We start from the raw sequence: 53,386 nt of genomic DNA on the forward strand, positions 1-53,386 counted from the left end.
CTGAACTTTACGCCAATCAACCGTATCAACATCCGCTTGCTGTATAGTTTGTGGAACAGTTGAAGCACTTTTTCGGATATAGTCCTTTCGGACGAAGTGAAAGCCATTTTAGCTTGTGTGGTATGCGTATCGAAATTGCTGTAACGGATTTTGACCGTTACGCAGGACGTGAGCCTGCCGTCTTTCCGCAGGTCAAAAGCCAGCTCATCCACCATTGAAAGCATTATTCTCCGCAAGAGTTCCATATCAATCGTGTCCTGTTCAAATGTATGTTCCTTGCTCATACTTTTCTGCTGATGGAACGGTACAACTGCACTTTTGTCAATACCGTTGGCTTTGTTCCAAATGCTCACACCGTTTTCGCCCAATACCTGTTTCATCGTAAAGACATTCATCTGCTGTAAGGTGTAGATATGGGATATGCCCATATTGCGGAGCAAAGGATAAGTCTTGTCGCCAATGCCAGGAATTTTGCGAATGGAAAGCGGAGCTAAAAAAGGCTTTTCCGTACCACCGTCCACCTTGCGTTCTCCACAGGGTTTGGCTTCTCCCGTGGCAATCTTGCTCACGGTTTTATTGGTAGATAGCCCAAACGAAATGGGCAGACCTGTTTCCTTGATGATACGCTGGCGGAGTTCCTGTGTCAATTTCCACGTTCCGAAAAATTTATCCATTCCGCTCATATCCAAATAATGCTCATCAATAGATGCCTTTTCAACGATTGGTATTTTTTCTTCGATGATTTCCGTAACGATATTGGAATACTTACTGTATAGGTCGTGGTCGCCACGCACCAATATGGCTTCGGGACAGAGCTGTCTTGCTAACCGCATAGGCATAGCGGAATGCACACCAAATTTACGTGCTTCATAACTGCAAGAAGCCACTACGCCACGGTCGGAATTGCCCCCGATAAGGACAGGTTTTCCAACAAGGTCACTGTTCAATAAACGTTCTACCGACACAAAAAAGGCATCTAAATCACAATGGACAATCGTTCTTTCCATAACACACAAAATCTAACGCTCAAAATTACTACGTTTTTTAGCAAAATGTTTTACCTTTGTTGCTACAAATTGTAGCAATGTCAATATTGTCAGAAAACATAAGGTATCTACGCAATCAGCTTGGGTATTCGCAACAAAAGGTTGCGGATGACCTTATCATTACCCGTGGTCGCTATGCCAAATACGAGGACGATGCGACTGAACCGCCAATTGAGATACTGCTCAAAATATCACGTTACTACCACGTGAGCATTGATTTGTTGGTTTCGGTCGATTTGCGAAAAATACCTTTGAAAGAAATTTTGGAACTGCCCGACAACCGTATTCTGCTCCCTATTAAAGTGGACAATAGGGGCGAAAACAAAATTGAAATCATACCGCACAAAGCATCAATGGGCTATTTGAACGGCTATGCAGACCCCGAATATATCGAAAGCCTGCAAACCATTTCGTTGCCGTTTCTCAAAGGGGGTAAATACAGGGCTTTTCCTGCGGACGGTGCTTCTATGCCACCGCATAAAGACAATGCGTACATCATCGGGAAGTATATAGAAAACCTTGCCGATATGCGGACAGGAAAAACGTATGTATTCCTAACCCGAAGCGAGGGAATTACCTATAAACGACTATTAAAAGTAAATAAGGAAACTTTAGAAGTTTCTGCCGACAATGTGTTTTACAAATCCTACGAGATACACCTGTCCGATATTTTGGAGATATGGCAGTATGCAAGTAGTCTGGCGACACAGGAATTTTCAAAGGACGATTTTCAATTTGACAATATTGCCATTATCAGAATGTTACAAGAATTGAAAAACGAAATAAGGGAACTAAAAGGCAATTCTCCTACTACGGACAACATCTAATCCCCAATACAGATTATTTATGCTAAATGATGTTGCTCGTCATTTATAGCTTCGCTATCTTTGTATCTGAAAATATAGAAAATACTTAAAGTGTTTTTGCTTTAATTCTCGATACTAAAAACTGGTAATTTTTAAACCCCGAGGCATAAGTAAGAACGCTCACGCTATAGGCGTGGGCGTCCGCTTATTCGGGGTTAGGCGTACCAGTGCCATAGTATCGGTAAGTGTGATTGCCTACGCTTTCTTTTTTTTGCGTAGGGTTTACGAACAACAAAAAAACGGTATTATGGAAACAGTAAACACCTCTCAACAAACTCTCGCCTTTATCCACGATAAAAGCCCTATTGCAGACATTATCTGCAATGACCTTACTGATTTAGAATTTGAAATATTGTATCGCTCGGAGCATATCGGGAACGGAATAACGCAATTATCAGCATTAAAATCATTGCCCGAAGTCTGCATTATAGACCTCGATTTTTACGACAAGAACGTATTGGCAGAGCTTCAGGAACTACACACAAAGTACCCAAGTATGAAACTGATTGCTTTCAGCGACAGGGATAGCGAACAAGCCGTAAAACCTCTTTTGGAGATTGGTTTTGCAGGTTATCTGCTCATTGGTAGCGATGCGGACGATTTCAAAAAAGCTATTGAAGGAGTTGCCAATGGCGGAAGATATTTTAGTGTAGGTGTAGCGGATATTGCACAGGAATATTTTGGTAATAACTAAAGCTGCCTTTTTAAATCTGTAATTTTTATTTGGGCGATATTATTGTCATTTATTCCAAGTTGCAACAATGTTTGCTTGTGTTCTTGTTTTTCAAGTTCACTGTAATACGAAACATTCCAAAATACATTTTCATTTAGTTTAGCTTTTAACACTTCAAAATATTTTAAATCTACTTCTGAAATAGAATGTCCCAAAACAATAACCTTTTCAACTTCTATAAGGTTGGCAAAAAAAGCGATATTGTTTTCTATAATTGAAACGGTATTTTTAAAAGCCTTTGTATAATAAGATAGTATTTCTTGCTTGGCACTTTCATAAGAATAATCATATTCATCTGCTTTTTGTTCACGCCATTCGTAAAATTCTTCTTCGCTTAAACCTTGTGGTGGTTCTTCTTCTTTCTCCTCAAAATTTGCAGGGTCAGTTCCGTGTCCTAAAATAAGATTACAATTATCTGCATTGGCTTTGTTATGAATATAGGTTATTCGTTCTTCGGGGATACCATAGCTTTTCTGTAATGTTTCAGTATAATTAAAATTTAAAAAATGGCTGTCGTTTTCCAATTCAATTAGAGTATCATTGGGAATGTTTTCGTATTCGACTTCAAGAATAAAACTATTAAAGTCATTAATTAAGGTCGTAGTTAAGTCTTCGATGATTAACTCCATTTCAATTTGATAACTATGCCAATCTCTATCTCGAAAATCTTCAGCACCGGGACGAGCAATTAAGTCAGAATGGTTTTCCAATACCTCCACGTAATCTAAATCAGCTAATGCTTGTTCAAACCTTGACCATAAGGCATATTCCTCATCAGTCAATTCGGGATTTGTTATATCAGGAAGCCCATAATAATGTAATAAAAGGTCATAAACCTCACTGTTATTTTCAGCCAAGTAGTTTGCAAAACTTTGATACCTTGTGTCTAATTTATGATGGATATCAAATCCGTTTCCAATAATGTATAATGTCTTCATTAATGTATTTATCTTTTCATATTCATTGTTGGTTTGAAATAGTTTGCTTCTACAAGCCACTGCGTTTTCCAAAGATTGGACTTAGTTTATCCCAAAATTGCTGTTCAAGAATTTCTACAATGAAACGCTCTACCACTTCTTCACTTTCTGAAATAACTTCGTAAGCTGAAATTTTTACGCTATAATCTAAATTATTATCCCATTTGCATAAATGCAAACTATAAGTCCGAGTTCCCTCCGTACCAAGATGATTTTTAATTCTCGTTTTGAAATTTGTTGTCGAGCTTCCAACATACAATATATCAGATGAAGTTCTATTATATTTAGAAAGATTAACCCTATCCTTATTTTTAGCTTTTAGCTTATTTTCGGAATGATAATCTTCAAAACATTCGATTAATCTCTTTAGTTTTTTGGGGGATTGAACTTGTAGAATATAAATAAGCGGATTATTATTTTTAGGGATTTTATCGATATGTTTTTTTACTGTTGTTCTATCTCTGAACTCTAAAGAATGAAAAGACACTTCACAGAACGGTTTAACCGTAATTTTTGAAATTTGGTCAGCTATGTTCAATGCAAACTTTTCAGATTGCTTGACAATGTTTTTGGTATCAATTTTCATTGTGATGTAATAAACTTCAAATATACAAAATAAGGATAGTTTGATTTTAAGGGACATTTAATCTTATCCAATAAAGCGACGTTCTTTTGCTTCTTTTCTTTGGTCGCTGTGTGAAAAGAAAAGAAGTCAATTCCAAAACTAATCTTTGGGATACCGAATATCCCACGCAAAAAATGTCGCAACCTGTTTGGTAAAATGTAAGGAAAGGAGTGTGCGGAGCGGTGCATTTTGACAAAGTGGTTGCACCTATTCAGACAGTAAAAATGCGTTTCCGACCGTAGGCGAGGAATTGCATTTTTGCCCGCCGATTTTGGCGTTTAGGCAACTTTAATCGGGTGGGTACGGTAATCTTTCAGATTGTGAAAAAAGCCTTTGTATTCGGTCATTCCCCTACGAAACAAGTTCCATAACAGGGAACAACCCATTTGTGTCAATGATGAATTGATAAACAAATCTTGGTGTTGTAATGCTTCGGCAAGTGAACAGCTTGGCGTATTGTCTTCCTGTTCGGATTGCTTCAGCAATTCGCCAAATTCATCGGTAACAAAAGGCAGGTTTCCAATCGTTTCGTATTTCTCGGATTTGGGTTGTTCTATCTTCCCAATGGTAGATAGTATAACCTGTCCTGTGTGTTGGCTGTTGCCAAAATCCAACCAATATTTTGGGTGGTTGTGGTAGCTTCTGCGGTAACTGACTATTTTCAGAATTTCCGCAACCTCAAACCTCGCCTGTACGTTATCCACGCAAGTAATGGTAATGATTGCCCTTGCTTCTTCGGGTATTCTGCCCAAATTGTCCTTTTCAAATTTTTGGGTTTCGGCTTTCCAATTCGTACCGATACAACGATTTATCCGATTGATTAACGCAACGGATTTGTACAATCCTGTTTCACATTCAAAAAATCGCTGTCTGCCCAAATTTGCAGTTGTGATAATATCATCGTCCCACAAACGCACCTGCAACCCTGCGTGTCCTAACGCTATCAGACTTTCGTTTATCTCCATTAAGGCGGTCAATACCTTTGAGCCTGTACCGCCACCCCCAATTAAATTAACGGAAATCGGGTTGGTCGGATTGAGTAGATACTTATCCGTAAAATGTATTTTTTCTTTCTCTGTTTTCATTACAATAGATGTTTTAGGGTTTTGTTGTTCTTTTTTAGTGCTTCTATCGGAAAAGGTTTATCGGTGTTGATAATGTCTTTCCATAGGTTTATAATGTTTGCTCTCGTCAAGTCTGCACACAACGAATGGCTGAAATAGCTGTTAAAAAAGTAGTCTTCCCAAGCCTGTATAAATTCCTCAACCGAAGCCGAATTTTTAATGTCGATACTGACCGTTCCCATACATACGTTGCCCTTTTCGTAGATATTGAAAAATGGTGCATAGTGCAAAGGCGTTTTCTCGGTGGGTCTGCGGTTGGTGGCAAGGGCAAAAACGGCAAGACTGCTTTTGTCCGCTACCCAAAGCATTGGCGATACTTGTGCCGTTCCGTTCGGTATGCCCAAACCATTGACAAAATACAACTGCCTTTGCTGTGCTTTGGTGTACCATATTACCGCACCTTTATCACTCGGATTGATATGCAGAATGTTGGTCGGTAAAATCCCCTTTGGCTTTAAAAACGCTCGGCTTCTTTCTTCATCGGTCTGCAAAGTCTTTGCTAACATTTCGGCTTCCTTTACGGTCAATGGGTGTGCATTTATTGGCGTTCCGCTCTCATCCATATCGAAATGCTCTACATACATATCCGTTGTTTCCGTTCCTGTGGTTTCATAGAATACCAAAGCAGATTTAGGATAGTACAATGTGCCAAATTTGTCGGTTATGTCTTTCATTTTTTTGTTTTATTAAAGTTGTTCAATACAATAAACAGGTCGTCCAATAAGTCAAACATTCGGTTTTCAAAATCAAGGTTTTTACCCAAAGTGTTTTTTCCGTCAAAGGGTATGGAAATGCTCGGCTCTTCCATACGTCCGTATTCGTTCAACTCGTTGTTTATGCTTTCTACAACGCTGTTGTACAACACGCCTTTTGTATCTGCAACAAATGAAATGTATTTCTCCATTGTGATGGCTTCTATTTCAATATCATCGTCATAGGGGTCTTGTTCGCTAATCGGTGCATTTCTGAAAACGGTTGTGTTTGGGTATTCCCTATAAAGTGCAAGCGTTATACAAGCCACCTGCCAACATTCCCTGTCGAATGTATCAAGGCTTTTAAAACTACTCAACCGCTGTTCAAACAATGTTAAATTGATAGAACTGTATAGTTTTTGTTCTATGATGTCGCCTATACATTCGGCTTGCCTTAACTCACTGTTGTAGGTTTCTGTTTCATCCGTGTCGTCATAATCAATCCAATCTTTATGCGTTTCATAAAGCCAATACAAATAGCTATCTTCCTGTCGGTAGTAGGGTATTCGGGCAATATGGTACAGGTAACTGCAAACCGATAACAATAGCTGTGCGTTCTTTTTACGCTTCGGGTCTTTAAGCATTTGAAAGAGAGGTATAATGGGAATATGAAACAAGGTCGTACCTACCTCAAATCTTTCCTTGCTCTGCAAAATGGTTTTCTTACTATCCTGAAACAAATGCAAACTATCCCAATTCCTGTGGGTACGTTTTAGTTTGGTATCTATATCCCACATACCCAACACAATATTGTAAGGGAAATTATATGGCTGTGTTGTCATCGGCTCAATGCTGTAATGCTCGGTAAGTTTGGAAAGGGAATTATAAAAATCCCTTTCCGTTTTCTGACAAGCCAGTACCGAATGTGCTGTTTTCAGTTTAGGTAGAAACGTACATTTCAGAATACCATTGGTAGCATTGCTATTGGTACGGATTTCTGCTTGTCTTTCTGCACCTGGCTTGTGTCCTTTGGTCTTTGTAGCCAATTGGCGAACTCGCCTAATTGTCGGTGCAAAGCCTTTTGCCTGTTCTGTTCGGGTATTTTGATTGTTCCCGATATGATATGTTTGTTCATAACTCATCGCTTTTACAATTTTTGGTTTAACCTTTCGTACCCATTACGCTCTCAAATCTGTACTCTACCGCATCATCTTTGATTTGCGGTGCTGATGCCTTTGCAGTCGTCAGAATGGGGTACATATTGGCGTAATAATTCATTACCGCTTCCACGCTCCAACGCGGCTCTGGGTCGGTCAGTCTGATGTCCTGTCCTTTTTCTTTGAGTATAAAAACTCTATCTAAATGCGTTGCTAATAACATAATGCTCGTTTTTAATGGTTAATATTCGTTTTCGTCTTATTCGTCCGTTGTTTCCAAAGGGCAACAAGCGGCAGTAGCTTCTTCCGTTTGTGGCTGTTCGGGTGCTGTTGCTTCCATTGCTCCGAAAAGGCTCGGTGTTGCGAACTTGTCGGACAATGCTGTTTTGCGTTTGCGTAGCTCGTCCGCTTTTTCGGGGTACTCCGCTATGTCGGGTACTTTTATCCACGCTTCACGGAACTTGCCCTCTTTTTCCAATTCGTCCACCTTGTCCATAGCCTGTTTAAACTTCTTGTCTTTGGCTTCCTGCTCTTTTTTCTCTTTCTCGGCTTTGGCTTTCTCGATTGCCGATTGTGCTTTGGCTTCGTCCAATTGCTTTTGGAATTTCTCCATATCCACCATTAACCCCGATACCTTTTGTACAGGTGCGGTTATCTGTGGAATAAATCCCTCGTCAAACTCCTGTGCGGTGGCGTTAAATGTCAATGGGGGAATGAGGTTTTTGGCACTATCTCCGCATTGTTCGTTAAGGAGCAATACCGATACGATTAGGTTGCTTTCTGCACCTTTGGTTATCGTAAGTTGTAAATTGCCTGTAAAATCCAACTGCTGTATCTGACTAAAAAAATTTGTGTTCATTGTTTCTGATTTTAAATGTTACTTACTGATTTCCGCTATCTGTTCAATCCTACCAAAAATGAAACTCCGTAGGCTCGTTTTATCGGGAGCGTTGTATTCCTGCCAACTGCCGTACTGCTTCACTACATAGGCTTTTAAAATATCCTCAAACCCAAACCGATAACCCATAAGGGGTACGGCTTTTCTGAAAAACGCATTACGGTTTACTGCTTCCGCAATCCAATTTTTCTCGGCTCGGCTCAATCTTTCGCCCTTGTCCAGTTTTTCCCTTAACTGATACACCTTTGCGGATTTAAGCGTTTCCAATTCGGGTATCTCGTGGGTTACAAACTTTGTGGCTATTGCTTTAGCTGTCGTTTTCATTGCACTTATTTTAAAGGTTATGAATGTGATTTTTCGGCAGTATAAACTCCGTTTTCATAGTAGCCTATCAGCCGTTCCCAAAGCCGTATTAATCCGTCAGTAGCTACATAGAAATATTTCGTTCTATTGCAATAAATGATATACATAGCTTCGTCTTTGTATTCCGTTTCAAGACTTTTGCCTTTAGCCATACTTTTAGCTTCTTCTATTGATTTTGCTTTCATATCTCTTGTTTTTAGTAGGCTACCACCTATTAAGGCGGTAGCCTGTTGTATTACTATGGTTGTTCTTCAAAGTCTATCACAATTACTTTTTCCTCTCCAAAAAGCAAGTGTATAGCCTGTGTGAGTGGCTTCGGGCAATCATTCTTTTCTACATACCTAATTAGGCAATGGATAGTAAATATGGCATTATGTCCATAGAAAAGGTGGTCTGCAAATATTCGAGGACTTTTGTGTAAACTACGGTTATGATGTTGTATCACTTTCTCCACATTTTCCACCAAGCCAAACCAAAAGTTTGCTGTTAGAATGGATTTCGGCCACACTCGTTGCAGATAATCCTTATGTTTATAGAAATGTTCGATTTCCTGCTGTATAAAAAGGGTCAGTTCTTTGAGGGTTGCAGGGAATAACTTTGCAAGTAAATACGCTCTCTCTGTATTGTTCATTTCTTCTAATGCTTTCATATCTCTTATTTTTAATAGGCTACCACCATTAAAGGCGGTAGCCTGTTGTTGTTTAATTTAGGTTTAGGATTTCCGCACCGTCCGTTGCAAAAGCGGTACACAGGTCAAAAGCCTTTTGTGATTTAAGTTGGGCAGTACCACCCAATACAATGCTCTGTAATTTGGCTTCGTCATCTCTGTAATTGCGTACATTCTGAAAGTAGCCTGTAACAGCGTTGTACGCTCCAAACAAAGTGCCTTTGGTTGTGTCCATTTGTTGGGTGTCGCTCATCATAGCATAACTAAAAGCGTTATCTACGACATTTTTGAACACGGTGGAAACTTCATCTTCTGCACCTTTATTTAGTAAATCAAGCGTTTCCTTGTTCGGGCAAAGTGCCATTTGGATTAGCTTTCTTACTTCCCTGTCGGTTACTTTTACCTTTGTCCACTCGTTAAAAATACCCTCCAATTGGTTGCTCAACGTGTTCGCCAATCCCATAATTTTATGAGCGTTTTCGATACGTTGTTTTGCCCCCGATGTGTGTTTGATACGGACTACATTTGTCATATTCCGCAATGAGGCGTTAAGGGTGTTTTGGCAAACGATACGGATAGGTGTAAACGCTGCGGTAATACTCCCGCTACCATCGTGCGAAGTGGTTAGGAAAATGTACTTTTCCGTAACATCATCGCCATTGCCTACACGGATATAGTCGGGCAGTTTGGCGGTGATAAAAATGCGTTCCCCTTTGCCCAATGCTCCTGCGGTTTCGTACAGGATACCGTCCCCACCACCTACGATAGCATCAAAGAAATTAAAGGCTTCACGGTTTTGTACGATGTGGTAATCCTTGCCGACTACCCCCAATACTGCGTTGTTGTCGGTGCGAATGTTGGCGAAATAGTTGGGTACTTCCAATTCGTTACTGCCCACCTCGATACCCTGTGTAGTTTCGATAATGTTTGAGCCTTTGGTAAACAATGGGGATTTGATAACCTCGTAATCTAAGCCTGCGTGTTTGATAGCTTCTGCACTTGTTGGGTATTGCTCTACGATTTGCCCTAAGTTGTGCCAAGCTTTTTGCTGTACTGAAAAAAAACTGTGTTTTCCTGTTCGCTCGTTGAAAAAAATGTTATGTGCCATTTTGATAAAAATTTGATGTTAAAAAATGATTGAATACTCGTTGTTAAAATGGGAGGTCGTCCTCGGTTCCCTGTGCTGTAAATCCGTTGTTGTCGGCTTGTTCAGTAGCCTGTGGGGTTTCGGCTCTCCTGCTACTTCCGTGCAGTTTGATGTTTGAGGTATGGAAATTCAAACCTGCTTTTGGTTCTCCGTCCTTGCCTGTCCACGCTCGGGTGCTTACTCGTCCTGTGAGTTCTACCAAAGTGCCTTTTGTCAGTAGCCTTGCCACGTTCGGGGTTATCCAATAGGCACAATCGAAGAATGTCGTTTGCTCAACTCGTTCGCCCTGCTTGTTCCGATAGCTGTCGTTTACTGCTACTGAAAAATTTACTACCTGTTTTTCGTTCGACAAGGTGCGTACCTCCGCATTTCTTGTCAGTCTGCCTGTGATGTTCATATCCTTTGATTTTTAGAGATTGATTTTTGATTTAATTTTTTTGATTTATTCGGCAATGAGAGGAGGTGCTGTTTCGTTTCATTACCATTTCCAATGCTTTTGATCTTCATACCTGACATTTTTTTTATTCGTGTAAAGAGCCGGAGTATGCTATGTTTCGTTTCACGAGCATAAAAGGTTCGTGTTTAGGCGACACAAGGTTTTGAAAAACAAATACTACCCAACGGGTGGAGATTTTTTTTCAAACTTGCTTGACCTTTTGTCGGCGTTAAGAACACGGAAATACCTTTGCTCTTGAAATGGGACAAAAGAGCATACGGCACTTTGGATAAAAACTATTGTGGAAGTGGGAAAATGGCATTGCAAAATGGTTTATAATGTATTGAAATAACACTTCCATTTAGCTGAATGGATAAATGTTTTTTTGTAGTAATGTGGCTTTATAGCCACTTTAACAGGGAGTTGAAAAATGTGTGAAAAGGGAATAGCAGACAGGAGCATTTTTCAATTTTCTGTTTCAGAAATAGCCAAAAGCTCTTTTACAGCGAGGGGATTGTGAGGGAAATGTAAATGTGCTTTGGTTATACAAAAAGTATGGGCATAAAAAAAGCAGGACTTTAATCCTGCTTCAATCTGATAAGTAAAGAATGTAGGGTTTTCTAAACTAAAACCTCTTCATCATCGTAAAATTCAAGGACATTAACGGCTTCGTTCAATAATTCTATTTCCTCATTTTCCGTTTGGATAAGAAACGCATTTTCCATTGCTTTGAATTTTGGTGCGACTAAATCCATATCCTTACTGATTTTTTGACTGGTAATCTTCGCATAAATCTGTGTGGTAGAAATATTTTTATGCCCCATCATTTTGCTTAAACTTTCAAGTGGAACACCCTCAGTCAAAAACATTGTGGCAAATGTATGGCGAGCGGTGTGGAAAGTAACCTTTTGTTCGGTAATGATACCCGCTTCCTCAATAAGTTTACTGATATGCTTATTACAAGTCGCATTGCACGGCATCGGGAATACAAAATCATTTTTCGTAACTCCCCGATATTTCTCAATAATGCGTTTAGGAATTTCTAAAAGACGGACGTTGGACGAAACATCTGATTTCTTCCTCCTGCTGATTATCCATTGGTGTCCGTCAAAGAACGACTGAATATTGCTCCATTTCAGTTTCTTAATATCAATGTAAGAAAGCCCTGTAAAGCAACTGAAAATAAAGAGGTCTTTAACAAGTTCATATCGGGGCTTTGAGGGTTTTAAAAGCAATAAGGTTTCTACATCCTCTTTTAAAAGGTAGCTCCGGTCGGTTTCCTCCATACTGATTTCATAATCCTCAAACGGATTATCTCGTATCAAACCTTTTTTGATAGCCAGTTCTGCCAAAGCAATAACAGGCATTGTGTAAACCCAAACCGTATTGTGGGTACATTCCTTATCAATACGAAGAAAAAAATCAAACTCCCGGATAAAATCCGAAGTGAGCTCACGGAAAGCCATATCATCCCGGTGGTAACGCTCCCTTATAAATTCGCTAAGGTGGTTGTAAACTGTGCTATACTTACTATAAGTGCTTTGGGAGCGTTTTCCCTTATCAACCAATTTTTTAAATTCGTTGTTCTGGTCGTTGAAAACCTTTAATATGGCATCATCCATTACACCTACACCGAGAAATTTAATCTTTACTTTCTGTGCGGTTGCAAAGCCCTCGTGTTTTAGCATATCTTCATAAATCTTGTCGATACGCCCACGTATATTGTCTAATTTTTGATTAATGCTTAAAGCTTTGGCACTCTTGCCCTCAACTCTTCCGAACTTCAAATCCCAAACAGCAGGGTCAATTTCCAACTTTGTACCCATTGTTTTGGGTGTTCCGTCAATGGTAATACGTGCCATAATCGGTGCATTACCGTTCTTTTTAAGCTCGTTCTTTTTTAGGTAGAAAAGGAGTTTGTACGTTGATTTTTTTGTCTGCTCCATAACTCAAATGTTTAATGTTTAAAATTAAATTACATTGAGTTACAAGGAAATATAAAAAAGGGTGCAAAACACTGAAATATAACCCGTTAGATAGTATCGTTACTGACCTCAATCGGTAACGATTTAGTAACCTAACCTTGTCAATTTAAGCCTAAAATCATTCAGACACGGACTTCCAATTCAAGACTACCATTTTATAAAGCATTGTTTATAAACGGGTTTAACCGTTTTGCTTATCTTTGCATTTTAATAATCTTTTTTAAAAAAAAAAAATGATTATTTAATTTTTTTGTTAACTTTAACATAAATATAAAAAATAAAGTTGATGAAAAAATTATTTGCAGAATTTTTCGGAACCTTTTGGTTGGTTTTCGGAGGATGTGGAGCCGCTGTATTTGCAGCAGGAGTTCCAGAAATCGGGATTGGTTTAGCCGGTGTGTCATTGGCATTTGGTTTAACTGTTTTAACAATGGCTTATGCCGTGGGGCATATTTCGGGTGGTCATTTTAATCCGGCGGTTAGTTTTGGTTTATTGGCAGGAAGCAGATTTCCAGCAAAAGATTTAGTTCCGTATATCATTGCACAAGTGCTTGGCGCTACTGCGGCGGCAGGTTGTTTGTATTTAATTTTAAACGGAGCCGGAGCTTTTTCTACAGAAGGGGCAGGAGCCTTTGCAACCAACTTTTACGAAATGGAAGGATACGCAGGTAGAAGCTATAGTATGGGTGCTGCTTTTTTAGCTGAATTCCTTCTAACAGCTTTTTTTCTGATTATTATTATGGGAGCAACGGATAAATGGGCAAATGGTAAATTCGCAGGTGTTGCCATTGGTTTGGCACTAACGCTGATTCATTTAATTTCAATTCCTGTTACCAATACATCGGTAAATCCGGCACGTTCTACTTCACAGGCACTTTTTGTACAAGGAGAAGCGTTAACACAATTATGGTTGTTTTGGTTGGCACCTATTGCAGGAGCTATTGTGGGCGGATTGATTTATAAGTTTTTATTACAAAAAGAAGAAGCCTAATTTTCTTTAATATTTTAAATTAAAGCTGTCTGATTTCCAGACAGCTTTTTGTTTTATAATAGTTTATTTATTTTATACCAATTATATTAACTTTGCAGCTTACATTTCATTATTTATGATTTATTCAATGACAGGTTTTGGCAAAGCATCGGTGCAGTTGCCATTAAAAAAAATTACGGTAGAAATTAAATCGCTTAATTCTAAAAATTTAGATTTAAGTGTGCGTTTGCCACAAGGATACAAAGAAAAAGAACTTGAAGTCCGCAATGTTATGGCACAACAGTTAGAACGAGGAAAAGTAGAATGTTCTGTATATGTTGAGGTTACCGGCGAGGAAACATCGGCAACGTTGAACGCACCTATTGTGAAAGCGTATATTGCACAAATGCGGAACATTATTCCCGATGCCGATCCTACAGAATTAATGAAAATGGCTGTTCGCATGCCCGATGCATTAAAAGTAGAACGTTGCGAAGTAGATGAGGAAGAATGGAACGAAATTGTAAAAGTTTTAAATCAGGCGGTTAAAAACATCAATGAATTCCGTAAGCAGGAAGGAGAAAAGTTAGGGAATGATTTTACAGAGCGTATCAACAACATAAGAAGTTATATGAAAGAAATAACAACTTATGAAAATGACCGTATTGTAACCGTAAAAGAACGTTTACAGCAAAACCTGAAAGAGTTAGAGGTAACAATCGATGAAAGTCGTTATGCGCAGGAAGTAGTCTATTATATCGAAAAATTAGACATCAACGAAGAAAAAGTGCGGCTAACCAATCATCTAGATTATTTTATAGAAACCATGGATGCCCACGAACAAAGCGGCAGAAAATTAGGTTTTATTGCACAAGAAATGGGTCGTGAGATCAATACCATGGGGTCTAAATCAAATCATTCCGAAATGCAGAAACTGGTAGTGAAGATGAAAGATGAACTGGAAAAAATTAAAGAACAGGTTTTAAACATTCTGTAATCACAACAAACAAAAATGACAACACAACAAGGAAAATTGATTGTTTTTTCGGCACCGTCTGGTTCGGGCAAAACAACAATTGTAAAACATTTGCTTACCCAGCCACAATTGCATTTAGATTTTTCTATATCGGCAACATCAAGATATATGCGAAACGGAGAAATCAACGGCAAAGATTATTATTTTATTTCGGCTGAAGAATTTCAAAAAAAAATAGCAGAAAATGCTTTTTTGGAATATGAAGAGGTTTATAAAGACAATTATTACGGAACGTTAAAAACCGAAATTGAACGCATTTGGGAAGAAGGCAAACACGTAATTTTTGATATTGATGTGGTGGGCGGATTGAATATTAAAAGCCAATATCCGGAACAAACGTTGGCAGTATTTGTCAGTCCGCCATCAGTTGAAGAATTGGAGCGGAGATTAAAATGCCGCCAGACAGAAAGCGATGAAAAAATTGCGATGCGTTTAGAGAAAGCTGAACGAGAGATTTCGCGTGCACCCGAATTTGATGTCATTTTAGAAAACCACGATTTAGAAACGGCTAAAAGAGAAGCCTGTCTTTTGGTTTCAAACTTTTTAAATAACTAACAAATGAAGGTAGGGCTGTATTTTGGAACATTCAATCCAATACACATAGGACATTTAATCATTGCCAATCACATAGTTGAAAACAGCAATTTAGATCAGGTGTGGATGGTTGTTACACCTCACAATCCCTTAAAAAAGAAAACAGGTTTATTAGAAGATTATCATCGCTTACAAATGGTTCATTTAGCAACCGAAGGTTATGATAAAATAATGCCCAGCGATATTGAATTTAAACTGCAGCAGCCTAATTATACCGTAAATACGTTGGCACATCTGCACGAAAAATTCCCTAAACATACTTTTTCACTGATAATGGGTGAAGATAATCTGAAGTCATTAAAAAAATGGAAAAACTACGAAGTAATTGTCAAAGATTATGATTTGTATGTATATCCCAGAATTTCAACAGATGTAATTCCGCAGGAATTTGTAAACCATCCAAACATCCACAAAATTACGGCACCTATTATTGAACTGTCATCAACTTTTATAAGAAACAGCATCAAAGATAAAAAGAACATCCGCCCCATGTTAGACACAAAGGTTTGGGAATATATTGATCATAATTTGTTTTATAGAAAGTAAACATAGAGCAATAAAAAGATTCTTTAAAAACACCACCCGATACGAAATATCGGGTGGTGTTTTAGTATTTAATCACGTAGTTTTAGTTCTTTACCCTAACACTATCATGTGCGTGTGTTTCAATACCGTTGTTCCATAAAGTTAAAATATCTGTAGCTACTGCAGCACCACTTCCGGCGGCAATTGCCAACTGACTGCGGTGACCTGCCAATGTTCCGGCCACATAAATATTTTTTGTAACCAAATGGTCGTTGTTTTCTAACTGAATGCGGTTTTTTTGGGGGAGTGATTTTTTATGTGGAATTACGTAAGGCTGCAAACATCCATCAATTGTAAACGGATTGCTTGAGTTTACAGCAATTACAGCAATCTTGGTTTCGTAAATGTTTTGGGTAGTGGTTACTAAAAAATAATCGGCTTCTTTAACAACAGACAGCACGCGCTCATTTACAATTTGCGTAATATGTGGGTATTGTGTTTTTAAATCGGTTGCTGTTTGGTTTAATAAATCGGCACCTAAAGTTCCCGGGGCAATTCCGTAGGCGTTATTAAAGAGAGCATCTTGTAGCATAGATGTCTTTTGGTGCAGAATAATTCCTATGTTTTTATCGGCTACAAAAGGTTTTTCTTTAGCAGAACCTAATACCAAGGCACATGAAACGCCCGACACGCCACCGCCAATTATTAAACAATCAAACATTACTCTTTGTTTTTGTTGTCTATTGCTTTAGAAGTATTAAAAATAAGTAATAAAATCACTGCACATAAAACAGCAAAAATACAAATTAGGGCAACAACGCTTTCGCCCTGAAATAAATTGTTAAAATCTAATTTTGTAATGTTTAATACAATCAAAGCAATAGCAATGGCTATAACTATGTATGTAACGTATTTCATTATTGATTTATTTTGTTGATAGGGAACGAAAGTACAAAATATTTAATTAGTTAAACAAGCCTTTAACATTAGCGGCGAATAATTTAACAGCGATAGCTAAAAGCACCACGCCAAAAACTTTGCGGATAACACCTAAGCCATTTGAGCCAATTAAACGTTCTATAGTCCCTGAAAGTTTTAAAACCACATACACTACGATAATGTTCAGAATGATTGCGAAAACAATATTTATGGTTTGATACTCAGCACGCAATGCTAAAATGGTTGTCATAATACCCGGCCCGGCAATCAAAGGAAATGCCAATGGAACAATAGAGGCTGTTTTAGGCTCTTCATCGCGATACAGGCTAATGCCCAAAATCATTTCTAATGCTAAAAAGAAAAGTACAAAAGCACCTGCCACGGCAAAAGAATTGACATCGATACCAATTAAATTTAAAATACGTTCACCCACAAATAAAAAAGCAATCATGATACAAGCGGCTACAATGGATGCTTTTTCTGACTGAATTTTTCCAACTCTTGATCGTAAATCAACAATAATAGGGATCGATCCCAAAATATCAATAACGGCAAACAAAATCATACCGGCTGTAAATATTTCTCTAAAATCAATTTCCATTGCGTCTTATATTTTTTGCAAAGGTATTTATAATCAGATAAAAATTAAGAAAAAAACAGCCGTTTATTTTTTAGTTTTTTAAGATTACTCATAAACTACTAAATAATTGTAACTTTGCAGCTGTAAATGAATTGATGTATGTTTCAGATTGGAAAAACAATTGTTTCAGATGATGTTCTTGAAAAAGAATTTGTTTGTAACCTGACAGCCTGTAAAGGACAATGTTGTATAGACGGAGATGCCGGCGCGCCTTTAGATAAAGACGAAACTGCTATTTTAGAAGAGATTTACCCTAAAATTAAATCGTATTTACGTGCCGAAGGAATTGATGCCATTGAGCAACAAGGTACCTGGGTGGTTGGTGAAGACGGAGATTTTGAAACACCTTTAATCAACAATAAAGAATGTGCCTATGTTATTTTTGACGGCGACACGGCTTTGTGCGGTATAGAACAAGCATATAACGAAGGATTGATTAAATGGAAAAAACCTGTTTCGTGTCATTTATATCCCATCCGCATAAAAGAATATTCGCAATTTTCAGCGGTAAACTATAACCGTTGGCATATTTGTGACGATGCCTGTGTGTTGGGAAAAGAATTAGAGGTACCTGTTTACAAGTTTTTAAAAGAACCTTTAATCCGCAAATACGGCGAAGATTGGTACACAGAATTAGAGAACGTGGCTGCCGAATGGCAAAAGCAATCACTTAATAAAAAGTAATTGTAACGGATAATTAATAATGGCATGATGGCTTTTTAACAAATCACTGCCAATAATTCCGTGGACTTTTGGTAAATCATATTCGTTCAACGCAATGTTTACATGCGTTAAATCAAGCAGAATAATGTCAATGCCGTTCTTTTTCCATTTGCCTAACTGAATGTTGTTGTTTACAGAAATTTCAGCGTGCATTCCATTGGCACCGGCACCAGACGCTTTGGCTTTATGTGCTTTTGAAAGCAAATTAAAAAAAGTTTGTTCGGAACTGTCGATACAAGTGTTTGATGCACCGGTATCAATCAAAAACAATCCTTTTACGCGGTTGATTTTTGCCTGAACAAACAAATGGTTCGATTTGCGGATGCGAAACGGAATGCTGAAATAATCTTGCTGTTCTAAAACAGTTACAATATCGTTCATTAATTTTTTAAAAATTTGGTACGCAACAAAAATAGGTAATTGATATAATTTAACCACATAGAATGTGTCTAAAAACATTGAAGATAAAGTTTCCGTAGTTTTGCTATGAAGAAATAAAAATCTATGTGTTCTTTGTGGTAAAAACAAAAGCTAAAAAACAAAATGATTTTAATTGATACGCATACCCATTTGTATAGCGAAGAATTTCAAAACGACCGGTCAGAAATGATGCAGCGTGCACTGGCAGCTAATGTTCAGCATTTTTTTGTTCCGGCAATTGATTCTTCTTATTTTGAAGGGATGCAGCACATACAACAACACTATCCGCAAAATGTTCATTTAATGATGGGATTGCATCCTTGTTATGTAAAACCAGATACTTTTGAACAGGAATTGGCTTTTGTTGAACAAGAATTAAACAAGGGAACTTACGTTGCCGTGGGCGAAATCGGGGTGGATCTATATTGGGATAAATCTACTTTAAAAATTCAGCAACAGGCATTTCAAACGCAGATACAATGGGCAAAAAAACGGGGATTACCTATTAATATCCATTGCCGCGAAGCTTTTGATGAGGTTTTTGAAGTATTGGAACAGGAAAAAAGCGATGAGTTATTCGGGATTTTTCACTGTTTTACCGGTGATTTTGCACAGGCTCAGCACGCCATTGATCTGAATCTGCATTTGGGAATTGGCGGAGTAGCCACTTTTAAAAACGGAAAAATTGATCAGTTCTTAAATCAAATTCCGTTAAACCACATTGTTTTAGAAACCGATGCGCCTTATTTGGCACCGGTTCCGCATCGTGGCAAACGCAACGAAAGCAGTTATTTGGCACTGGTGGCTCAGAAACTGGCAGCTATCTATAATTTGCCGGTAACCGAAATTGCAGCACAAACAACAAAAAATGCATTAAATATTTTTAAATTGTAAATTGGAAGTATCTTTGTTTCAGTTACGAAAATATCAAACTATGTCTAAATTCGATTCGATACGTTTTTACCATGACGAAGAAGTGCCCGGAATACTTCAGAATATCGCACATCATCCAATGGTAAAATCGTTGATAGAGTACACGTTTCCAGAATATTCCAACGAACAGGTTGCACAACTTGTAAACAGCATACAAAGCATTCGTGATTTTCAATCAAAAATCATTTATCACACCTTACAGCGTGTTTTGGAAAATTCATCTGAAGGACTAACCAGCTCAGGATTTGATAAATTAGATGACAACACCTCTTACTTGTTTATCTCAAACCACCGCGATATTTTATTAGACACCAGTTTTTTAAACGTTTTGCTGATGGAACACGGCAAAATAATGACGGGTTCGGCGGTAGGCGATAATCTGGTACAGAAACAATTGTTTATGGATTTGGCGAAACTAAACCGTAACTTTATTGTAAAACGCGGACTTTCGCCTCGTGAATTGTTAGATAGCAGCAAGTTGTTGTCTGAATATATGTGTTATTTATTGAAAGAAGAAAACCGTTCGGTTTGGATTGCACAGCGCGAAGGACGTACGAAAGACGGTAACGATGCTACCCATCAGGGGGTATTGAAAATGATTGGAATGGCTTGCGATGAAGCGTCAATGATGGATTATTTTAAGAAACTGCGTATTGTTCCGGTTAGTATTTCTTATGAATACGACCCAACAGATAAATTGAAAATGCCACAGTTAATGGCAAAGCTTTCAGATGAATTATACATTAAAGACAAAAATGAAGATTTCTTGAATCTAATGAGTGGGGTTGTTGGTCAAAAAAAGCGTATTCACTTGCATATTGGCAATGTTTTAGACACAGAACTTGATGAGATTAAAAACGAAACATCAAATGTTAATAAGCAGATACAACTGTTGGCAAAAGTAATCGACGCACAAATTGTGGGTAATTACAAACTGTGGCCAACCAATTATATTGCTTATGATTTACTGAACAATACCGATCGTTTCAGAACAGAATATTCCGATAAAGAAAAACAATTGTTTTTACGTCGTTTAGAACTTAAAGTAGATAAAAATAATGAAACAGTGGTTGAAACGTTTTTAGAAATGTACGCCAATCCTGTTGTAAACAAACTAAATCTGCAAAATGTATAAACCTGCTATTCTTTTAATATATACGGGCGGCACCATTGGTATGGTTAAAGATTTTACAACCGGTACCCTAAAAGCGTTCAATTTTGACCAGCTATTAGAACGCATTCCCGAATTACAGTTATTAGATTGCACCATTGACACGTATTCGTTCGATGACCCTATTGATTCCTCCGATATGAATCCCGAGCATTGGATAACCATTGCAGAAGTCATCGAAAAAAATTACAATGATTTTGACGGATTTGTAGTATTGCACGGATCCGATACCATGTCATATACTGCATCGGCATTGAGCTTTATGCTTAAAAACCTTTCAAAACCCGTTATTTTCACAGGTTCACAGTTACCCATTGGCGATTTGCGAACCGATGCCAAAGAAAACCTTATTACAGCAATACAAATTGCCGGATTGCAAGAAAATAATCAATCGGTAATTAAAGAAGTAGGCTTGTATTTTGAATACAAACTATACCGTGGCAACCGTACCACAAAAATTTCAGCCGAACATTTTAATGCGTTTACTTCGCCTAATTTACCACATTTGGCAGAATCGGGTGTGCATTTAAAAGTGAACGAACATTTGTTAGATGATTTTTATACCTCGAACCGGTTAGAAGTTCAGAAAGAATTAGATACCAATGTGTTTGTTTTGAAAATATTTCCCGGAATCACCCAGAGTGTTTTAGAAGCGGTTTTAAACATTCCCGGTTTAAAGGGTGTTGTTATTGAAACCTTTGGATCAGGCAACGCACCCACACAATTCTGGTTCATCAATACACTGCAAAAAGCCATAGACCGCGGTATAAAAATTGTAAATGTAACTCAGTGTTGGGGGGGCAGTGTGGACATGGGTAAATACGAAACCGGAAGTGCTTTAAAGCAAATAGGTGTCATCTCAGGGTACGATATTACCACCGAAGCCGCCATTACAAAAATGATGATTTTACTGCCAAAGAATTTATCAACCGAAGAATTCTCTAAAGCTTTTCAAATAGCACTTTGTGGCGAATTGATAAAACAGTAACGAATCTGAATCAGGTTCGTTTTTTTATGCTTTTTATAGAAATATTTTGTGTAAATTAACCGTTATCTATTTTAAATAGGAGTGATTATGAAAAAGGGAATGATAGTGTTTTTTAGTTGCATTTCATATTTTGCAAACGCTCAGGAAACTGCGTGGCATTCAGAAAGTAAAAACATGGTAAAATGGAATGTTCTCGGATTAACTTCCTCAACTATTTCCTTGCAATACGAACGGTTAATTGCATCTAAAACAAGCCTTGCCGCTACGATCAACATGATGCCTAAACGTAGCATTCCGTTTTTTAAAACCGTAGAAGATATTGTAAAAGACAAAGGAGCTATTGATATTTTAAAAGATGTAAAAATGAACGCGTTTTCATTTACTCCCGAAGTCCGTTTTTATGTAGGTAAAGAAGGAATGCAGGGTTTTTATATAGCCCCATTTCTCCGCTATGACCGCTTTGCTGTAGATATACTGGTAGATTATATTTACAATGATCAAATAGAGTATGTAACCATTAACGGAAATGTGGACGGCTTTTCCGGTGGATTGGCATTTGGTACACAGTGGCGGTTGGCATCGCAATGGTATGTTGATGTTACTTTTGTGGGGGCAAGTTATGGTTTTGCATCGGGCGAATTAAGCGGGAAACGTACTTTAAACGCTGAAGAACAAGCCGAAATTCGCAAAGCCATTAACGATTTTGAACTACCTGTGGTTGACTATACCTATAATGTTTATGATCAAGGGGTCGATGTTAAAATAAAAGGTCCTTGGGCAAATGTCAAATTAGCGGTGGCTGTGGGGTATAGGTTTTAATCGGGCACTTTTTAAAATCATTTTAAACCTATTAAACTATCTGTAATTTTCAATTTATAAGTGCTGCTTTGGTCTCCATTTTGTATAAATGACCAAAAGTCTTGAGCTTTAAAATTTCCTTCGATTTTGTTTCCTTCAATATATAGATCAATAAATTTAAAGTCATTGATAGAATCCTTAAAGATGTCTCTGGGATCGTCATGCATACCAATTAATCCACTGCCATCTTTCATTATTCTTTCAGTTGTAGCAGGATATACAATAACAGATTGTAAGATACTGTCGTTGTGTTTTTGAAACTTAATTTCAATAGGAAATTCCACTGTTTCATTTTTAACATCATAATAATAAACACCTGTATAATCACAACTGGAGAAAAGTGAAATGGTAGCAGATAATAAAAATGCTTTTTTCATGATTAATTATCTTTCATCAAAAGTAGAAAAAATATCGTAACTAAATTAAGTGCTGCTATTTAACCGAAATTCCGTAAATTCGCACATTGAATTAAAAAACAGTACAATGAGCACTAAATTCACAGAATATAAAGGGCTGGATTTGCCAACGGTAGCAAGCGAAATGTTACAGTATTGGAAAGAACAGTCTATTTTCAGCAAATCGGTTACTTCTCGCGAAGGAAATCAACCATTTGTGTTTTTTGAAGGGCCGCCATCGGCAAACGGAAAACCCGGTATTCACCACGTGATGGCTCGTGCTATTAAAGATATTTTCTGCCGATACAAAACCCAGAAAGGTTTTCAGGTAAAACGTAAAGCTGGTTGGGATACCCACGGATTGCCCGTAGAATTAGGTACTGAAAAAGAATTAGGCATTACCAAAGAAGATATTGGAACAAAAATTTCGATAGAAGAATACAACGAGGCGTGTAAACGTACCGTAATGCGCTATACCGACTTATGGAACGATCTAACCGAAAAAATGGGTTATTGGGTAGATATGGAAGATCCGTACATTACCTACAAACCCAAATACATGGAAAGTGTTTGGTGGTTGCTGAAAGAAATTTACGACAAAGGATTGATGTACAAAGGCTATACCATTCAACCGTATTCGCCAAAAGCGGGAACCGGTTTGTCTTCGCACGAAGTAAACCAGCCGGGGTCTTACCGCGATGTTACCGATACCACTATTGTAGCACAATTCAAGACCATAGAAGATTCATTACCTGATTTCTTAAAAGGATTCGGTGCCATTGATATTATGGCTTGGACAACCACACCGTGGACGTTACCAAGTAATACCGCATTGACGGTTGGTCCAAAGATCGATTATGTGTTGGTAAAAACATTCAACCAATACACCAACCAACCAATAAATGTAATATTAGGTAAGCCTTTAGTTGCAAAACAATTTGCAGGTAAATTCTTCGCAGTTGAAACAGAAGAAGAGTTAGTGAATTATAAAGAAAACGATAAAAAAATTCCATACTTCATTGTAAAAGAATTTAAAGGAATTGATTTAGTAGGTATCCGTTACGAGCAATTGTTGCCTTATGCCTTGCCTTATGAAGATGCAGACAAAGCTTTCCGGGTAATTCCTGGAGATTTTGTAACAACTGAAGATGGTACAGGTATCGTTCACACCGCACCTACTTTTGGTGCCGATGATGCCAAGGTTGCCAAAGATGCTGGCGTACCGCCAATGTTGGTGTTAGATGATGCCGGAAATCCTGTGCCATTGGTAGATTTACAAGGGCGTTTTGTTGCTCAAATGGGCGATATGGCTGGGAAATATGTAAAAAATGAATATTACAACGAAGGCGAAGCACCCGAAAAATCGGTTGATGTGGAGATTGCAATCCGTTTAAAAGAAGAAAACAAAGCCTTTAAGGTTGAAAAATATGTTCACAGTTACCCGCATTGCTGGAGAACCGACAAGCCGATTTTATATTATCCGTTAGATTCCTGGTTTATCAAGGTAACGGAGGTAAAAGATAAGATGTTTGAATTGAATGAAGGAATCAACTGGAAACCCAAAGCCACCGGCGAAGGTCGTTTTGGAAACTGGTTGAAAAATGCCAACGACTGGAATTTATCGCGTTCACGTTACTGGGGCATTCCGTTGCCAATTTGGAGAACCGAAGATAAAACCGAAGAAATCATCATTGGGTCGGTAGAAGAGTTGGTTGCCGAAATCGAAAAAGCGATCGCTGCAGGTGTTCAGACGGTTAATCCATTTGCTGGTTTCGTTGTAGGCGATATGTCTGAAACCAATTACGATAAGATCGATTTGCATAAAAATGTGGTAGATAGCATCACGCTGATTTCTCCGTCGGGAAAACCAATGAAACGCGAAACCGATTTGATCGATGTTTGGTTTGATTCAGGTGCAATGCCTTATGCACAATGGCATTATCCATTTGAAAACAAGGAATTAATTGATAATCATCAATCGTTCCCTGCCGATTTTATTGCAGAAGGGGTCGATCAAACACGTGGTTGGTTTTATACATTACATGCCATCGGAACTTTGGTTTTTGGTGAAAAAGCGTATAAAAATGTTGTTTCAAACGGATTGGTATTGGATAAAAACGGACAAAAAATGTCCAAACGTTTAGGTAACGCAGTAGATCCTTTTGAAACTTTGGCAGAACATGGAGCTGACGCTACGCGTTGGTACATGATCTCAAACGCCAATCCTTGGGATAATTTAAAATTCGATTTGGATGGTATCACGGAGGTACGTCGTAAATTTTTCGGAACGTTGTACAATACGTATTCGTTCTTTGCGTTATATGCCAATATCGACGGATTTACCTACAGTGAAGACGAAGTGCCATTGGCAGACCGTCCGGAAATTGACCGTTGGATTTTATCGGAATTAAATTCGTTAAACAAAACGGTTGACGAAGCCTATGCCGATTATGAACCAACAAAAGCGGCTCGTGCCATTTCTGATTTCGTTCAGGAGAATCTTTCAAACTGGTACGTACGTTTATGCAGAAGAAGATTTTGGAAAGGCGAATATGCACAAGATAAAATAGCGGCATATCAAACGTTATATACGTGTTTGGTGACGGTTGCAAAATTATCGGCACCCATTGCACCATTTTTTATGGATCGTCTTTACAAAGATTTAACACAAACAACTGCAAAAGAATCATTTGAATCTGTACATTTGGCGGAATTTCCAAAATTTGACACTGAAATTGTTAATAAGTCGTTGGAAAGTAAAATGGAAAAAGCGCAAATTGTATCATCTTTAGTGTTATCATTGCGTAAGAAAGAAATGATTAAAGTACGCCAGCCGTTACAAAAAGTAATGATTCCTGTTTTAGACGAAAATCAAAAAGCAGAAATTGAGGCAGTTGCAGATTTAATCAAAGCTGAGGTAAATGTGAAGGAAGTAGAATTGTTAAGTGATGCTTCGGGAATTTTGGTAAAACAAATCAAACCGAATTTCAAAGCATTGGGTCCGCGTTTTGGAAAAGAAATGGGCAACATTGCAAAAGCAATTCAGAATTTCTCGCAGGAACAAATAGGTGAAATAGAGAAAAACAACGAAATTTCTTTGGAAATATCCGGAAATGTTGTTAAATTAACAAATGAAGATGTTGAAATTTCATCGCAAGACATCGAAGGGTGGCTGGTTGCCAATGCAAACGGAATTACCGTAGCTTTAGACATTACCATTACAGATGAATTGAAAAAAGAAGGAATTGCACGAGAATTGGTTAACAGAATTCAAAATATCCGTAAAGATTCAGGGTTTGAAGTAACCGATAAAATAAAAATTAAAATGCTGCAAAACGCAGTAGTCGAAGAAGCCGTTAAAGCAAATATTGATTATATAAAAGCCGAAACATTGACTGAATCGCTTGAATTTGTTGATGATTTGCAGAATGGTACAGAAATTGAATTTGATGATATAGTAACCAAAATTAATGTTTCAAAATAAATGGATTAGTTATGGAAAAGGAGAATGTACAAGTAAGATATTCAGACGCAGATTTAGCAGAATTCAAAGAAATAATCTTAAAGAAGATAGAAAAAGCACAAGCCGATTTAGAATTGATTAAAAGTGCTTATATGAATGATTTGAATAACGGAACCGATGACACATCGCCAACGTTTAAAGCGTTTGAAGAAGGCAGTGAAACGCTTTCTAAAGAAGCAAATTCACAATTGGCAATACGCCAGGAAAAATTTATCCGCGATTTACGCAATGCTTTAGTGCGTATTGAAAACAAAACGTATGGCATTTGCCGCGTTACAGGTAAATTAATCGAAAAAGAACGCTTAAAACTGGTTCCGCACGCAACAATGAGCATGGAGGCCAAATTACAGCAACGATAATTGATAAAACGCTCTTAATTAAGAGCGTTTTTTGCTATAAATACCTTACATTTGTGCAAATTTTTGCGTAGTATGTCGTTTAAGAAAGCACTTTTTTTAGCAATTATCGTTATCGTAATCGATCAGGTTTCAAAGATATATATCAAGACCCATTTTGCAATCGACGATTTTATAAAAGTCATGAATCTTGAGTGGTTCCGCATTCATTTTATAGAAAATGACGGAATGGCTTGGGGGGTTGAATTACCCGGAGATTATGGTAAATTGATCTTAACTTTGTTCAGAATTATCGCTGTGGGCGGAATTCTTTATTGGTTGCACGATTCGGTTAAAAAGAAAGGTTCTGCCATCTTAATCGTTGCCATTGCCTTGATTTTGGCAGGTGCGGTTGGTAATATTATCGACTCTGTTTTTTATGGCGTTATTTTTAACGACAGCCACGGACAAGTTGCCACCTTATTTAGCGATCAGCCTTACGGAACCTGGTTTCACGGCAAAGTGGTAGATATGTTTTATTTTCCTGTTTGGAAAGGATACCTGCCCGATTGGATCCCTTTTTGGGGCGGAAACTATTTTACTTTTTTCAATGCCATTTTTAACGTAGCCGATGCTGCCATCTCAGTCGGTGTGGGATTATTGATTCTTTTTAATAAAAAAGTTTTTAAATAAGGTTTCTTGCAAAAAGAAATCTTTTTATCTTTAAAGCATAAACAAAATAAAATTTATGGAAACATTTCAGTTAGTTGCTCAGTCAACAAAACAAGAACAAGCTGCTTTTTACAGAAAGACCTATCTGAATTTAGCATTTGGTTTAGTAGCCTTTGTAATTTTAGAAGCTGTTTTTTTACGCATTGAACCTTTAGTAAGTTTCATGTTAAGTTTAACACAAGGCTATTTATGGCTGGTTTTGTTAGGCGGATTTATGGGAGTGTCTTACATTGCTCAAAAAATGGCTTATAACGATGCCAGTTTATCTAAACAATATTTAGGTTATTTATTGTACATTGTTGCCGAAGCCTTAATTTTTGTACCGATACTTTACATTGCTATTTACTATACCGGAAGTCCGGAGTTATTGACACAGGCAGCAATCATCACCGGAAGTTTGTTTTTAGGCTTAACCTTTGTGGTTTTTAGCACCAAAGCCGATTTTTCATTTTTACGCAGTATTTTAGCCATTGGATTTTTTGTTGCAATTGGAGCCATCGTTGCCGGAATGTTGTTTAATTTTGATTTAGGCTTATGGTTCTCTGTAGGGATGATTGTTTTGGCGTCAGGATCTATTTTATACAACACCCACCAAATTAAAAACAATTTTGGAACCAACCAGTACATTGCAGCAGCTTTATCATTATTTGCATCTTTAATGTTGTTGTTTTGGTATGTGTTACGCTTACTGATGAGCAGAAATTAATATTAATACATTGAATCTATATTCACAATATAAAAGACAAAAAGCAATTACAAGGCTTTTAGTATAATGCTTTTATTTTGCTTTATTTTCTGGTTTCTCTCAAAGACAGAGGTTGCGGGTTTTGTACTGTTTGGTGTTGTGTATGAAATGGGAGTATTTCCTATGATACTTTTAGCAGTATTATGCACACTCTATTTTTTAGTGCGGTGGATTATGAACAGATTTACACTAAGTAAAATTTATATCTATGGTTTTTTATTAGGCGTTATTACTTTGCTGATAATGCGTTTTATATTCAGTATTACTTTAGATGGAATTACTTTAATGCCAAGATATAACTAAAAAGTCCCACACAAAGCGGGACTTTTTACAATAAAACTAACCAATTAAATTTTCTTTTTCATAACTTATATCGGTTAATCAATTAGTGTGCCAAAAATATTATTTTAATAGAAAAACTAAAAATATTGCCGGAATAAAATAAATTACAATGGTTCGTGCACCGTCGTAATCTTTTGCAATACGTTGCCCAAATAATAAGAAAAGCAAGGTAACGCAAGAAACAATTCCCGAGTATAAAGCTATTTCTTTGCAATTGTTAAATAAAAACCAAATTCCGGCAAGCGATAAAATTCCCGCAATAATTTCAAGAATTAAAATAAGCCCTAACGAAAACGGCACTTTATCTTCTAAAAACGTATTGGCAAAATGCGATTTTAACCAACCAACATTTCCGTTCCAATCTACAATTTTATCGTAACCCGATTGTAAAAAAGTAATTGCCAAGAACAATAAAATAAGTATTTCTGTAATGTAATTCATGTGTACGTTTATTTTTTGTAAAGGTAAAATTTATTTCGGGTTTTTACGAACGAAACTCTTTGTACTTAAAAAAGTACATAAAAAAACGGTAGTTACCTACCGCGTTTTACGCCTCTGCGTTGCTTATGTTCTTTGTGATGTTGCTTTTTTTGCTGTCCTGGTGCATATCGTTTTGCCGATCGGTCGCCACGCAATTTTTTTTCGTGCCCTGGTGGAAGTTTTCTACGCTCGTGGTGATGTGGCGGTCTTACTACGCAACTGGTAAAAGTTGCAGAAAATGTCAGCAACAATAAAAAAAGCGTTGCATAACGCGCTGTTCTACTAAATAATAACTTTTTCATATCACTAAAATTTAACTATCGTATTTGGTGTAATACAATAATCAAGCCGAACATCTTCTGTAAATACATCTTCAATTAGTTTTTCAGGATCGAAAAAAGATAATCCAATTTTTACGACATCAGGTTTGCATTTTGATAGAAACAAATCGTAAAAACCCTTGCCATAACCTACTCTGTTTCCAAAAACATCATAAGCTAATAGCGGAACAAAAACAACATCGATCTGGTTATCTGCAACTGAAAATCCGTTTTGGGGTTCGGGAATGTTCCACTCGTTCTTTTTAATTGTTACATTATCGGTCAGTAAAACGTGATTCATTGTTCGGGTTTCAAAATCAGATCTTGAGACTATTACGTTTTTGTCTTTTCCGTTTAAAATATGCAACAAATAATCGGTTTGTACTTCTTTATGCTCGTGAATCGATAAAAAAACGTGGTAATTTTCATAGTTCCAAACAGGTAATTTTAAGGCTTGATTGGCTATCTGCAAGCTTAAATCTTCAATTTCGTAAAAACTTAAAGTACTTCTTAGTTCTTTATATTTCTTGCGTAATTCTTTTTTATTCATCTTTTAATTTAGTTGAAATATGATAAACAGCATCTCCCTGAAAAACAATTGCTGCCTGATTGGTACAAATAATATATCCGTTATTTGGTGCAAGAATTTCCTCTTCAATCAACCCATAAGGATCGCTTATTTTTCCTAAAACTGCTCCTTCGTTTACATACGTTCCTGCTTCTATAAAATTGTGAAGCAAACCAGAATATTGTGCCCTAATCCAGGTAGAATTTTCTATACAAATCATTGGTTTTGTTGGTAGTTGCGAACTAAATGTTGTTTGCAGCATATTTAGGTTGTCTAAAAAACGCATAGAACCTTGAATGCCTTCTTCAATCACTTCTTCGTTAAGATCCAGTGCTTTGCCGCCTTCAAACAAAATATACTTTTTACCCAGTTTATCACAGGCTTCTCTGAACGATCCGTCAATATTTTTTGAATACAGCAGAAATTGGGTCGAAAAAGCTTCTGCCAATACATCTAATTCGGGATTATCTGGTTCGATACGAATTTGAGGAACGTTGAATCTGCCTCGTCCGCCTGCGTGAAAATCAATTACATAATCAACCACCGGAATAATATCCTGCATAATGCGATACGCAAAACGGCTTGCCAGCGAACCACTTGCCGACCCTGGAAATATACGGTTTAAATCTCGACCGTCAGGAAAATCGCGCGACTGGTTTACAAAACCAAACACATTAATTAAAGGCATACAAATAATGGTTCCGCAAGCCGGATAACTTATTCCGCGACGGATAATTTGGCGGATAATTTCAATTCCGGTCAGTTCATCGCCGTGTAAACCTGCCGAAAGTAATACCGTAGGTCCATCGTAAACCGATCGTGAAACAACAATTGGAACTTTTAGCTCGGTCATTGTATGCAACGTTGCAATGTTTAATTCAATGGTTTTGGTTTCGCCGGGAATAACGGTTTTTCCTAAAATTTCAAAATGTTTCGAAGTAAGCTCCATATCTTTAAATAAACTTTTTAAAGATAGTGTTTCAATTAATGTATTCAAAAAAGTTGACGTAAATTTGTTTGATAAGTCGTTTAATATGTCCACAAAACCAGATATTGCCTTACAGTTGCAAACACTTCCCAATCAACCGGGTGTTTATCAGTATTTTGATAAAGATCAAAAGTTGCTGTATGTTGGCAAGGCAAAAAACCTGAAAAAACGTGTGTCGTCTTATTTTAACAAAACGCACGACAATGCCCGTTTAAATGTTTTGGTGCGAAAAATTGTGACCATAAAACATATTGTGGTAGAAACTGAAACCGATGCGTTGCTGCTGGAAAACAATTTGATTAAAAATTTACAACCACGTTATAATATTTTATTGCGCGACGATAAAACCTATCCGTGGATTTGTATTAAAAACGAACGTTTTCCCAGAGTTTTTTCTACCCGAAATCTCATCAAAGACGGTTCGGAATATTTTGGACCCTACACCAGCGGCAGAACGTTGCATACCTTGTTAGATTTAATTCGGGAACTGTATCCTTTACGAAACTGCAATTATGATTTAAGTGTGCAGAACATTAAAAACGGCAAGTATAAAGTTTGTTTAGAATATCATATTGGCAATTGTTTGGGACCGTGTGAAGCATTGGAATCAGAAGAAGAATACCTGCACAAAATAAAAAGCATCCGCCAGCTTTTAAAAGGAAATTTTAAAGAAAACTTAAAAGATTTTAAAAAGTTAATGATGAATTATGCCGCAGAAATGAAGTTTGAAGAAGCTCAGCAAATAAAAGAAAAAATTCAGATTTTAGAGAATTATCAGGCAAAATCTACCATTGTAAATCCAAAAATCAACAATATTGATGTGTTTTCTATCGTGTCTGATGAAACAATGGCATACATCAACTTTCTGCAGATTGCACACGGAGCAGTCATTCGTTCACATACATTAGAACTTAAAAAACGATTAGATGAAACCGATGAAGAGTTGTTAACCCTTGCTGTTGTTGAAATCCGCGAACGTTTTAAATCGTTGACCAAAGAAGTTATTGTTCCGTTTGATGTTGATTTAGGCGAAAAAATAACCGTTACTGTACCTAAGTTAGGCGATAAGAAGCAATTGTTAGAATTAAGTGAACGCAATGCACGTTATTACCGTTTAGATCAGTTAAAACAGATAAAAATTGTAGATCCGGAAAGGCATACCAATCGAATTATGGCACAAATGAAATCGGATTTACGATTGAATAAAGAACCGCGACATATCGAATGTTTTGATAATTCAAACATTCAAGGAACCAACCCGGTGGCTGCTTGTGTGGTTTTTAAAGACGGAAAACCCAGCAAAAAAGAGTACCGTCATTTTAATATTAAAACCGTTGAAGGACCCAATGATTTTGCGTCGATGGAAGAAGTGGTTTTTCGTCGGTACAGAAGATTGTTAGATGAAGGTGAACCGTTACCTGATTTAATTATCATAGATGGCGGAAAAGGTCAGTTGAGTGCTGCATTAAAGAGTTTGGATATTTTAGGCTTGCGCGGAAAAATAGCCATTATTGGTATTGCCAAACGATTGGAAGAATTGTTTTACCCTGGCGATTCGGTGCCTTTGTATCTGGATAAAAAATCGGAAACATTGAAAATTATCCAGCATTTACGAAACGAAGCACACCGTTTTGGCATTACCTTTCACAGAAACCAACGCAGCAAAAATGCCATAGATAGCGGTTTAACCAAAATTCCGGGCATTGGTGATAAAACAATGGAAAAATTAATGATTCAGTTTAAATCTATAAAACGTTTAGGCGAAACTCCCAAAGAAGAAATTGTGAAACTGGTTGGTAAAAGTAAAGCCGAGAAAGTTGTTGCGTTTTTTGAAGCTGAAGGAAAGAGAATTAATTAAACTTGATAAGGTTTTTATATTCTTCGGTTAGGTTTTTTAATCGGATTTCTACATTTGTATCATTGAATTTTGAATGTCCAAATTCAATAAAAACGTCCTTGTTGAAAGAATGTAAATTAATATTTCGGAGTGTTGTTATTTTAATATCCGGATTATTTTGTTTCAATTCAATATTGTTTGACAGCAAAAGGGCAGATTTATAAAACTTAAAATTGCCTAGTTTAATAAATCCAACAATCAGAAAACTGTTTTCAAAAAAATATAAATCAGCCAATCTAAATCTGTAGTTTGGATTTCTTGCTCCACTTGTAAACACTCTACATTTTACAGAATTAACGATTTTGTTTAATTTTAGCTGTGAGTGAAGTATTTTATTGATTGTATTTTTTACCTTTTTATGATTTTCATTTCTTATTAAAAAAATAAGTCCAAAAAAAGTGACAAAAAACAGAATAGGGAATATTGCGTACATAATATTTGTTTAATTTCAAATGTACAAAATTCTTTCTCGCTTAATAAAAAACAAAAAACATTGTAACATTTCTGTCTAACAACATACTTACTAATAAAACAATCGGTACTTTTATAGTTCCTAAAAAACCAAAAACGATGATCGAAATAAAAGACCTTCACAAATCATATCAAATGGGAAAAAACTCCCTGCATGTTCTTAAAGGAATAAATTTCGATGTTAAGGAAGGCGAATTTGTTTCTATTATGGGAAGTTCAGGATCCGGAAAATCTACGCTTCTGAACATCATCGGGATTTTAGATGAAGCCGACGAAGGTTCTTATACATTAGACAACGTTCCTATTAAAAACCTGAACGAAACCATTGCTTCGCAATACCGCAACAAGTTTTTAGGTTTCGTGTTTCAGTCGTTCAACCTTATCAATTACAAAACGGCATTAGATAATGTGGCCTTACCTTTGTATTATCAGGGAATGGCAAGAAAAGAACGTATGGAACGATCGATGCATTACCTTGAAAAAGTAGGTTTGGCAAATTGGGCAAAACACTTGCCGAATGAAATGAGTGGTGGACAAAAACAACGTGTTGCCATTGCAAGGGCATTGGCTTCTGATCCGAAGGTTTTATTGGCAGATGAGCCAACAGGGGCACTGGATACCAAAACATCGTATGAAGTAATGGATTTAATTCAGCAGATTAACGATGAAGGAAAAACAGTGCTTGTAGTTACCCACGAACCTGATATTGCCGAAATGACCAAACGTATTGTGTTCTTAAAGGACGGTCAGATCGAAGAGGATAAACTGGTAAACCAAATAAGGGCTTCACAATATGTTTAGTATTGAAAGATGGCAGGAAATATTTGAAGGGCTGTATAAAAACAAGCTCCGAACGGCTTTAACCGGTGTTTCTGTAGCATCGGGAATTTTTATTTTGGTGATACTTCTCGGTGCAGGAAACGGAATCCAGAACGGAATTCAAAAACAGTTCGAACAAGATGCCGTTAACCGTGTTTCAGTTTGGCCCGGAGTTACCCAAAAGGAATATAACGGATTAGGCGTAGGGCGAAGCGTTCAGCTGCACAATGCAGATTACGATTTAGCTACCACGTTACTTAAAGATTATATTGAATACAAATCCGCGATTTTTTCGGTTTGGAGCGGAAACATCGTCTATAAAAAAGAAACCGGCACGTATCGGGTGGAAGGAGTTCATCCCGATTATCAGTTCATCGAAAATGCTTCGATAGTTAAGGGGCGTTTTGTCAATCAATCCGATAATGCTAATTATGAAAAAAACGTCATTATCGGACAAAAAGTCGCAAACGATTTGTTTAAAAACGGCGAAGATCCGTTAGGCGAACAATTGAATGTTTCGGGAATGATTTACAAAGTGGTCGGTGTTTATTCCGATCCTGGTGGAGAGCGGGAAGAAAGCCGGGTTTTTATCCCGATTGCTACTGCTCAAAAAGCATACAGTGCAGGTGACAGCATCCGCAGTATGGCTTTTACGCTCAAAAAAAGCGATCAGTTTGACAATGCCGTAGCCGAATCACATGAGTTTACGCAAAAATTGGAAACGTTTTTGAAAGCAAGGCATACGATCGCTCCCGATGATCAGGGTGCTTTATATATTAATAACTCGTTAGAACAGGCAAAAAATATTTACATAATAACCGGTGGTGTTCAGGCATTCTTTTGGTTTGTGGGAATTTGTACCATTATTGCCGGAGTGGTAGGTGTTGGTAATATTATGCTGATTATTGTTAAAGAACGAACCAAAGAAATCGGAATACGAAAAGCTTTGGGAGCATCGCCTATTTCAATTATCACAATGATATTGCAGGAAGCTGTTTTTATAACGGTTATTGCTGGTTTTTCGGGACTTATTTTTGGGTTAATTGTCTGGGAAATTGTCGGACCTTATGTAGAAGCCGACTTTTTTACGCGTCCCGAAGTTGATTTTAACGTGGCAGTTACCACACTTGTAATATTAATTGTAGCCGGAGCTTTTGCCGGATTTGTTCCTGCATACCGCGCGGCTAAAATAAGACCTATTGTTGCATTAAGAGGAGAATAATATGTTTAGCAGAGATAAATGGAATGAAATCATCGAGGCACTTTCTGCCAATCCGTTCAGAACGCTGATCACTGCTTTCGGAGTGTTTTGGGGAATTTTTATCCTGGTAATTCTTCTTTCTGCAAGCCAGGGATTGCAAAACGGAATCAAAAGACAAATGGGCGGTTTATCAACCAATACCATGTTTATGTGGACCAGCTCTACTTCAAAACCATACAAAGGGTTGCCACAAGGCAGAAATTATAATTTTAAAAACGGAGATGTAGATGCCATAAAAAGGGATATTGACGGATTGCTCTACGTGTCTCCGAGAAATCAGTTGGGCGGTTTCAGAGGAAGCAACAATGTGGTTAGAGGGACAAAAACGGGTGCTTACAACGTATATGGCGATTATCCCGAATTTATTCTGCAACAGCCAATGGATATTCTTCAGGGGCGGTTCATAAATTACGGCGATATTGAAAATAAACGTAAAGTTACTGTAATTGGCGAAGGTGTTATCAGGGAATTATACGCACCGGGCGAAGAGGTCTTGGGATCGTATATCAAGGTACAGGGCGTAAATTTTATGGTTGTGGGCGTTTACAAAAGTATTTCGAATATGGGCGGCGATGCAGAAGAAAGCCAGAAGCAGTTGTTTATACCGTTTACCACATTTCAGCAGGCGTTTAATTATGGCGATATAGTTGGATGGATGACGATAACAGCAGAAGACAATAAACCAATTACCGATTTAAAAGAAAGTATTTTTAAATTGTTAAAAAACCGTCACACAATTGATCCTACAGATGATCGGGCAATTGGTCATTTTGATTTGTATCAGGAATTTAAAAAGATTAACGGGTTGTTTTCTATTCTAACAGCAGTTTCTTACATCGTAGGGATTTTTATCCTTGGTTCGGGAATCATAGGAATTGTAAACATTATGCTCATCATCGTTAAAGAACGAACACAGGAAATCGGAATTCGCAGGGCATTGGGAGCAACCCCGGCAGTTATTATAAAACAAATCCTTACCGAATCGGTTGTGCTTTCGCTTGTAGCTGGTATGGCGGGAATTATTTTTGCCTCGTTGGTACTTTGGTTGATAAATTTTGGATTGGAAAAAGCTCCAAACAGTGACCAAATACCAATTGTAAATCCAAGTGTAAGTTTGGGTGTGGTGGTTATTGCTTTGCTGATATTGGTTGTTGCAGGGCTTTTAGCCGGCTTAATTCCGGCAATTACCGCTATTAAAGTAAAACCAATTGATGCGTTAAGAACAGAGTAATAAGGAGGAAGAATGAAAATAAAACAAACAGCAATGAACAACCTTTTGAAATTAGAAGAACTGGGACAATTTTTACTCTCAATTATCCTGTTCAGTCAGTTAGAATATGCTTGGTGGGTTTTTCCCGTTTGTCTTTTATTGCCTGATGTATCAATGATTGGCTATTTGGTCAATCCTAAAACTGGCGCGTGGATTTATAATTTTTTCCACCATAAAATGATTGCAGTTATCGTTCTGCTTTTGGGTTTTTTGTTGGATAATTCGTTGATTACTTTAGCCGGAGTGATTTTATTCGGACATTCGGCTATGGACCGGATTTTTGGATACGGACTGAAGTTCAACAATCATTTTCAAAACACCCATTTAGGTTGGGTTGGAAATCAAAATAAATAAATATGAAAATCAGCAATAAATCGAATCAAAACATTGGAATTGGAATCTCGCTTGGGGTGGCTCTTGGAGCAGCTTTGGGAGCGGCTTTTGAAAATGTTTCGAAGGGAGTTGCGTTGGGGATTGCATTTGGTTTAGCTCTTGGAACAATTTTCAATGCTGTAAAAAATAATAAAGACAACAAATCTTAAATTTAAAAAAGATATATGAAAAAAGGTTGTACCATTAGTATTTTAGTTTTTTTAGCAGTTGCTTTTGCGGGTGCTTTATTTTGGTTGTATCAAAAAAATTCGCAACCGCCGGTGGTTTACGAAACAGAACATGCTGAAATCCGTTCTATTTCTAAAAGCACGGTTGCTACCGGAAACATCAACCCGAAAGAAGAAGTATTGATCAAGCCAAATATTTCCGGAATTATTGACGAAGTATATGTAGAAGCCGGTGATTATATAAAGTCGGGCGATTTGCTTGCTAAAATCCGGGTAGTTCCAAATGTTTCCAGTTTAAATTCTGCAACCAACCAGATACAGACGGCTAAAATCGATTTGGAAAATCAAAAAAGAATTTACGACCGTCAGAAATCTCTTTTTGATAAAGGGGTGATTTCTGCCAACGATTTCGATACCGCAGAAACCGCTTATAAACAAGCACAGCAATCATACAATGCCACGCTGCAAAATGCCGAAATCATCAGAACCGGAACCACAAAAGGAATGAGTAACATTGCACAAACCCTGATTCGTTCTACGGTTTCGGGTATGGTGTTAGATGTTCCCGTGAAAAAAGGAAATCAGGTAATTGAAGCCAATAACTTTAACGAAGGAACAACTATTGCAAGTTTGGCAGATGTTGGTAATATGATTTTTGAAGGAAAACTGGATGAGTCCGAAGTAGGAAAAATCAAACTGGGGCTTCCGTTGGAAATTACTGTTGGTGCTATTGAAAACAAAAAATTTGATGCCGTTCTGGATTACATCGCTCCCAAAGGCGTAAACGAAAACGGAGCGATGCAATTCCCGATAAAAGGAACATTGGTTAATAAAGATTCTACATTTATCCGTTCGGGATTAAGTGCCAATGCTTCTATTATTCTGGCAAATGCAAAGAATGTACTGGCTGTGAAGGAAGGTTTGGTTCAGTACGATGAAAAAACTAAGAAATCGTTTGTTGAGGTAGAAATTGAAGATCAGAAATTTGAACGCCGAGATGTTGAATTGGGTGTGAGCGACGGAATTTACGTTGAAATAAAAAAAGGTATTACCAAAAACGACAAGATCAAGGTCTGGAACCAGGTTAAAAAGTAGTTGAATCGCTGTTTGTTGTTTCGAACGGTGAGAAATCTCAATTTAAAATTTATGAAAATTACATCAAAAATAATTGTATCAGCTTGTTTGTTTTTTGGGGTAACAGCGTTCTCTCAACAAAAATGGACGTTGCAAGAATGTGTCAATCACGCGATGGAGAACAACGTGTCTGTAAAACAGATAGAATTAGATAACAAATTAGCCGAAATTGATAAAAAAGATGCGTACGGAAGTTTTTTTCCGGTGGTTAACGCAACAGCTTCGCATTCGTGGAATACAGGTTTAAACACCAATATTACAACAGGTATTTTAGAAAATCAAACCACACAGTTTACTTCTATGGGTGCTTCTGCCAGCATAGATATTTTCAGAGGTTTGCAAAATCAAAACCGGTTCCGCAAATCAAAATTAGCATTAATCTCTTCACAATACCAACATCTTAAAATGGAAGAAGATGTTGCCCTAAACGTAGTAAATGCTTATTTGCAGATATTGTTCAACAAGGAAAACCTTAAGGTTCAAAAGCAACAGTATTTAACAGACAGTTTGCAGTTGGTGCGTTCAGAAGCCTTGGTTGATGCAGGTATGATTCCAAGTGGAGATTTGTTTGATATGAAGGCAACCATTGCAACAGATAAACAACGGATTATTGAGGCGGAATATGCGTTGCTGGTTTCAAAAATGAGTCTGGCACAATTGCTGCAGATGGAAGATTTCAAAGAGTTTGATATTGCTGATGTAGAATACGAATTTGAACCGAACACCATCTTTTTTGAAAGTCCTGAATCAATTTATTATAAAGCCCGACAAGAGCGTACCGAATTGAAGATTGCCGAAAACAATGTAAAAATTGCCGAGAAAGATGTAGATATTGCAAAAGGTGCACATTTACCTTCGCTGGTAGGGTTTTACAGCTTTAGTTCCCGCGTTTCGTATGCAGATATTCCTGATGGGAAAGGTGGCGTAATGCGTCCGCAACCCTTTTTTGAACAGTTTGATATGTACAAAGGGCACAATTTCGGTTTGCAGTTAAACATTCCTGTTTTCAACGGGTTTCTCACACGAAATAATGTAGAAAGAAGCAAAGTTAATTTAGAAAAAAACAGGCTGGCTTTAGAACAAACCGAATTAGATTTAGAACGCAATATTTATACCGCTTATGCCGATGCCAAAGGAGCTATGGAAACATATCTGGCAACAGTAGAAATGCTGAAAGCACGTGAAGAAGCATTCCGTTACACCAAAGAACGTTTTGAAAACGGAATGGCAACCGCTTTTGATTACAACCAGTCGCAAACATTGTTGGTAAACACACAGTCCGATTTATTGCGTACAAAATACGATTATTTGTTCCGTACCAGAATATTGGAGTTCTATTTCGGTATCCCGATTATTCAGCGAAATTAGTTAAATGGTTAATAAGAAATTTAAAATCATTTCGGTTGTAAATATTCTCTTGTTAATAATAGGAATGCTAATAATGCATTATTCAGAGCTTGTAAGAATACATAAACCTTTATACCCTATACTGAAGATGTTAGGTTGGGGGATGTTTTTTATATCTATAATTTGGTCGGGAGTAAATAGTATTCTTATTTATGATACGATCAAAAATAATCTGAAGAAAAATTTAATTTGGATTTTAATAAGTCTTATTCCTTTGATGCATTTTCTTTATATTCTGATTCTTGTTTCTTTGAAAATGTAAAATAAAATTTTAGATTGTTATGAGATTCTTCACTCCATTCAGAAACAAGATTGTATTTGTCATCCCTACGAAAGAAATATCTATCTAATTCTCAAAAGATTTTTTACTCCATTCAGAATAACAGGTAACAGCTGCTTTATTAAAATTTTAACCAGTAAACTTTGCGGTCAATCATTAAAAAAGTCTTAGATTTATGAAGAATTTTATTTCTTGTGTATGCAACGTTTATTCCATCTTTTTCTTTGCTACTTTGGGCTGATTTCGCTGACAATTTCGGCACAAGAAAATCAACGTCCAAAAATTGGATTGGTATTAAGCGGGGGCGGTGCAAAAGGTCTGGCGCATATTGGCGTACTCAAAGTATTAGAAGAACAAGGCGTAAAAATTGATTACATTGGCGGTACAAGTATGGGAGCCATTATTGGTGGTTTGTACGCGTCGGGTTACAACGCTTCGCAGTTAGATTCTATTTTTAAATCGGTTGATGCCGATGCACTGCTGCAAGACTATATCCCCAGAAAAGCAAAATCTTTTTACGAAAAACGAAACGACGAGATTTACGCCCTGCAACTCCCTTTTAACGATTTTAAAATTGGTAGTCCGGTATCTCTTTCAAAGGGTATGTACAATTATAATTTAATGAACAAATTATTGGCACACGTACGTTATGAAAGCGATTTTTCTAAACTGCCCATTCCTTTTTTATGTGTGGCAACTGATGTGGTATCTGGCGAAGCCGTTATTTTAGAAAGCGGAAATCTGCCACAGAGTATTTTGGCAAGTGGTGCGTTTCCTTCGTTATACACGCCTGTTGAAATCGATGATCGGTTGTTGATAGACGGCGGTGTGGTGAACAATTATCCCATTGAAGAAATCCGTAAAAAAGGTGCCGACATCATTATTGGTGTTGATGTACAAGACGGAAAAAAAGAAAGAAGTGATATTAAAGGCATTTTTGATATTTTGATGCAAATTGCCAATTACGGAATGTATAGCGGAATGGAAGAAAAAATAAAAGCAACTGATATTTACATAAAACCGGATATTTCTAATTATTCGGTCATTACGTTTGATAAAGGTGGCGAGATCATTCAGAAAGGAATTGATGCGGCAACAGAAAAATTAGCTGACATACAAAAGCTTGGATCGGGCTACAAGAAAAACAAGCTGCCCGATTACGTTATTAACGATGAAATCTTAGTTCATTCGGTAAAAATGAACGACCTTAAAAATTACAACAAAGATTATATTTTTGGTAAATTAGGTTATTTTGACAATAAATGTGTTTCGTTTAACCAGCTAAAAGAAGGAATAACCAATTTAAATGCCACCCAAAATTTCAGTTCCATCAATTATCATTTTGAAAAAGGAGATGAGCAAGGCGATTATTTGGTGCTTAACCTAAAAGAAAGCACGGTAGACAGGTTTTTAAAATTCGGATTACATTTTGACCACCTTTACAAAAGTGCCGCATTGGTAAACGTAACCCAGAAAAAACTATTGTTTAAAAACGATGTGGCTTCGTTTGATTTTATTTTCGGAGACAATGTTCGGTATAATTTTAATTATTTGGTAGATAATGGTTTGCGTTGGAGTTTTGGAATGCAAAGCAGGTTGAATAAATTCAAATACAATGTAAAACCTTACGACAAAGACTTTTTGGCAGATCAGATCTTTCTTTCGGATATTTTTAATGCCGATTGGACGGATCTTACCAACAGATTGTACCTGCAGAATTACTACAATGATAAATTTTTGATCGGTTTGGGTGTTGAGCATAAATACCAAATTGCCGATATATCAAATGTTTATTTTGGCAAAAGCTGGTTAGATAACAGTCATTATTTAAGCCCGTATTTTAATGTGATTCTGGATACGTATGATAACAAATACTTTCCTACAAAAGGAGTGAATTTTAATGCCGAAATAAAACATACGTTATTTTCATCTGATTACAACGAAAGTTTTGAGCCTTTTACTCAAATTAATGGCGAATTAGGCGTTGTTAAAACGTTTTTTGACCGTGTATCGGTAGAGCTAAAAGGAGATGTTGGTATAACCGTTGGTAGTTTGCCGTCGTCTAACTTAAATTACTTTTTAGGCGGTTATGGTTTTCAATCACTCTCAAACATAAAACCTTTTTATGGCTACGATTTTTTAAGTCTTAATTCAAATTCGTATTTAAAAACACTTATACGGATCGATTACTGTTTTTATAAAAAGCACCATTTAAACCTTACAGCAAATTACATGTACCTTAAAAACGCGATGTTTCAATATAACGACTGGTTAGAACTTCCACTTAAATCGGGTTATGCACTGGGTTATGGCTTTCAAACCGTTGTTGGTCCGCTGGAAATTAAACAATCTTATTCGCCTGAAGTAAAAACACATTACACCTGGTTTAGTTTAGGGTTTTGGTTTTAAATAGTCTAAATCATTTTATATGAGCCTTTTATTTTTAGGTTAAAATTAATAAAATCAAAAAAAAATGTTTTTATATTTGTTAAGTATGAAAACATGGCAAGGATTATTATCGAAACTAAAATACTTCATTAAACGCAACCCTGAATGAAGAAGGCTTTTCTATGCTTTTATTAAAAATTAAAAACAAAACAAATTATGCCTTTATATCATAAATTAGGAAATATACCACATAAACGTCACACGCAATTCCGGAAGCCAAACGGTGGTTTTTATTACGAGCAATTATTTGGTACCGTTGGTTTCGATGGTATGTCAACCAATATGTATCACGAACACCGCCCCACACAGGTTAAAGAAATTAAAGGTTCTTACAGTGTTGCACCAAAAATTGCACGGGCAAATAATATACAATCGTACCGTTTGCGTGGTTTTCAAGTGCCTAAAACAGAAGATTATTTAGAAAGCCGTAAAGCCGTTTTAACAAACAGCGATGTTACCATAACACTGGCAGCCCCTTCTGGAAAGACACAAGATTATTTTTATAAAAATACCGATTCAGACGAGTTGATTTTCATTCACAGAGGGACCGGTAAACTACGTACTATTTTAGGAAATTTAGATTTTAAATATGGCGATTACCTGTTGATTCCGCGTGGAGTAATCTACAAGATAGATTTTGATACAGATGATAACCGCTTGTTTATCGTAGAATCGCGACGTCCAATTTATACGCCAAAGCGTTACCGCAACTGGTTTGGTCAGTTATTGGAACATTCGCCGTTTTGTGAACGCGACATTCGCCGACCTGAAGAATTGGAAACGTATGACGAAAAAGGGGAGTTTTTAATTAAAGTCCGCAAGCAAGACGAAATTTTTGATATGATTTACGCAACACATCCGTTCGATGTGGTGGGATATGACGGGTATAACTTTCCGTATGCCTTTTCAATTCACGATTTTGAACCCATTACAGGACGCATTCACCAACCGCCACCGGTACATCAAACATTTGAAACCGATGCGTTTGTGGTTTGCTCGTTCGTACCCCGTATATATGATTATCATCCTGAGTCAATACCGGCGCCATATAACCACAGCAACATCGATTCTGATGAGGTATTGTATTATGTCGATGGTGATTTTATGAGCCGAAACGATATCGAAGCAGGACATATTTCATTACATCCGGCAGGTATTCCCCACGGACCGCACCCTGGAGCAATGGAACGAAGCATAGGTAAAGTAGATACACAAGAATTAGCCGTAATGGTTGATACCTTTAAACCTTTAAAGGTTACCGAAGAAGCCATGAAGATAGCCGATGAGGATTATTATAAATCGTGGTTGGAGTAATGTCAATTAGCCAATTAGTTAATGAGAAAATTAGTCAATAAGGAAAATCTTACAATGAAAAAGCAGGTCAGTTAGAAAATTAATATATTGTCTAATTAAGTAATTATCACATTCCCTAAAATTATCTAATTGCCACATTATCTAAATTATTAAATTAAAATTGATAACTTTTAATGAGAAATACAAAAACAATGCAATTCTTTTAAAAACTTTTGAATTTGCTAAAAACATTGTAGTTTATGCAGAATTGTTAGAATCTAAGAGAAAGTTTGTACTAGCAAATCAAGTGCTGAAATCGGGCACATCTATTGGTGCAAATGTAAAAGAAGCCCAAAATGCCGAAAGTAAAGCAGATTTTGTACACAAACTTAAAATTGCAATGAAAGAAGCCGATGAAACCGAATTCTGGTTGTTTTTATGCAATGAATTAGAAAGTTATCCCGACTGTATTTTTCTTTTAAACGAGTTATCAGAGATTTTAAAAATATTGAATAAAATAATAGCAACAACAAAAAGAAATAACTAACCAATGTGTCATGGAACAATTAGTTAATGAGAAAAGCACACTTGTTAAATAATTATCTAATTGCCTAATTAGCACATTATCTAAATTAAAAAAATATGTCAAACGAATTAAAATCTGTTGAGTACGGATTAGAAAAAATATTTGAAGGAGCACAAGATTTCTTACCAATTTTAGGTACTGATTATGTAGAATTTTATGTAGGAAACGCAAAACAGGCAGCACATTATTACAAAACTGCTTTTGGTTTTCAGTCTGAAGCCTATTCAGGATTAGAGACCGGAGTACGTGATCGTGCTTCTTATGTGATCAAACAAGATAAAATACGCATTGTTTTATCAACAGCTTTAAACTCTCAGTCGCCTATTGGCGAGCACGTGAAAAAACACGGAGACGGAGTAAAAGTGGTGGCTTTATGGGTAGAAGATGCTCGTTTATCATACGAAGAAACAATTAAAAGAGGTGCAAAATCTTTTATGGAACCAACAGTAACTTCTGATGAAAACGGCGAAGTAATCCAGGCAGGTATTTATGCGTATGGAGAAACCGTATTCCTGTTTACAGAGCGCAAAAACTACAACGGATTGTTTTTACCGGGTTACGTGAAATGGGAAAGTGATTACAACCCTTCACCGGTAGGTTTAAAATTTGTTGACCACATGGTAGGAAACGTAGGTTGGAACCAAATGAATGTTTGGGTAAAATGGTTCGAAGATATTTTAGGTTTCGTGAACTTCTTATCGTTTGATGACAAACAAATTACTACTGAATATTCTGCATTAATGTCTAAAGTAATGGCAAACGGAAACGGAAGAATTAAATTCCCTATTAACGAGCCGGCAGAAGGTAAAAAGAAATCACAAATCGAAGAATATTTAGATTTTTACGAAGGAGAAGGCGTTCAGCACATTGCAGTTGCTACAGACGATATCATTAAAACGGTATCTGATATGAAAGCACGCGGTGTGGAATTTTTGTCAATTCCGCCTCAAGCGTATTATGATGCAATTCCTGAGCGTTTGAAAGATCACATGGATAAATTCAAAGAAGACATCAACGAATTACAAAAATTAGGAATTATGATTGATGCCGATGAAGAAGGATACTTGTTACAGATTTTTACAAAACCGGTAGAAGACCGTCCAACGTTGTTCTTTGAAGTAATTCAACGTATGGGTGCTCGCGGATTTGGTGCAGGTAACTTTAAAGCGTTGTTTGAATCTATTGAAAGAGAGCAAGAAAAACGCGGTACTTTATAATCTGAAAATTAAGCAATTAACCATTAAAAGTTAAAAAGTAGTTAAAATTTTAAAATGTATTTTTTTAACTATATAAAAGTTTATACATTTGCACTCACAAAAAAAGGGTAGTAAGATACTTTTTTAAGTGTAATAAATTTTTCATAATTTATAGTTTTTTGGTTGGTTAATAGCATAAAAACTCGGTTGGTAACAGCCGGGTTTTTTTGTTTTTAATAACTTTGGAATAGATATTGTTTTGTATCTTTCGTAAAAAAATTGAAAAGAATATGAAGAATACGTTTTTAACCTTTATTTTATTAATGTTATCTGCCGTTGGTTTTAGTCAGGAGTCGGCATTTAAATCGGGCGAATACTTCAAATTTCAGGTATCTTATGGGTTTATTAATGCCGGAATTGCAACTTTAGAGCTGAAAGAAACCACCTATAACGGTAAAAAAGTGTATCATGCAAAAGGCGAAGGATATACCACCGGTGTATCAAAAGCATTTTTTAAAGTAAAAGACGATTATCAAAGTTATTTTGATAAAACCACCGGGCAGCCTTATCGTTTTATACGTAAAATAAACGAAGGCGGATATACCAAAAATCAGGAAGGCTTTATAAATTATACCAATAATACGGTTTTGCTGAAAGACTATAAAGCAAAAACAGAGAAAACATATAATGTTCATTCAGAAATTCAGGATGTTATATCGGCGTTTTATTATTTGCGTAACCAGGACAAACTGAAAAGTATCAAAACCGGCGAAACAATTCAAATTGACATGTTTTTTGACGATGAAACCTTTAAATTTAAATTAAAATTTATGGGTTATGAGAAAATTAAAACTAAATTTGGAACTGTAAATACTATGAAATTCCGTCCGTATGTCATGTCGGGTCGTGTTTTTAAAGAACAAGAGAGTTTAACCATGTGGGTTTCAAACGATGAAAACCGTATTCCGTTAAAAATTCAGGCAAGTTTACTTGTTGGTTCTTTAAAGGCAGAATTAATTCAGTATAAAAATTTAAAAACTAATTTGAAAGTAATAGAATAATGGAGATTTCAAACGAACGCAAACAAAAAATTGAAGCTTTAGAAAACAAATTCACACAAATAGATCAAAAATTAGATACGCATTTAGAAGGATTGCTTTGGCAAAAACCCATAACTTACTGGGATTATATCCAGACAGATGCACTGTTAAATTTACAAATTCAGCGTTCTACCTTGCCCGATGAGATGGTATTTATCATGTATCATCAGGTAAACGAATTGCTGTTTAAAATGATTTTGTGGGAAATAGAGCAGGTGTGTTCAACAGAGAATCCAACCACGAAATTCTTTACCGAACGTTTAGGCAGAATTTCGCGTTATTTTGATATGTTAACCACATCGTTTACCATCATGGGTGACGGAATGGAGACAGAACAATATCTGAAATTCCGCAACACGTTAACACCGGCAAGCGGTTTTCAAAGTGCACAATACCGTTTAATTGAATTTGCTTCTACCGATTTAATCAATTTGATTGATGCCCGTTACCGTGAAAACATCGACAGAAACACTCCGTACGAACACGCTTTTGAACATCTGTACTGGCAAGCTGCCGGCAAAGATTACAAAACAGGAAAAAAATCATATTTAATTAATGAATTTGAGAAAAAATATAAGAAAGAATTCATTGATTTCATGCAAAAATACAATACCACAAACCTTTGGCGTAAATTTAAGCAACTGCCAGAAGAAGATCAACAAAACGAAGATTTGCGTGCAGCCATGCGCCATTATGATAAAACGGTGAATATTACCTGGGTTATCGGGCATTTTAAAGCGGCAAAAAAATACATAGAAAGCGAAGCTGGCCCACAAGAAGCAACGGGTGGCAGCGATTGGAAAAAATATATGCTGCCGGAATACCAACGACGTATTTTCTTTCCGGAATTGTGGAGTGATGAAGAATTAGCGAATTGGGGGAAAAACGCTTTGTAATGAAAATTGGAAAAGTAATAACATTTTTTGTCCTTTTTTTCGCAGTAATATCGTGTAAAAAACAAACCGAACCCGAGTTTGCCGAGGTGTTTGTTGCTGATAAAGCGGAAACAAAGCCTGAGTTTGCTTATGGATTTTCTTTAAATGAATACCACATGGAACGCGATACGGTGGAACGTGGCGACAACCTAAGTTTGATACTGGCAAGACACAATTACGATGCTACCGAAATTCACGATATTGTAAGTAAAATCAAAGATTCGTTTGATGTACGTAAAATAAAGGCAGGTAAAACATTTACCTTATTAAAAACAAAAGACCCCATTCCACGTTTAGAAGTAATGATTTACGAACCCGATAAAATGGGTTTTCAGGTGATTGATTTCCGCGATTCAATTCATGCGTATACGGTAAATTATCCTGTTACGTACAAAGTTAAAACCATTGCCGGTGAAATAGACGGTTCTTTATCGGCTTCCATTCAAAAAGAAGGTTTAGATCCGGGATTGGCAACAGCTTTGTCTAAACAATTTGCATGGAGCGTTGATTTCTTTAAATTTAAACGCGGTGACAAGTTTGCCTTATCTGTCCGTGAAAAATATATTAACGATTCTATTTACGTGGGAACCGAAGAAATTTTAGGAGCCTATTTTAATTACAACGATAAAGATGTTTATGGTTTTCCGTTTAAACAAAAAAATCAGAACAATGCACAGTTTTATGATGAAAAAGGCAAGCAAATGCGTACCATGTTTTTAAAATCGCCTTTGAAATATTTCCGCATTACATCAAAATTTTCAAACAACCGGTTTCATCCGGTACAAAAGCGTTTCAAAGCACATAACGGAACCGATTATGCCGCACCACACGGCACGCCTATTATGACAACCGCAGCCGGTGTGGTTATTCAAACAGGTTATACATCGGGTAACGGAAACTTTGTAAAAATAAAGCACGATAAAACATATACTACCCAATACCTTCACATGTCGAAAATTTTGGTTCGCAAGGGGCAGCGTGTCCAGCAAGGACAGATAATTGGAAAAGTAGGAAGTACAGGTTTGGCAACCGGACCACACGTTTGCTACCGTTTTTGGAAAAATGGTGTTCAGGTAGATCCTTTAAGACAAAAATTACCTACTTCGTTAGAGATGGACAAGAAAGAATTACCCGTATATTTGTCGCAAATAGAACCTATTAAAAAAGCTATTGACGATAAAATCTTAGAAAAATTCGATTAAAATGTCATTACTAAAAAATAACCCAACAGAAACACAAGCCTGGCAAAAGCTAAAAAAGCATTTTTATGAAATTCAATTTGTGAAAATGCAAGAGCTTTTTGCTCAAAACCCAAATCGTATCCGGGAATTTAATATTAGATGGAACGATTTTTTAATCGATTTTTCAAAAAACAGAATCACAGCCGAAACGATAAATTTATTAATTGAATTGGCAGAAGAAACCGGATTAAAAACAGGAATTGATGCCTTGGTAAATGGCGAAATCATTAATGAAACCGAGAACCGAAAAGTACTTCATACTGATCTAAGAACATCTAAAGACAAACAAACAGATGATGTGGCTGCTGCTTTAAAGCAAATGCAACATTTCTGCGAAAGTATCATTAACGGCACGCTAAAAGGATCAACCGGAAAAGCGTTTACAGACGTTATCAATATCGGTATTGGTGGTTCTGATTTAGGCCCTAAATTAGTTACCGAAGCTTTGGCTGATTATAAAAATCATTTAAATGTCCATTACATTTCAAATATTGATAACGACAGTATTCAGTGTTTAAAAAAGAAGCTGCAAGCAGAAACCACATTGGTTATTATTGTTTCAAAATCATTTACCACATTAGAAACAATCAGCAATGCCGATATTTTCAAAGAATGGCTGTTACAAAATAATTTAAAAACGTCGTACCATTTGGTCGCCGTTTCGTCTAATATCGCAGAAGCAGTAAATTATGGCGTAGAACAGCAAAATATTTTTCCGATGTGGGATTACGTTGGCGGGCGTTATTCATTGTGGAGCACGGTGGGTTTAAGCACGGCGTTGTCTATTGGGTTTGATCGTTTCGAAGAACTTTTACATGGAGCCCATCAAATGGATGAACATTTTATAAACACACCGTTTAAACAAAATATACCGGTAATTCTGGCATTGCTTTCTGTTTGGTACAACAACTTTTTTTGTTTTGAAACCGAAGCAGTCATTCCGTATGTAGATAAATTAAAAATGCTTCCGGCATATTTACAGCAGGTAGTTATGGAAAGTAACGGCAAAAATACCGACCGACAAGGAAATCCTGTTAATTATGAAACCGGAACCATTGTTTGGGGCGAAGTGGGAACAAACTCTCAACACGCATTTTTCCAGTTATTTCATCAAGGCACAAAGATGATTCCTACGGATTTTATTGGATTTGTAAATCCGTACTTTCCAAGTGACCTGCACGATTTGTTAATGGCAAACTTCTTTGCACAAACCGAAGCGTTAATGAACGGAAAAGAAGGTAATTACCACCACACCGACGAAGACACCGATAAAAACGCAAAATATAAAGAATTTAAAGGCAACCGTCCGTCAAATACCATTTTAATAGATAAGCTCACTCCTAAATCTTTGGGAAGTTTGTTGGCAATGTATGAGCACAAAACGTTTGTACAAGGTTTTATCTGGAACATTTACAGTTTTGACCAGTTTGGCGTGGAATACGGAAAAGTTTTAGCAAACAACATTAAAGCCGAATTAAAAGAAAAGCACATCAAACAACACGATTGTTCAACGAGCTTTTTGTTGAATTATTACTTAAAAAACAAAAACGCAAACTAATTGGTTTGCGTTTTCTTTTCTATATAGCCTTCAATTTCAAGAATCATCAACAGTGAATCTTTTAAAATTCCTTTGTGTGTTTTAAGGTCTAATACAGAATGAAGGTGTTAAAAAAAAGTTAATAATCTGTTTAATTTGTTTATTTTTGACACGTTTTCTATATTTAGAAATCATTAATTGTTAAAATATAAATAGATAAAAAAACAATTCTTGTACTTTCGTGGCATTAACTTTTTCTTGTTCATCTGATCAAGAGGTTATTAACTCAAAAAATGAGGTTCCGGAAATACAATTAGTAGCTAAACAAAATATGTCTAACTTTTCAAGTGAAGATATAAAAGCTATGTTCTCAAATTATTTATGGAAAAATATTATGGTACACGACAAAACATTATAAAAAATAACTTACTGATTTTCAGACTTAACAGGTTTTAAAAACCTGTTAGGTCTTGTCTGAAACAAACAGATGTTTAATTTTTGTCGTGTACTAAAGAAAAATATATAAAAAAGATAGTTTTATTATTAATAGAGGATTACCTATTATTTATTCTTGTTCTTCTGATAATGAATCACTAAGTTATAGTGAGAACAATATCAATAACAACTTAAATTATGCAAAAGTAAACAATAGACATACCTATCAAGACGTTGATGAATTATTTAAAAAATATATTAATTCGGAAGAATATGCTCAATCATCATTAGCGGTTAACGCATTTAATTCTAAATTAAAAGGTTTAAATATTCCATTTAATGTTAGTGTTGAAACTTATTTGGAAGAAAATATTTCAAAGACGGAATTTTCTAATGTATCTGAAGCTATTTATATGTGGCATAACGTTGTCCATTTGAAAGATGTTGAACATAAAAAATTTCCTGGTGTTGTTGACTTTTTTAAAAATGCAGAGATTACATTGGTGGATTATGTTGCAGAGAATTACTATTTTCCAATTAATGTAGTTAATTCAACTTGTAGGGAAGATTTGTTAGATTGCACTAAGAGGGCAACTCGTAATTATCAGAGTGATATTAAAGCAGCACTAACAATTTCAGATGAGAACAGCCAAAGGATTGCCGTTGCTCAGGCTGATCAAACTATGTTGCAAGAGATGGAAATTTGTGGAGGAACATATGATTTATGCATTCAAAATTAACAATGATATGAAGGAATGTTTAAAATATATAATCTTTTTATTCTTATTAATTACAGTAAATGTATATTCACAAAGTGATGACGAGTATGAAAGATTTATAAAATCTGAAGACTTTCAAGATCTTGAAGCAGAATTTAAAAGTCATTTCAGTTCATCTGATTATCTTGCCTGGATAAATATGAGTATTAAATTTACGGAAATGCTAAATGGAGTTCCTTATGATCCCGACTTAAAATTCAGTGATTTTATAACTAAAAATTTAGGAAAGGTTCATTTTAAGAGTACGGAAGAGGCGATACAATTTAAGAAAGAATTAGATCATAAGAGGGAAATCATTGAGCCAATTCAAAAAAAATATCTTTTTACCATAGTAGAATTAAAGAAAAAATATGGTAATGAAATTATAGAAAAAGCTGTTAGAGAAAAAATATACAAATAAGAGCCTGTTTAAAGTGATATTGGAATAGTTATAGGTCATTTTTAAGCGAAAAGTAAAAAAAAAATTAGCAAACAACATTAAAGCCGAATTAAAAGAAAAGCACATTAAACAACACGATTGTTCAACGAGCTTTTTGTTGAATTATTACTTAAAAAACAAAAACGCAAACTAATTGGTTTGTGTTTTCTTTTCTATATAGCCTTCATTTTCAAGAATCATCAACAGTGAATCTTTTAGAATTCCTTTGTTTGTTTTAAGATTTATATCTACATAATCAGAAATTGGTATAAAATCCATTTTGATGCTGTCAATGGATTCTAAGATGTCTTTTAGTTTAAACCCCTTGCTTTCCAATTGGTAAATGGTGTCATTATTTATTGTAAATAACATTTCTCCTGACGAATGGCTTAAAAAATTCTTTTCTTCAATATTTAACTCATAATTTTTATGGGTTATTACTGTTTCCTTTGGAGATAACACAAAAGCGGAACTCGTTAAAAAGATAGCTGTAAAATTCCAAAAAGCATGAAATGCAAATCCCATAAAAAAATTAAACCGAACACGTAAATAGGTATTTATAAACCCGGTGAAAAATTGAGATATGGTAAGTAAAGGTACTAACAATAGTAGCTAATAATTATCAAAAAGGTAATTAGTTCCGTGCATTAAGGCAAAAGTAATTACAGAAAGATAAGTAAATATAGAAAAATAACGATGCCACTTTTCTTCGGTAAACAAAGATTTTACGATTCCTTCTCTTCTCAATCCCAATCGAAAAACAATTTCCTCAATCAATGGAATTAAAATCACAAGCAATAAAAACGTTAAGATAGGTCCAAAATCTATGTTTTCTAATTTATGCTCTAAGGGATAAAAATATGAAATTAAGGAGGACAACCCTAAATACACGATTGTAATTAATATATTTAAAACGAAAAGCGCAAAAAACACTTTCCATTTGTAAGCTTTTTCATTTCCTGAATATTGAATATCCTTTGGTTTCTTTACAAAGTTCCAAAAATCAAGTACTATTTGTTTCATTTAAGCTGAATTTCTGCAAATATAAACTTTCACTACTAAACGGGCAATCTTTCAAATAGGGCAAAATTAGTTGCTAATCTATTGAATATCAATACATCTTTTTAGTTTCCCCAAAACCCACCTCCCCCTTATTTTAGAACAAAGAAGTCTGAAGGCAGGGTGATTTATTTCGCTTTTTTCGTTTTTGGTATGTCCTTCGGCTATTTTGCACCATCCAAAACACATCAACGTGGCTGATCAGGTGTATTCTGACCAATGCGGCAATGGTTGAAAACGCTTTTTTGCTTTCCGATTTCACTTTCAATACCTGCATCAGCAATTGTGCGATGAGCGTACACCAGATTTGGGTTTTGAT

General features: G+C 36.4%; 58 protein-coding genes (1 of these 58 running past the window's edge). 33 read left to right on the forward strand and 25 right to left on the reverse strand.

What is annotated here, in order from left to right; genetic code table 11:
- Positions 1–1,007, reverse strand: partial view of a DNA polymerase IV gene (dinB, locus tag BLW20_RS02995; protein WP_091096199.1) — the 5' portion only. The gene continues 142 nt to the left of window position 1, outside the view; only the first 1,007 of its 1,149 coding nucleotides appear in the window; it begins with the start codon at positions 1,005–1,007; the stop codon falls past the left edge of the window.
- Between the two features lie 77 nt (positions 1,008–1,084).
- On the opposite strand from dinB, the gene BLW20_RS03000 reads away from it, so the two are divergent.
- On the forward strand, positions 1,085–1,873 hold the full coding sequence (locus BLW20_RS03000; protein WP_091096201.1) for an XRE family transcriptional regulator: 789 nt from the start codon (positions 1,085–1,087) through the stop codon (positions 1,871–1,873).
- 286 nt (positions 1,874–2,159) lie between these two features.
- A complete protein-coding gene (locus BLW20_RS03005) occupies positions 2,160–2,606 on the forward strand; it encodes a response regulator (protein ID WP_091096203.1) in 447 nt (148 codons plus the stop codon).
- Here the strand turns inward: BLW20_RS03005 and BLW20_RS03010 are convergent.
- The 13 genes from BLW20_RS03010 to BLW20_RS03070 all read right to left on the reverse strand — a co-directional run bounded on the left by BLW20_RS03010 (position 2,603) and on the right by BLW20_RS03070 (position 12,677).
- Entirely contained in the window at positions 2,603–3,583 is a 981-nt protein-coding gene (locus BLW20_RS03010; RefSeq protein WP_091096205.1) for a bacteriophage abortive infection AbiH family protein, read from the reverse strand. The two genes, BLW20_RS03005 and BLW20_RS03010, sit on opposite strands and share 4 nt — an antisense overlap.
- A 49-nt stretch (positions 3,584–3,632) precedes the next feature.
- Entirely contained in the window at positions 3,633–4,208 is a 576-nt protein-coding gene (locus BLW20_RS03015) for a GIY-YIG nuclease family protein (protein WP_091096207.1), read from the reverse strand.
- Positions 4,209–4,525: 317 nt separating this feature from the next.
- Positions 4,526–5,332 (reverse strand): PRTRC system ThiF family protein, encoded by an 807-nt coding sequence (locus BLW20_RS03020; protein WP_091096209.1) that lies wholly within the window; start codon positions 5,330–5,332, stop codon positions 4,526–4,528.
- Positions 5,332–6,045, reverse strand: a complete 714-nt coding sequence (locus BLW20_RS03025; protein WP_091096211.1) for a PRTRC system protein B — start codon at positions 6,043–6,045, stop codon at positions 5,332–5,334. The genes BLW20_RS03020 and BLW20_RS03025 overlap by 1 nt, the downstream gene beginning before the upstream one ends.
- Entirely contained in the window at positions 6,042–7,205 is a 1,164-nt protein-coding gene (locus BLW20_RS03030) for a hypothetical protein (RefSeq protein ID WP_091096213.1), read from the reverse strand. The genes BLW20_RS03025 and BLW20_RS03030 overlap by 4 nt, the downstream gene beginning before the upstream one ends.
- 19 nt (positions 7,206–7,224) lie before the next feature.
- Positions 7,225–7,443 carry a PRTRC system protein C gene (locus tag BLW20_RS03035; protein WP_091096215.1) on the reverse strand — a complete coding sequence of 73 codons (219 nt, stop codon included), beginning with the start codon at positions 7,441–7,443 and terminating at the stop codon, positions 7,225–7,227.
- A 36-nt stretch (positions 7,444–7,479) separates the two neighbouring features.
- Positions 7,480–8,079, reverse strand: a complete 600-nt coding sequence (locus tag BLW20_RS03040; protein WP_091096217.1) for a PRTRC system protein E — start codon at positions 8,077–8,079, stop codon at positions 7,480–7,482.
- 18 nt (positions 8,080–8,097) lie between these two features.
- A complete protein-coding gene (locus BLW20_RS03045) occupies positions 8,098–8,442 on the reverse strand; it encodes a molybdenum ABC transporter ATP-binding protein (protein ID WP_091096219.1) in 345 nt (114 codons plus the stop codon).
- Between the two features lie 17 nt (positions 8,443–8,459).
- A complete protein-coding gene (locus tag BLW20_RS03050; RefSeq protein ID WP_091096221.1) occupies positions 8,460–8,666 on the reverse strand; it encodes a DNA-binding protein in 207 nt (68 codons plus the stop codon).
- A 53-nt stretch (positions 8,667–8,719) separates the two neighbouring features.
- A complete protein-coding gene (locus BLW20_RS03055) occupies positions 8,720–9,130 on the reverse strand; it encodes an RING finger protein (protein WP_091096223.1) in 411 nt (136 codons plus the stop codon).
- 52 nt (positions 9,131–9,182) lie between these two features.
- The gene (locus BLW20_RS03060; protein ID WP_091096225.1) at positions 9,183–10,256 is read right to left on the reverse strand and encodes a DUF932 domain-containing protein; all 1,074 of its coding nucleotides are present in this window, start codon (positions 10,254–10,256) and stop codon (positions 9,183–9,185) included.
- 43 nt (positions 10,257–10,299) lie between these two features.
- A complete protein-coding gene (locus BLW20_RS03065) occupies positions 10,300–10,692 on the reverse strand; it encodes a single-stranded DNA-binding protein (RefSeq protein ID WP_091096227.1) in 393 nt (130 codons plus the stop codon).
- A gap of 659 nt (positions 10,693–11,351) precedes the next feature.
- The gene (locus BLW20_RS03070) at positions 11,352–12,677 is read right to left on the reverse strand and encodes a site-specific integrase (RefSeq protein ID WP_245725262.1); all 1,326 of its coding nucleotides are present in this window, start codon (positions 12,675–12,677) and stop codon (positions 11,352–11,354) included.
- Between the two features lie 325 nt (positions 12,678–13,002).
- On the opposite strand from BLW20_RS03070, the gene aqpZ reads away from it, so the two are divergent.
- The 4 genes from aqpZ to nadD all read left to right on the forward strand — a co-directional run bounded on the left by aqpZ (position 13,003) and on the right by nadD (position 15,862).
- Complete coding sequence (gene aqpZ, locus BLW20_RS03075; RefSeq protein WP_091096229.1) at positions 13,003–13,707, forward strand: aquaporin Z; 705 nt, start codon at positions 13,003–13,005, stop codon at positions 13,705–13,707.
- Positions 13,708–13,822: 115 nt separating this feature from the next.
- Positions 13,823–14,683 (forward strand): YicC/YloC family endoribonuclease, encoded by an 861-nt coding sequence (locus BLW20_RS03080; protein WP_245725263.1) that lies wholly within the window; start codon positions 13,823–13,825, stop codon positions 14,681–14,683.
- A gap of 15 nt (positions 14,684–14,698) precedes the next feature.
- Positions 14,699–15,277, forward strand: coding sequence for a guanylate kinase (gene gmk / locus BLW20_RS03085; protein WP_091096231.1), 579 nt, complete (start codon positions 14,699–14,701; stop codon positions 15,275–15,277).
- A 3-nt stretch (positions 15,278–15,280) separates the two neighbouring features.
- Positions 15,281–15,862 (forward strand): nicotinate (nicotinamide) nucleotide adenylyltransferase, encoded by a 582-nt coding sequence (gene nadD / locus BLW20_RS03090; protein ID WP_091096233.1) that lies wholly within the window; start codon positions 15,281–15,283, stop codon positions 15,860–15,862.
- 82 nt (positions 15,863–15,944) lie between these two features.
- On the opposite strand, the gene BLW20_RS03095 is transcribed toward nadD, so the two are convergent.
- The 3 genes from BLW20_RS03095 to BLW20_RS03105 are packed head-to-tail and all read right to left on the reverse strand — an operon-like array spanning position 15,945 to position 17,381.
- Positions 15,945–16,562 (reverse strand): FAD-dependent oxidoreductase, encoded by a 618-nt coding sequence (locus tag BLW20_RS03095; RefSeq protein ID WP_091096234.1) that lies wholly within the window; start codon positions 16,560–16,562, stop codon positions 15,945–15,947.
- The gene (locus tag BLW20_RS03100) at positions 16,562–16,759 is read right to left on the reverse strand and encodes a hypothetical protein (RefSeq protein WP_091096236.1); all 198 of its coding nucleotides are present in this window, start codon (positions 16,757–16,759) and stop codon (positions 16,562–16,564) included. Before BLW20_RS03100 ends, BLW20_RS03095 begins: the two co-directional genes overlap by 1 nt.
- A 46-nt stretch (positions 16,760–16,805) precedes the next feature.
- Positions 16,806–17,381, reverse strand: a complete 576-nt coding sequence (locus BLW20_RS03105; RefSeq protein ID WP_091096238.1) for a MarC family protein — start codon at positions 17,379–17,381, stop codon at positions 16,806–16,808.
- A gap of 138 nt (positions 17,382–17,519) precedes the next feature.
- On the opposite strand from BLW20_RS03105, the gene BLW20_RS03110 reads away from it, so the two are divergent.
- Positions 17,520–18,104 carry a DUF3109 family protein gene (locus tag BLW20_RS03110; RefSeq protein ID WP_091096241.1) on the forward strand — a complete coding sequence of 195 codons (585 nt, stop codon included), beginning with the start codon at positions 17,520–17,522 and terminating at the stop codon, positions 18,102–18,104.
- On the opposite strand, the gene BLW20_RS03115 is transcribed toward BLW20_RS03110, so the two are convergent.
- The gene (locus BLW20_RS03115; RefSeq protein ID WP_245725264.1) at positions 18,087–18,602 is read right to left on the reverse strand and encodes a retropepsin-like aspartic protease; all 516 of its coding nucleotides are present in this window, start codon (positions 18,600–18,602) and stop codon (positions 18,087–18,089) included. The genes BLW20_RS03110 and BLW20_RS03115 overlap by 18 nt on opposite strands.
- An 84-nt stretch (positions 18,603–18,686) precedes the next feature.
- Here BLW20_RS03115 and BLW20_RS03120 point away from each other — a divergent pair, with 84 nt between their 5' ends.
- From BLW20_RS03120 to BLW20_RS03135, 4 genes are all read left to right on the forward strand, one after another.
- Positions 18,687–19,457: a TatD family hydrolase gene (locus BLW20_RS03120; RefSeq protein ID WP_091096243.1), complete on the forward strand. Its 771-nt coding sequence runs from the start codon at positions 18,687–18,689 to the stop codon at positions 19,455–19,457.
- Between the two features lie 40 nt (positions 19,458–19,497).
- Positions 19,498–20,631, forward strand: a complete 1,134-nt coding sequence (locus tag BLW20_RS03125; protein WP_091096245.1) for a lysophospholipid acyltransferase family protein — start codon at positions 19,498–19,500, stop codon at positions 20,629–20,631.
- Positions 20,624–21,655, forward strand: coding sequence for an asparaginase (locus tag BLW20_RS03130; protein WP_091096247.1), 1,032 nt, complete (start codon positions 20,624–20,626; stop codon positions 21,653–21,655). The genes BLW20_RS03125 and BLW20_RS03130 overlap by 8 nt, the downstream gene beginning before the upstream one ends.
- An 87-nt stretch (positions 21,656–21,742) precedes the next feature.
- Positions 21,743–22,474, forward strand: coding sequence for a DUF3575 domain-containing protein (locus BLW20_RS03135; protein ID WP_091096249.1), 732 nt, complete (start codon positions 21,743–21,745; stop codon positions 22,472–22,474).
- A 17-nt stretch (positions 22,475–22,491) separates the two neighbouring features.
- Here the strand turns inward: BLW20_RS03135 and BLW20_RS03140 are convergent, their stop codons facing one another.
- Positions 22,492–22,890 (reverse strand): hypothetical protein, encoded by a 399-nt coding sequence (locus BLW20_RS03140; RefSeq protein ID WP_091096251.1) that lies wholly within the window; start codon positions 22,888–22,890, stop codon positions 22,492–22,494.
- A gap of 106 nt (positions 22,891–22,996) precedes the next feature.
- Between BLW20_RS03140 and ileS the strand changes: the two genes are divergently transcribed.
- From ileS to BLW20_RS03160, 4 genes are all read left to right on the forward strand, one after another.
- Entirely contained in the window at positions 22,997–26,392 is a 3,396-nt protein-coding gene (gene ileS, locus BLW20_RS03145; protein WP_091096252.1) for an isoleucine--tRNA ligase, read from the forward strand.
- Positions 26,393–26,403: 11 nt separating this feature from the next.
- Positions 26,404–26,790: a TraR/DksA family transcriptional regulator gene (locus BLW20_RS03150; RefSeq protein WP_091096255.1), complete on the forward strand. Its 387-nt coding sequence runs from the start codon at positions 26,404–26,406 to the stop codon at positions 26,788–26,790.
- Positions 26,791–26,862: 72 nt separating this feature from the next.
- Positions 26,863–27,459, forward strand: a complete 597-nt coding sequence (locus BLW20_RS03155) for a lipoprotein signal peptidase (RefSeq protein ID WP_091096257.1) — start codon at positions 26,863–26,865, stop codon at positions 27,457–27,459.
- A 55-nt stretch (positions 27,460–27,514) separates the two neighbouring features.
- Entirely contained in the window at positions 27,515–28,204 is a 690-nt protein-coding gene (locus tag BLW20_RS03160; protein ID WP_091096259.1) for a Bax inhibitor-1/YccA family protein, read from the forward strand.
- 441 nt (positions 28,205–28,645) lie between these two features.
- Here the strand turns inward: BLW20_RS03160 and BLW20_RS03165 are convergent, their stop codons facing one another.
- The 4 genes from BLW20_RS03165 to BLW20_RS03180 form a co-directional block, all read right to left on the reverse strand.
- A complete protein-coding gene (locus tag BLW20_RS03165) occupies positions 28,646–29,026 on the reverse strand; it encodes a DoxX family membrane protein (protein WP_091096261.1) in 381 nt (126 codons plus the stop codon).
- Positions 29,027–29,118: 92 nt separating this feature from the next.
- Positions 29,119–29,367 (reverse strand): hypothetical protein, encoded by a 249-nt coding sequence (locus BLW20_RS03170; protein WP_091096263.1) that lies wholly within the window; start codon positions 29,365–29,367, stop codon positions 29,119–29,121.
- Positions 29,368–29,371: 4 nt separating this feature from the next.
- Positions 29,372–29,935 (reverse strand): 5-formyltetrahydrofolate cyclo-ligase, encoded by a 564-nt coding sequence (locus BLW20_RS03175; RefSeq protein WP_091096265.1) that lies wholly within the window; start codon positions 29,933–29,935, stop codon positions 29,372–29,374.
- On the reverse strand, positions 29,928–30,902 hold the full coding sequence (locus tag BLW20_RS03180) for a succinylglutamate desuccinylase/aspartoacylase family protein (protein WP_091096314.1): 975 nt from the start codon (positions 30,900–30,902) through the stop codon (positions 29,928–29,930). The genes BLW20_RS03175 and BLW20_RS03180 overlap by 8 nt, the downstream gene beginning before the upstream one ends.
- 85 nt (positions 30,903–30,987) lie before the next feature.
- Here BLW20_RS03180 and uvrC point away from each other — a divergent pair, with 85 nt between their 5' ends.
- From uvrC to BLW20_RS03280, 18 genes are all read left to right on the forward strand, one after another.
- Positions 30,988–32,799 (forward strand): excinuclease ABC subunit UvrC, encoded by a 1,812-nt coding sequence (gene uvrC / locus BLW20_RS03185; protein ID WP_091096267.1) that lies wholly within the window; start codon positions 30,988–30,990, stop codon positions 32,797–32,799.
- Positions 32,800–33,408: 609 nt separating this feature from the next.
- Entirely contained in the window at positions 33,409–34,110 is a 702-nt protein-coding gene (locus BLW20_RS03195; RefSeq protein ID WP_091096271.1) for an ABC transporter ATP-binding protein, read from the forward strand.
- On the forward strand, positions 34,103–35,350 hold the full coding sequence (locus BLW20_RS03200) for an ABC transporter permease (RefSeq protein ID WP_091096273.1): 1,248 nt from the start codon (positions 34,103–34,105) through the stop codon (positions 35,348–35,350). The genes BLW20_RS03195 and BLW20_RS03200 overlap by 8 nt, the downstream gene beginning before the upstream one ends.
- Before the next feature lies 1 nt (position 35,351).
- Positions 35,352–36,620: an ABC transporter permease gene (locus BLW20_RS03205; protein ID WP_091096275.1), complete on the forward strand. Its 1,269-nt coding sequence runs from the start codon at positions 35,352–35,354 to the stop codon at positions 36,618–36,620.
- 12 nt (positions 36,621–36,632) lie between these two features.
- Positions 36,633–37,013: a DUF4260 domain-containing protein gene (locus BLW20_RS03210; RefSeq protein WP_245725265.1), complete on the forward strand. Its 381-nt coding sequence runs from the start codon at positions 36,633–36,635 to the stop codon at positions 37,011–37,013.
- 2 nt (positions 37,014–37,015) lie between these two features.
- On the forward strand, positions 37,016–37,201 hold the full coding sequence (locus BLW20_RS03215) for a glycine zipper domain-containing protein (RefSeq protein ID WP_091096277.1): 186 nt from the start codon (positions 37,016–37,018) through the stop codon (positions 37,199–37,201).
- Positions 37,202–37,216: 15 nt separating this feature from the next.
- Entirely contained in the window at positions 37,217–38,314 is a 1,098-nt protein-coding gene (locus BLW20_RS03220) for an efflux RND transporter periplasmic adaptor subunit (RefSeq protein WP_091096279.1), read from the forward strand.
- 51 nt (positions 38,315–38,365) lie between these two features.
- Entirely contained in the window at positions 38,366–39,721 is a 1,356-nt protein-coding gene (locus BLW20_RS03225) for a TolC family protein (protein ID WP_091096281.1), read from the forward strand.
- Between the two features lie 517 nt (positions 39,722–40,238).
- Entirely contained in the window at positions 40,239–42,449 is a 2,211-nt protein-coding gene (locus BLW20_RS03235; RefSeq protein ID WP_091096285.1) for a patatin-like phospholipase family protein, read from the forward strand.
- Positions 42,450–42,644: 195 nt separating this feature from the next.
- Positions 42,645–43,802: a homogentisate 1,2-dioxygenase gene (locus tag BLW20_RS03240; RefSeq protein WP_091096287.1), complete on the forward strand. Its 1,158-nt coding sequence runs from the start codon at positions 42,645–42,647 to the stop codon at positions 43,800–43,802.
- Positions 43,803–43,962: 160 nt separating this feature from the next.
- On the forward strand, positions 43,963–44,328 hold the full coding sequence (locus BLW20_RS03245; RefSeq protein ID WP_245725266.1) for a four helix bundle protein: 366 nt from the start codon (positions 43,963–43,965) through the stop codon (positions 44,326–44,328).
- Between the two features lie 95 nt (positions 44,329–44,423).
- On the forward strand, positions 44,424–45,584 hold the full coding sequence (hppD, locus tag BLW20_RS03250; protein WP_091096289.1) for a 4-hydroxyphenylpyruvate dioxygenase: 1,161 nt from the start codon (positions 44,424–44,426) through the stop codon (positions 45,582–45,584).
- A gap of 269 nt (positions 45,585–45,853) precedes the next feature.
- Positions 45,854–46,624, forward strand: a complete 771-nt coding sequence (locus BLW20_RS03255) for a DUF3108 domain-containing protein (protein WP_091096291.1) — start codon at positions 45,854–45,856, stop codon at positions 46,622–46,624.
- Positions 46,624–47,559, forward strand: coding sequence for a tryptophan 2,3-dioxygenase family protein (locus BLW20_RS03260; RefSeq protein WP_177165018.1), 936 nt, complete (start codon positions 46,624–46,626; stop codon positions 47,557–47,559). Before BLW20_RS03255 ends, BLW20_RS03260 begins: the two co-directional genes overlap by 1 nt.
- A 5-nt stretch (positions 47,560–47,564) precedes the next feature.
- Positions 47,565–48,800 (forward strand): peptidoglycan DD-metalloendopeptidase family protein, encoded by a 1,236-nt coding sequence (locus tag BLW20_RS03265; RefSeq protein ID WP_091096322.1) that lies wholly within the window; start codon positions 47,565–47,567, stop codon positions 48,798–48,800.
- A gap of 1 nt (position 48,801) precedes the next feature.
- A complete protein-coding gene (pgi, locus tag BLW20_RS03270) occupies positions 48,802–50,397 on the forward strand; it encodes a glucose-6-phosphate isomerase (RefSeq protein ID WP_091096294.1) in 1,596 nt (531 codons plus the stop codon).
- A gap of 773 nt (positions 50,398–51,170) precedes the next feature.
- The gene (locus tag BLW20_RS03275; protein WP_143037726.1) at positions 51,171–51,551 is read left to right on the forward strand and encodes a hypothetical protein; all 381 of its coding nucleotides are present in this window, start codon (positions 51,171–51,173) and stop codon (positions 51,549–51,551) included.
- 7 nt (positions 51,552–51,558) lie between these two features.
- Positions 51,559–51,990 carry a hypothetical protein gene (locus BLW20_RS03280; RefSeq protein WP_143037727.1) on the forward strand — a complete coding sequence of 144 codons (432 nt, stop codon included), beginning with the start codon at positions 51,559–51,561 and terminating at the stop codon, positions 51,988–51,990.
- A 168-nt stretch (positions 51,991–52,158) separates the two neighbouring features.
- Here BLW20_RS03280 and BLW20_RS03285 read toward each other — a convergent pair whose 3' ends face one another.
- Positions 52,159–52,533: a hypothetical protein gene (locus tag BLW20_RS03285; protein WP_091096299.1), complete on the reverse strand. Its 375-nt coding sequence runs from the start codon at positions 52,531–52,533 to the stop codon at positions 52,159–52,161.
- A gap of 87 nt (positions 52,534–52,620) precedes the next feature.
- Positions 52,621–53,031: a CPBP family glutamic-type intramembrane protease gene (locus BLW20_RS03290; protein WP_091096301.1), complete on the reverse strand. Its 411-nt coding sequence runs from the start codon at positions 53,029–53,031 to the stop codon at positions 52,621–52,623.
- Between the last annotated feature and the right edge of the window lie 355 nt (positions 53,032–53,386).

The sequence above is a fragment of the Paenimyroides marinum genome, from assembly GCF_900108395.1.
GTDB classification, from domain to species: domain Bacteria; phylum Bacteroidota; class Bacteroidia; order Flavobacteriales; family Flavobacteriaceae; genus Flavobacterium; species Flavobacterium marinum.

What these genes read in the sequence shown, in the direction of transcription:
- BLW20_RS03095 (WP_091096234.1), bottom strand. Translation starts at nt 16,562, where the DNA reads ATGTTTGATTGTTTAATAATTGGCGGTGGCGTGTCGGGCGTTTCATGT.
- BLW20_RS03115 (WP_245725264.1), bottom strand. Translation starts at nt 18,602, where the DNA reads ATGTTTTTAGACACATTCTATGTGGTTAAATTATATCAATTACCTATT.
- BLW20_RS03005 (WP_091096203.1), top strand. Translation starts at nt 2,160, where the DNA reads ATGGAAACAGTAAACACCTCTCAACAAACTCTCGCCTTTATCCACGAT.
- BLW20_RS03155 (WP_091096257.1), top strand. Translation starts at nt 26,863, where the DNA reads ATGTCGTTTAAGAAAGCACTTTTTTTAGCAATTATCGTTATCGTAATC.
- BLW20_RS03290 (WP_091096301.1), bottom strand. Translation starts at nt 53,031, where the DNA reads ATGAAACAAATAGTACTTGATTTTTGGAACTTTGTAAAGAAACCAAAG.
- BLW20_RS03105 (WP_091096238.1), bottom strand. Translation starts at nt 17,381, where the DNA reads ATGGAAATTGATTTTAGAGAAATATTTACAGCCGGTATGATTTTGTTT.
- BLW20_RS03225 (WP_091096281.1), top strand. Translation starts at nt 38,366, where the DNA reads ATGAAAATTACATCAAAAATAATTGTATCAGCTTGTTTGTTTTTTGGG.
- BLW20_RS03140 (WP_091096251.1), bottom strand. Translation starts at nt 22,890, where the DNA reads ATGAAAAAAGCATTTTTATTATCTGCTACCATTTCACTTTTCTCCAGT.
- BLW20_RS03110 (WP_091096241.1), top strand. Translation starts at nt 17,520, where the DNA reads ATGTTTCAGATTGGAAAAACAATTGTTTCAGATGATGTTCTTGAAAAA.
- BLW20_RS03240 (WP_091096287.1), top strand. Translation starts at nt 42,645, where the DNA reads ATGCCTTTATATCATAAATTAGGAAATATACCACATAAACGTCACACG.
- BLW20_RS03065 (WP_091096227.1), bottom strand. Translation starts at nt 10,692, where the DNA reads ATGAACATCACAGGCAGACTGACAAGAAATGCGGAGGTACGCACCTTG.
- nadD (WP_091096233.1), top strand. Translation starts at nt 15,281, where the DNA reads ATGAAGGTAGGGCTGTATTTTGGAACATTCAATCCAATACACATAGGA.
- BLW20_RS03170 (WP_091096263.1), bottom strand. Translation starts at nt 29,367, where the DNA reads ATGAAAAAGTTATTATTTAGTAGAACAGCGCGTTATGCAACGCTTTTT.
- hppD (WP_091096289.1), top strand. Translation starts at nt 44,424, where the DNA reads ATGTCAAACGAATTAAAATCTGTTGAGTACGGATTAGAAAAAATATTT.
- BLW20_RS03165 (WP_091096261.1), bottom strand. Translation starts at nt 29,026, where the DNA reads ATGAATTACATTACAGAAATACTTATTTTATTGTTCTTGGCAATTACT.
- BLW20_RS03080 (WP_245725263.1), top strand. Translation starts at nt 13,823, where the DNA reads ATGATTTATTCAATGACAGGTTTTGGCAAAGCATCGGTGCAGTTGCCA.
- BLW20_RS03285 (WP_091096299.1), bottom strand. Translation starts at nt 52,533, where the DNA reads ATGGGATTTGCATTTCATGCTTTTTGGAATTTTACAGCTATCTTTTTA.
- BLW20_RS03135 (WP_091096249.1), top strand. Translation starts at nt 21,743, where the DNA reads ATGAAAAAGGGAATGATAGTGTTTTTTAGTTGCATTTCATATTTTGCA.
- BLW20_RS03030 (WP_091096213.1), bottom strand. Translation starts at nt 7,205, where the DNA reads ATGAGTTATGAACAAACATATCATATCGGGAACAATCAAAATACCCGA.
- BLW20_RS03070 (WP_245725262.1), bottom strand. Translation starts at nt 12,677, where the DNA reads ATGGAGCAGACAAAAAAATCAACGTACAAACTCCTTTTCTACCTAAAA.
- BLW20_RS03125 (WP_091096245.1), top strand. Translation starts at nt 19,498, where the DNA reads ATGTCTAAATTCGATTCGATACGTTTTTACCATGACGAAGAAGTGCCC.
- BLW20_RS03180 (WP_091096314.1), bottom strand. Translation starts at nt 30,902, where the DNA reads ATGGAGCTTACTTCGAAACATTTTGAAATTTTAGGAAAAACCGTTATT.
- uvrC (WP_091096267.1), top strand. Translation starts at nt 30,988, where the DNA reads ATGTCCACAAAACCAGATATTGCCTTACAGTTGCAAACACTTCCCAAT.
- BLW20_RS03150 (WP_091096255.1), top strand. Translation starts at nt 26,404, where the DNA reads ATGGAAAAGGAGAATGTACAAGTAAGATATTCAGACGCAGATTTAGCA.
- BLW20_RS03160 (WP_091096259.1), top strand. Translation starts at nt 27,515, where the DNA reads ATGGAAACATTTCAGTTAGTTGCTCAGTCAACAAAACAAGAACAAGCT.
- BLW20_RS03200 (WP_091096273.1), top strand. Translation starts at nt 34,103, where the DNA reads ATGTTTAGTATTGAAAGATGGCAGGAAATATTTGAAGGGCTGTATAAA.
- BLW20_RS03010 (WP_091096205.1), bottom strand. Translation starts at nt 3,583, where the DNA reads ATGAAGACATTATACATTATTGGAAACGGATTTGATATCCATCATAAA.
- BLW20_RS03255 (WP_091096291.1), top strand. Translation starts at nt 45,854, where the DNA reads ATGAAGAATACGTTTTTAACCTTTATTTTATTAATGTTATCTGCCGTT.
- BLW20_RS03260 (WP_177165018.1), top strand. Translation starts at nt 46,624, where the DNA reads ATGGAGATTTCAAACGAACGCAAACAAAAAATTGAAGCTTTAGAAAAC.
- BLW20_RS03035 (WP_091096215.1), bottom strand. Translation starts at nt 7,443, where the DNA reads ATGTTATTAGCAACGCATTTAGATAGAGTTTTTATACTCAAAGAAAAA.
- BLW20_RS03025 (WP_091096211.1), bottom strand. Translation starts at nt 6,045, where the DNA reads ATGAAAGACATAACCGACAAATTTGGCACATTGTACTATCCTAAATCT.
- BLW20_RS03210 (WP_245725265.1), top strand. Translation starts at nt 36,633, where the DNA reads ATGAAAATAAAACAAACAGCAATGAACAACCTTTTGAAATTAGAAGAA.
- ileS (WP_091096252.1), top strand. Translation starts at nt 22,997, where the DNA reads ATGAGCACTAAATTCACAGAATATAAAGGGCTGGATTTGCCAACGGTA.
- pgi (WP_091096294.1), top strand. Translation starts at nt 48,802, where the DNA reads ATGTCATTACTAAAAAATAACCCAACAGAAACACAAGCCTGGCAAAAG.
- BLW20_RS03050 (WP_091096221.1), bottom strand. Translation starts at nt 8,666, where the DNA reads ATGAAAGCAAAATCAATAGAAGAAGCTAAAAGTATGGCTAAAGGCAAA.
- BLW20_RS03020 (WP_091096209.1), bottom strand. Translation starts at nt 5,332, where the DNA reads ATGAAAACAGAGAAAGAAAAAATACATTTTACGGATAAGTATCTACTC.
- BLW20_RS03040 (WP_091096217.1), bottom strand. Translation starts at nt 8,079, where the DNA reads ATGAACACAAATTTTTTTAGTCAGATACAGCAGTTGGATTTTACAGGC.
- BLW20_RS03100 (WP_091096236.1), bottom strand. Translation starts at nt 16,759, where the DNA reads ATGAAATACGTTACATACATAGTTATAGCCATTGCTATTGCTTTGATT.
- BLW20_RS03055 (WP_091096223.1), bottom strand. Translation starts at nt 9,130, where the DNA reads ATGAAAGCATTAGAAGAAATGAACAATACAGAGAGAGCGTATTTACTT.
- BLW20_RS03000 (WP_091096201.1), top strand. Translation starts at nt 1,085, where the DNA reads ATGTCAATATTGTCAGAAAACATAAGGTATCTACGCAATCAGCTTGGG.
- BLW20_RS03175 (WP_091096265.1), bottom strand. Translation starts at nt 29,935, where the DNA reads ATGAATAAAAAAGAATTACGCAAGAAATATAAAGAACTAAGAAGTACT.
- BLW20_RS03120 (WP_091096243.1), top strand. Translation starts at nt 18,687, where the DNA reads ATGATTTTAATTGATACGCATACCCATTTGTATAGCGAAGAATTTCAA.
- BLW20_RS03045 (WP_091096219.1), bottom strand. Translation starts at nt 8,442, where the DNA reads ATGAAAACGACAGCTAAAGCAATAGCCACAAAGTTTGTAACCCACGAG.
- BLW20_RS03235 (WP_091096285.1), top strand. Translation starts at nt 40,239, where the DNA reads ATGCAACGTTTATTCCATCTTTTTCTTTGCTACTTTGGGCTGATTTCG.
- BLW20_RS03015 (WP_091096207.1), bottom strand. Translation starts at nt 4,208, where the DNA reads ATGAAAATTGATACCAAAAACATTGTCAAGCAATCTGAAAAGTTTGCA.
- BLW20_RS03220 (WP_091096279.1), top strand. Translation starts at nt 37,217, where the DNA reads ATGAAAAAAGGTTGTACCATTAGTATTTTAGTTTTTTTAGCAGTTGCT.
- gmk (WP_091096231.1), top strand. Translation starts at nt 14,699, where the DNA reads ATGACAACACAACAAGGAAAATTGATTGTTTTTTCGGCACCGTCTGGT.
- BLW20_RS03215 (WP_091096277.1), top strand. Translation starts at nt 37,016, where the DNA reads ATGAAAATCAGCAATAAATCGAATCAAAACATTGGAATTGGAATCTCG.
- BLW20_RS03130 (WP_091096247.1), top strand. Translation starts at nt 20,624, where the DNA reads ATGTATAAACCTGCTATTCTTTTAATATATACGGGCGGCACCATTGGT.
- BLW20_RS03195 (WP_091096271.1), top strand. Translation starts at nt 33,409, where the DNA reads ATGATCGAAATAAAAGACCTTCACAAATCATATCAAATGGGAAAAAAC.
- aqpZ (WP_091096229.1), top strand. Translation starts at nt 13,003, where the DNA reads ATGAAAAAATTATTTGCAGAATTTTTCGGAACCTTTTGGTTGGTTTTC.
- BLW20_RS03205 (WP_091096275.1), top strand. Translation starts at nt 35,352, where the DNA reads ATGTTTAGCAGAGATAAATGGAATGAAATCATCGAGGCACTTTCTGCC.
- BLW20_RS03280 (WP_143037727.1), top strand. Translation starts at nt 51,559, where the DNA reads ATGAAGGAATGTTTAAAATATATAATCTTTTTATTCTTATTAATTACA.
- BLW20_RS03060 (WP_091096225.1), bottom strand. Translation starts at nt 10,256, where the DNA reads ATGGCACATAACATTTTTTTCAACGAGCGAACAGGAAAACACAGTTTT.